Origin of the sequence: uncultured Winogradskyella sp., from assembly GCF_947501905.1 — a bacterium.
GTDB lineage: Bacteria > Bacteroidota > Bacteroidia > Flavobacteriales > Flavobacteriaceae > Winogradskyella.
This window is the reverse complement of the sequence record NZ_CANMXL010000003.1, coordinates 115,343-173,013: the sequence shown is the minus strand read 5'-3', so window position 1 is coordinate 173,013 and position 57,671 is coordinate 115,343. Positions and strand designations below refer to the sequence as shown.

The window sequence follows — 57,671 nt, the reverse complement described above, 5'->3', positions numbered from 1 at the left end:
AATAGATTGAAGTGTATCATAATGTTGAGTTACAACAATCAACGCAGAAGCTTCCTGAGAGTTTATCCCAACTTTATTTAATACTTCTACTGACTCTTCAAGACCTCTAGCAATTTCGCGACGTTGGTCTGCAATACCTTGACCCTGCAAACGCTTACTTTCTGCTTCAGCTTTTGCTTTTTCAACAATCAAAATACGAGCAGCATCACCTTCAAATTGTGCGGCAATTTTTTCGCGTTCAGAGGCATTAATTCTGTTCATAGCCTCTTTTACTTGAGCATCAGGATCAATATCCGTTACTAAAGTTTTGATGATATCGTATCCGTATTCTATCATGGCGTCATTAAGCTCAGATTTTACAGCAATAGCAATATCGTCTTTACGCACAAACACATCATCTAATTTCATTTTTGGCACCTCGGCACGCACTACATCAAACACATAAGAGGTAATCTGATCATGTGGATAATCTAATTTATAGAAAGCTTCATAGACTTTGTCTTTAATTACTTTATATTGCACAGACACTTTAAGACGCACAAATACATCATCCAGCGTTTTAGTTTCTATAATTACATCTAATTGCTGAATTTTTAGACTTAAACGACCAGCGATTCTATCTATTAAGGGTATTTTAAACCGTAATCCAGATTGAGAAATAGTTTGAAACTTCCCAAAGCGCTCAACGATAGCTGCAGTTTGTTGTTTTACAGTAAAAACAGTTCCTAGTAAAATAACAAGTCCTAAAAAGACAAAAGGAATATAATAGTAAGGTTGCATAATTTATATTTTAAAGGTTAGTATAATAAGCGAAACTAAAATTAAGTTATATTTTTTGAGAAGTCCACTTTATTTCAAAATAAAAGCGAGTTAAAAAAGTTTTTGTTTAGGTTTGCTTCTAAATAACCCAAATCATCTACCGTAAAATGAAAAAACTCAACCTATTTGTCGCCATCAGTGTACTTTTTGTTACAGTATGCATATCTCAAAATTATCGTATTCAAAACGGCATCGGCGTTTTTGGAGGCGTTACACAATTTAATATTGATACTGACAACTTAGCCACTACAAGTGAGGGTGGTTGGTTGGCGGGCTTAGCTGCAACAGTAGATTTACCTAATCGCTGGTACAACCTGAGTTATAACATACAGCTATCTGAAAACAAACTAGGCATAGCCGCCATACCGGTTGGAGGTACACAAGCAGAATCGATAGACTATAAAGTTTTTACAGCACAAATAGCGCTATTAGGTCACATAAAAATTTTTAAAAACCACCTCACTATTGATGCTGGCCCTATGCTACAATACAACAGTGATTTAGACCTTCAAGATGAAACAAAAGAGAATTATCTTATAGATGGTTATAATACTATTAGAGCCAACCAAATAACTGAAATTTCAAGATTTAATGTTAATGGTGCTGTAGGCGCGTCTTTAGGATTTGATGAGTTTAAACTAAGAGCACAATACATTTATGGGTTTACCAATATATTAAGCAAACTCAATAAAGAAAACTTTACAGAAGATGTTGATTTTAAAGGGAATCAAAGCATGTTGGTGCTTACTGCTATGTTTGTATTTTAGACTGTTTTAATTAAAGCGTCTATGCGTTTTACCGTCTCGTTTTTACCAATCATAAACATTATTTCAAATACATCAGGACCTTGAAGAGCTCCAACTAAAGCCAAGCGTAAGGGCATCATCACTTTTCCGAAACCAATGTCATTATCTGTAATCCATCCTTTTAGTTTTGATTGAAGATTTTGCACTGTAAACTCTCTAGTCGCAGTAACAATTTCAATCACCTTTTGCATAATATCTGCCGTTCCTTCTTTTAAAGCTTTTTTTGATGCCTTTTCATTATAAGATATAGGAGACACAAAGAAGAAATGACTTAAATCCCAAAACTCATTAACAAAAGTGGCACGTTCTTTTATTAAGCCAACAACTAAAGCGATATAATTTACATCGATGTCAGCTAATTCATGACGTTCTGCCTTGAACGCTTCTGCTAATTCTAAATCTAACTGTTGCTGCATGTATTGATGATTAAACCATTTGGTTTTATCTGGATCAAAGCGTGCACCAGCTTTATTGACACGGGTTAAATCAAACTCAGAAATCAAATTCTCAAGAGAAAATAATTCTTGTTCAGTACCTGGATTCCAGCCCAAGAATGCTAAAAAGTTAACTACAGCTTCAGAGAAATAACCATCTTCTTTATAACCACTGGAAATAGTTCCGTCAGGAGCGGTATATTCTAATGGAAATACTGGAAAACCTAATTTATCGCCATCACGCTTGCTTAGCTTTCCCTTTCCTGTTGGCTTTAAAATCAACGGCAAATGCCCAAATTCAGGGGCTTCCCAACCAAAAGCATTATATAATAATTGGTGTAAAGCTAAAGAGGGTAGCCATTCTTCACCACGAATAACATGTGTGATTTCCATTAAATGGTCATCAACGATATTGGCTAGATGATAGGTTGGCATACCATCGCTTTTAAACAAAATTTTATCATCTAAAACATTGGTGTCAATAGAAATGTCTCCACGTATACTATCTTTAAGGTGAATAGTTTCATCTTGTGGTGACTTAAATCTTACCACATAATTTTCTCCAGCATCAATTTTAGCTTGTGTTTCTTTAGCAGTTAAAACTAATGAATTTACTAAACGTCCTTTTTCGCGGTTATGCCAATTGTAAATAAAGGTTTTGCCTTTTGCTTCATGGTCTTTTCTATGTGCGTCTAATTGCTCAGAAGTGTCAAATGCATAATACGCTTTCCCTTCATTAATGAGTTGGTCGGCATATTGCTTATACAAATGTTTGCGTTCGCTTTGTCTGTAAGGGCCAAATTTTTCATTCTTTCCTGGGCCTTCATCAAATGGAATATTGCACCAATTTAATGCGTCAACGATATAATCTTCAGCACCTTCAACATAACGATTCTGGTCAGTGTCCTCAATACGTAACACAAAATCCCCACCGTGTTTTTTTGCAAACAAATAGTTGAAAAGCGCAGTTCTTACACCGCCAATATGCAAAGGTCCTGTTGGACTTGGCGCAAAGCGCACACGAACGTTTTTAGACATAGTTTTAAATTAAAGGACAAAGATAGTTTGATAATTGAAGCCCACAAAAAAAGCCTCTTTAATTAAAGAGACTTTTAGTAAAATTACTTTTTACTGTTTAACAACCAGAGTCTACAACTAAGTTTACTTGTCCAGTACTAAAACAATTAGCACCTAAGTTTTCAGCTCTTACAAAAATAATTTGCGAACTATTATCAATATTAGCAAAGCTCGCAGAGTCAATTGGGTTAATTCCAGAATCTGCATCTGCTTGAGAGCTATAGTATGTTACTAAAATATCAATACCGGGGTTCTCATCAATTATTAGTATTTCTAAAGAACTTAAATTAAATGTTGCTAAACCATCAGCATTAACATCGCACTCAACAATATCATTAAGAATAGGTATTACGGGAGCTTGAATAACTTCTAAGGTTAACAGTGAGGTATCAAAGTTACCAGTAGAAATTTCAAAAACACGAACAAATAATGTCTCCGGGTTTGAAATATTGGTGTAAAAATTTGGAAGCTGATTGACACCATTCATAGCATCATCACTTGTTTGGTGATAAGTTATTTGGTAATTACTAGGGTCATTTCCGTTTAAAAAGAAAGCGTCCATAGCACTTAAATCAAATTGCTCTATACCATCACCATTACCATCACAGACTTGTAATAATCCATCATTAGGACTTGTAACCACCATATTAGGGTCATCGGGGTCATTTTCATCACTTACTCCTGTTGGCACTAAATCAGTACTAGGGTCGTCTATACCTGTAATTTCTTCACAATCTGTAAGCCCATCATTATCGGTATCTAAATAATTTAAAAACAAGTACACGCTAGCAATCCCAGATTGTCCAGTGACAGTGCTTGTTGCTTTTACAAATACTATTGGATTTAACAAAGCATCAGCAAAGGGAAGTGTATATGGCAATGTTATTGGATTAATCTCTGCATTTGCATCCGCTTCGCTTTCATAAAACACATAATCGGTATTAACCACATTATAAATATTAGCAAATAACGCACCAAAATCATAGGTCACAGGTTCACACCCATTGCCGCCTGTTTCAGCATCAAAAAGGTTTAAATCATTATCATCTAAGTAATTTGGAATACCGTCACTATCCGTATCGTCATTTGTCGGGTCGTTATCTCCGTCATAGTCTTCATCTATGGTATTAATACCATCTCCGTCATCATCTTCGTCCAGATAGTTAGGTATACCGTCATTATCAGCGTCATCATTATCTAGATTATTGTCTCCGTCTAAATCCTCAAAAGCATCAGGAATACTATCGCCATCTGTATCTTCAATCACAGTACAGGCGCTAAATGAGCCTACATCTATTGTGGTTGTAGTATCATCAATTGTACCTGTAAAAACTTCAGTTTCCTGATTGTTTTCTATATCAATACCTTTGTAAGTGTAATTTGTGGCACCACAACTACTAAATGTGAAATCAATTGCACCATCTGTTACAGGAATAATTTGCGAAACGCCATTAACAGATAACTGCACATAACCATTTGTTACACTTAGCCCATCACAGGTAAGGAAATTGCCAGTGAACGTTATATCTTCTTCTAAATCAACAACTACAGTAGTATTTACATCAAAAGAAAAAGGCCCAATTGTCGTCGTGAATGGAGTATCCGAACACAATGGGCTATAGACAGTAACAGTTAGTTCTTCATCTGCCGGAACCAAACCACATTCGGTACCAGAACTATCAGTGAAACCGTAAGTTCCTGTAGAATTTAACAATTCTGAATACAAATCTAATGCAGTATTTGGCAGTATGTTTCCGTTTGTATCTCTAAGTGTAATGCAAAGAGTCACCGCCGGATATGGATAATCATAGTTCCAAAATGTAAAATGACTAACTTCACCGATATACTGATTGCCTTGAAGAATAGCCTGACCGTCTTCTTTCCAATACCCGTTTGCTTCATCAAAATACCATAAAGGAATTGTAGAGGGTGGATTTGTAACACCAGCGGCTAACGGAATGGTGATTCTTGACCTGCTATTTTCAGCAAGCTGAAGACTCTCGCCTCCAGACGTAGTAAGTTCAACCGCAAGCATACCATATGTCTCAAGAGCAACTTCGTTTCCAGACATATTTTGAGCATATAACATACCAGGCATCATTGCATTCATGTTATTATCATCTGGACTCAAATGCTTTAAAGTAACATTAACAGGGCCATTATATGCAGAGCCTGAAGTAGTAATAAAACCACCATCAAAAGTCACTTCCGAACCATTGCTTAGACTTACAATAGAAGATTCTCCTGAGCTGATAGTTTCTGTAATCGTCTTTTCAAGAAGCATAATTTGTACTTGATTGATTTCAGATTCTGAAGGGACTAAAGCTCTCGAGCCTTTGATATACCCATCTTTTTCAGCTTTGATATAGGCAAATCTTTCAAAAACATTAGCATTACGAATACTAAAAACCCCAAAAGCATCGGTTGTTGCTGTACTATTTCCTATCTGTATAGCCACGCCTTCAATAGGACTATTATTTTCATCGATTATACGCCCTAAAAAGCTTGCAGACACCTGAGAGCCAAAGTTTTCTGCAAAATCTGCATCAGAAGGAATCTCGGCTACAGGTGGGACATATGGAAAACTTTCGTCTTCACATGAAAACGTAAAGATTAGAAGACATAAAGAAAAGTACTTAATTAGATTTTTCATAAAGATTGATGTTGATTGTTTTAGGCAAGCCTATTAGCTTATGAATAGGCAAACTAACTAAAAAGTTTTTTAAATATAGCAGGATAAACGATTTTGTGTGTTTATTTAAGGTTTAATGCCGAATTATCATCTCGCGAGGTACACGTTTATTCATAATCTTAAACCAAAGCGGAGGCAACATTGCCAATACCATTGAAGTTGGATATCCATAGGGCATTTGTGGACTTTCGTCATGGCAATCTAAAATTTGATATTTCTTTGAAGACTTGTAATGATGGTCACTATGGCGAGTTAATTCATACAATACAATTCGTCCAATCACATGATTAGAGTTCCAAGAGTGCATTTCTCTAACTCGCTCGTATCGGCCAGATTTTGTCTGTAAACGCAATAAGCCGTAATGCTCTATGTAGTTTACAGTTTCTAATAAAATAAAGCCTACCATACCTGATGCTAACGTAAAAATGAATCCTGTTTTGCCAAAGAAAAAAAAAGCTGTAATTAAATACAAAACTTGAAAAACTGTATACCAAAGCATGTCGTTTTTTACAGATAAAAATCTTTGATTGTTATTCTTTAAAAGCTTTTGTTGAATACGCCAAGCACTAAAATATTGTCTAACAGTTGAGGTTATCCAAAATGAATATACTGACTGATTATATCTTGCGGTTGCCGGGTCTTCTGGTGTGGCAGCATGTAAATGATGGCCATAATTATGCTCAATAAAGAAATGCATATAAAAAGAAGGTAAGAGTAGCGCCTTGCCAATGAAGCGCTCATTTGTAGTTTGTCTATGCCCAAGTTCGTGCGCAACATTTATACCGTTGACGCCTAAAACAATTCCTAACGAGAAAATAAGACCCACGAATTCATAAGTTTCAATATTTAAATTGGTCACCACAAATAATCCATATATCAACAAACCAAAAACAATAGGTAGGTTTAGGTACAATAACCAATCAAAAAGCCTTCGTTTTAAACGATTGTCAACGTCTTCTTCAGAAAAATTATCTGTATCAACAGGAAATACGAGTTCTAATATGGGAATACAAACAAATGCAAATATAGGTGTTGCCCAAACCCAATAACCTTTAAGGTAAAAACCAATAAAAGCAAATATAGGAATTGAAAACGCAGCTAAATATTTAAAATCTTTCATAAAAATCTTGTTTTTAACCCCATAAAAGAGGGAATCTGACTGATAAGAAGTCGTTTTAACACTAAAAGAGCCTAAATTAACAGAAACTTATCAAATTTAGGAAATCAAGAATTAAAATAAAATTGTAGATTAGTCAGTTATTGAAGTGAATATGAGCAATTTTAAGACCATACAAGCCAAATTACAGCAGTTTATAAAGAAATTTTATACCAACGAATTACTTAAAGGTGCTATTCTGTTTTTTGCTATAGGCGTGCTCTATTTTATGATTACACTTTTAATAGAGTATGTATTGTGGTTAAGTCCAACCGCTAGAACAATATTGTTTTGGGTGTTTATTACAGTGGAAGTAGCGCTTTTTACAAAATTTATTATTATTCCGTTAGCAAAGCTTTTTAACCTTCGAAAAGGTATTGATTTCCAAACGGCTTCAAAATTAATAGGCAGTCATTTTCCTGAGGTTGATGACAAATTGCTCAATGTACTTCAGTTAAATCAAAATGTGCAACAATCAGATTTATTATTAGCAAGTATAGAGCAAAAGTCTGCTGAACTTAAGCCTATACCATTTCAATCGGCAATAAATTTTAAATCGAGTTTAAAATACTTAAAGTATGCCGCCATTCCTGTTGCTATTCTTTTGCTTTCATTTATAACTGGTAAGATCAATTGGTTTAGCGATAGTTATGAGCGTGTGGTGAATTACCAAACAGCATACGTGCCGCCAGCGCCGTTTCAGTTTTTTGTAGTTAATGATGAGCTTCAAGCTATCGAAAACAAAGATTATACGCTTATTGTTAAGACAGTAGGCAATATTATTCCAGACCAAGTTCAGATAGATTATAATAATCAAACGTATTTTTTACAACAGAATGTTCCGGGAGAATTTCAATATGTTTTTAATCAGTTAAAGGAAGATGTATCTTTCTCACTATCAGCTAATGAAGTGACGTCTAAGCCCTATGAGCTAAATGTTGTAAACGTGCCAACTTTGGTTGGTTTTGATATGGTTTTAGATTATCCAGGTCACACCAAAAAGAAAGATGAAACACTAAAAAGTACAGGTAGTGCGACAATACCAGAAGGCACTAAAATTACTTGGAAAGTAAATACAAAGTCTACATCAGAAGTTAATATTTATGCTAACGACACCATTCCTTTTATAGGTAATGAATCGGGTAATTTTGAAGCTACAAAAAGGCTATATAGAAACTATAGTTACAGCATAAATACCAGTAATAAAAACTTAACTAATTATGAAAGCTTGGCGTTTTCTATTAATGTAGTTAAAGACGCCTACCCAGAACTGGACATTAAGGTTGAAAAGGATTCTGTTGACCAACAGAGCCTTTATTTTTATGGGCAAGTAAGTGATGATTATGGATTAAGACAATTGCAACTTGTGTATTATCCTTCTGAAGACGAAACCCAAAAACAAGTTGTCACTATAGATATCTCTAAATCTAACTTTTCAGAGTTTGTAAGCGCTTTCCCTGACCAACTCAATGTTAAAGACGGCATTGCTTATGACTTGTACTTCGAAGTTTTTGATAATGATGCGATTCATAACTTTAAGAATGTAAAAAGCAGTGTGTTTAGTTATCGTAAGCGTACAAAAGATGAAGAAGAAACCAAGCAGCTAAACGAACAAAACGAAACTATTAAAAGTATCAGCAAAACGTTTGAAAAACTAGAAGAACAAGACAAAAAGTTAGAAGAATTATCTAAAACTCAAAAAGAAAAAGAAGCACTTAACTTTAATGATAAAAAGAAATTTGAGAATTTTTTAAAGCGACAAAAACAACAAGAGCAGCTGATGAAAAACTTCAACAAAAAACTGCAAGAAAATCTTGAGGAGTTTCAAAAGGATAAAGAAGAAGACGGGAAGAAAGATGAGTTCAAGGAAGACTTAAAAGAGCGACTCAAAGAAAACGAAGAACAGCTTAAAAAAGACGAAAAGCTTCTTGAGGAGTTAGAGAAAATGACTGAGAAGATAAATAAAGAAGAATTTAGTCAAAAACTTGAAGAGTTAGCTAAGCAAAACAAAAACAAAAAACGAAGCATGCAACAACTACTAGAGTTGACTAAGCGTTTTTATGTCACTAAAAAGCAAGAAAAGCTTCAGAAGGAATTAGAAGACATTGCTAAAAGGCAAGAAGAGCTTTCTAAAAAAGACGAAAAAGAAAATACAAAAGAAGCTCAGGAGAAACTAAATGAAGAGTTTAAAGACATCCAAAAAGGAATTGAAGAGTTAATGAGTGAGAACAGAAAACTCAGAAAACCAGAGGATATTGAGAGAGATAAACTTACAGAAGAAAGTATAAAAGAAGACCAGAAAGAAGCTAAGGAAAGCCTCGAAAAAAATGAATCTCAAAAAGAAGAAGGTGAGAAGCAAAATGAAGAGAAGAAAGAAGATAAGCCAATGACGCCTCAAGAGATGCAGCGAGCAAAAAACAAACAAAAAGCTGCAGCTAAAAAAATGAAGCAACTTAGTGAGATGATGAAACAGTCAATGATGTCTGGAGGTGCTGGAGGAGATAAAATGGAAGAAGATGCCGAGATGTTACGTCAAATTCTAGATAATTTGGTGTTATTTTCATTTGACCAAGAAGCATTAATGGATAGATTTAATGAGATAGATGTTAATCACAATCAATACGGAAAATTCATTATCAAACAAAGCACACTAAAAGAGCATTTTGAGCATGTTGATGATAGTCTTTTTGCATTGTCCTTGCGTAATCCTAAAATTTCAGAAAAGATAAACTCACAGATTACGGATGTATATTTTAATATAGACAAGAGTTTGAGTCAGCTTACTGAAAATAGAATTTACCAAGGTGTTTCTTCTCAGCAATACACAGTTACAGCAGCAAATTCTCTAGCAAACATGTTGAGTAATATTTTGGATAATATGGAAATGTCTATGAATATGCAGCCAGGTCAAGGTGGTGAAGGAGAGATGCAACTTCCAGATATTATTTTGAGTCAAGAAGAGCTAAACAAGAAAATGGAAGAAGCTATGAAGAAGCTCGGAGAAGAAGGCAAAAAAGGAGAAGAAGGTAAGAAGGAAGGCGAAAAGGGTAAAGAAGGCGAAGAAGGCAAAGAGGGAGATAAAGGCAAACAAGGTGAACAAGGTAATGAAGGTGAGAATGGCAAATCAGGACAAGAATCTGGTGGAGAAAAAGGCGAAGGAAAGGAAAGTCAAAACGGAAATAAAGGACAGGGCTCTGAAGGCCAAAATGATAAAGACGGCAAGAACGGGAAGGACGGAGACAAAGACGGAGAGGGCGATAAAAAAGAGGGTTATGGAGAAGGTGGAAGTGAGGAATTTAATGGCGAACTCTATAAAATTTATCAACAGCAACAACAATTACGACAAGCACTTCAGGATAAGATTGGAAAAGATGGCGGCAAAGGTGAAGCGGGTAAGCTCATTAGACAAATGGAAGATATTGAATTAGATTTAATCAACAAAGGATTCACAAATCAAACCCTCCAAAAAATGATGGACTTGCAACATCAATTATTGAAATTGGAGAACGCCACGTTTACCCAAGGCGAAGACGAAAAGCGAGAATCTAAAACTAATAGAAAAGAGTACAATACGACTTCTAAAAGTCAAATCCCAACCGCAAAACAATATTTCAATACTACAGAAATATTAAACAGGCAAGCCCTACCTTTGCGATCGCAATTCAAAAAGAAATTGCAAGACTATTTTAAAAACACAAATGATTAGTTTTAATTACGAGATTGATTTTATACTTGAAGATGAAGTGCAGGTTTCTAATTGGATTTCAGATTTAATTATTGAAGAGAATTGTAAAGAAGGAGAGATTAACTATATCTTTTGTTCGGATGATTATTTGCATAAAATTAATGTCGATTTTCTTAATCACGACACGCTTACTGATATTATTAGTTTTGATTATTCTGTAGGAAAAGAATTACACGGCGATGTTTATATTTCTATAGATAGGGTTAGAGATAATGCTTCAGATTTTAATATCAGCTTCAAAAATGAATTAACAAGAGTTATGGCACACGGTGTTCTTCATTACTGCGGCTATAAAGACAAGTCTGATGAAGAGTCAAAAGTCATGCGGCTTAAAGAGGATTACTACTTATCTAAACGTATTTAATTTCCACATTTTCAGCGTATATTTGCAAACTGAAATTTTTAATCACAATAGTGTTCCACGTGGAACAATAAGAATATAAGTTATGTTTAATGATGTTTATGATGTTATAGTTGTTGGGGCTGGTCACGCAGGTAGTGAAGCCGCTGCTGCTGCTGCAAATATGGGTAGCAAAACATTATTAATAACAATGAACCTTCAAAATATTGCTCAGATGTCTTGCAACCCCGCCATGGGAGGAATTGCAAAAGGGCAAATTGTTCGTGAGATTGACGCTTTAGGTGGTTATAGCGGCATTGTCTCAGACACATCTGCTATTCAATTTAAGATGCTCAACAAATCTAAAGGCCCGGCAATGTGGAGCCCTAGAGTTCAAAGTGACCGAATGCGTTTTGCTGAAGACTGGAGAATGCTTTTAGAAAAGACACCTAATTTGGATTTCTACCAAGAAATGGTGTCGGGCTTAATTGTGAATAAAGGAAAAGTTGAAGGCGTTAAGACATCCCTTGGAATTGAGGTTAAAGCAAAAACAGTTGTATTAACTAATGGTACTTTTCTAAATGGATTAATCCATATTGGTGAAAAGAATTTTGGAGGTGGTAGAGCAGGTGAAAGAGCCGCAACAGGAATCACAGAGCAGCTTGTTAATTTAGGTTTTGATTCTGGAAGAATGAAAACAGGAACACCTCCAAGAGTTGACGGACGTTCTTTAGATTATTCTAAAATGACAGAGCAACCAGGAGACGAAAATCCAGATAAGTTTTCTTATTTGGACACAACCCAAACTCTTAAAAATCAACGTTCATGTCACATGACATACACCAGTGAAGAAGTTCACGATTTACTAAGAGAAGGCTTTGACCGCTCACCTATGTTTAATGGAAGAATTAAAAGTGTAGGCCCAAGATATTGCCCTTCTATAGAAGATAAGATTAATCGCTTCGCGGACAAAAACAGACATCAATTATTTGTTGAACCAGAAGGTTGGAACACATGCGAAGTTTATGTCAATGGGTTCTCCACATCACTTCCAGAAGATATTCAGTTCAAAGCATTACGGTCTGTTGTTGGTTTCGAAAATGTAAAGTTTTTTAGACCGGGTTATGCTATTGAATACGATTATTTTCCGCCAACACAATTAAAGCACACATTAGAAACTAAGTTGGTTGATGGTTTATTTTTTGCCGGACAAATCAATGGAACAACCGGTTATGAAGAAGCCGCATCTCAAGGATTAATGGCTGGAATAAATGCTAGTTTACAGGTTCAGGAAAAAGAAGCTTTTACACTCCGAAGAGATGAAGCTTACATAGGTGTACTAATAGATGACCTGATTACCAAAGGAACGGAAGAGCCTTATCGTATGTTTACCTCTAGAGCAGAATACAGAACCTTATTAAGACAAGACAATGCGGATTTTAGGTTAACACCTAAAGGTTTTGATTTAGGATTAGCTTCTGAAAATCGTTTAAAAAGAATGGAAGAAAAGCAGTCTAAATCAGATAATTTTGTCCAATTTTTTAAAGACACAAGTGTAGACCCAAAAGAAATAAACCCAATTCTTGAAGCTAAAAACTCTGCTCAAGTTAAGCAGAAGGACAAGATGTTTAAGTTGTTTGCTAGACCCAATATTACTATAGATGACATGAGAAAAGTTGTGTCTGTAAATGACTATGTGGTGGAAAAAAATCTAGACAAAGAGGTTTTAGAACAAGCCGAGATTCAGGTTAAATATGCGGGGTATATTGAGAAAGAAAAAAGTAATGCGGATAAGCTTCAGCGTTTAGAGAATGTCAAAATTCCAAAAGATTTTGATTACTCAAAATTACAATCTATGAGTTTAGAGGCTAGAGGAAAGCTTAACGACATACAGCCCGTTACAGTTTCGCAAGCATCTAGAATTAGTGGAGTCTCTCCTGCAGATATTTCAGTTTTATTAGTTTATTTAGGAAGATAATTATCATGTGTTCCACGTGGAACACGAGCTTAATTTTTATAATTCTGTTCCGATAACTATTGGAATTATTCAGAATCTATTATAAATGAAAAACAAAAATATATTTATAGCCTTAAAAGATCATTCCGTTTCGGGAGAACAATTTGAATTGGTTTATAATCAATATGAGGGTATTCTTAAAACACACCCACAACCTCATGCGGATAAGTTGTCTAAATATTATGAAAGTGAAGATTACATTTCTCATACCGACACAAAAAGAAATCTTTTAGAGCAAGTTTATCATCTAATAAGAAAACGCGCTTTAAAGAATAAATTACGTTTAATTAATTCGTTCAAATCAGATGGAAAAACACTACTAGATGTTGGTTGCGGAACGGGAGACTTTCTTAAAACAGCTAAAGAAGATAACTGGAATGTTTCAGGAATCGAACCTAATCCAGATGCTCGAAAAATTGCCAATTTAAAAACAGAAAACACAGTTTTTGATATTCCTAAGCTTTCAGAATTTGGCGCCAATAGTTTTAATGTCATTACACTTTGGCATGTGTTAGAACATTTGCCAAATATGGAAGAACACCTCCGGATTTTCAATCGCCTTTTAAAACCAAATGGTCATTTGGTAATTGCGGTTCCAAATTATAAAAGCTACGATGCGGAATATTATAAATCCTTTTGGGCAGCTTATGATGTGCCAAGACATCTTTGGCATTTTTCTCAAAACGGAATAAAACGATTAGTTGAGAGCTTAGGATTTACTTCTCATAAAATAGCACCGATGCTTTTTGATTCATTTTATGTAAGCTTACTTTCTGAAAAATATAAAAGAGGATTCATGAATCCTTTTAAAGCATTTTGGGTTGGGTTAATGTCAAACCTCAAAGCAAAACGCTCAGGAGAGTATTCGTCTTTAATTTACACCTTTAAAAAGTGCTAAAACTCTAAATAAAGCGTTTTAAGGGGTTTTAAGCGTTTAACACTAAAGATTGTGTTGGGTTAAAATGAACGAGCTAAATTCACACTTAATTTCAGTCCATTTTCAATAGGTAATAATTATTATTAAAACAGTTTTCAATAGAAAAAACTAATGACGAATATTTAATGCCGATTATCGGCCAACTTTTATACATTTGCCAAAATTTAATTTCAAAAATCAAGACGACATGAAAAATATATTTAGACTATTAGCAATCGCCATTTTATTTTCTTCTTGCCAAGAACAACAGAAAATAGGTTTTATAGATAATGGGGATGTTATCAATGAATATAAAATGAAAATTGATGTAGAGGAAACTTATAAAGTCAAAAAAGAAGTATTTGAAAAACGAATGGATAGTATTAATAGAGACTTTCAGGTTGAAGTTAAAGCTTTTCAATTAGCTCAAGCAAAAATGTCTCAAAATAAAGCTCAAGAAAAATACAATGAGCTAGGTCAAAAAAACCAACAATTAACACAACAATTCCAAATAGAACAACAAGTCATGCAACAAGCTTTTGCTAAAGAAATGGATTCTATTATTTCTAAAGTTGATGATTTTGTAAGTGAATACGGAAAGGCTAATGGTTATACATTTATTCTAGGAAAAAATGAAGCCGGTAGTGTAATGTATGGTCAGGAAGCAAACGATTTAACCAAAACCATTACTGAAGCATTAAATGCCGAATATAAACCAGAAGAAAAAGAATAAAAAAAACACACACAAGTGCTTGAAAGTTAGGCGTTTGCTTGACTTTTTTTGTGCAATAACCTTGTTAGCTTTATTGACAAATCGGTAAGGATAATTTTAGAATTTCCATTACGCTCAATATGGTATATAGCATCTTGAAGCTCTTTAGATATTTCTAAAATATTTGCATCATGAACAAAAGGCGCAAATTTTTCAAGCTTAAAACTATCCGATTTTGGTTCTAAATAGACCAACTCATTTGCCTTATAATTTAGCAACATAGCCTGTCTAAAATAGTTAATACAAAAATGTAAAAATTGCTTCTGAGTTTCTCGACCTGTTTTTGCTATTTCTTCAGACCAGCCAATCAAATCACGAATAGCAGATTTATTACCTTTTGCTTTAAAGGCGGAGCGCACCCAAATAATAAACCATTTCTCGAACTGAATGTCTTCACTATCTTGATAAATTAGGTCACAAGCTTTGTTGAAATTTCCATTAGACTGCTGAGCTATTTTGTTAGCAATACTTTGCTCTATCTCGTACTTTTTAACCAAAGCTTTGGCGATAACCACTTCAGCTAAAGGTGGAAAATGAAGCACTTGACATCGCGACCTAATGGTGCCAATAATTTGTTCTTCTTCCTCTGCAATGAGAATGAAAATGGTTTTTTCTGGCGGCTCTTCAATAAGCTTTAAAAGCTTATTAGCACATGCGGTATTCATTTTTTCGGCCATCCAAATAAGCATCACCTTGTAACCACCTTCATAAGCTTTTAGGCTTAATGATTTTACTATGTCTTGAGCTTCATCAACACCAATCTGACCTTGCTTATTGTCAACGCCTAACATTTTGTACCAGTCAAATAAATTACCATAAGGTTGTTGATCGACTAGCTGTCGCCATTCTTCTAAAAAATGATTAGAAACCGGGTGGCGTTTAATCTTATCGTTAGTAGTTACAGGAAAGGCAAAATGCAAATCAGGATGTGACAGGTTATTAAACTTAAAGTTACAGGCTTGATTTCCTTCTGTATTTTCAGAATTGGTATTGCTACACAAAATGTATTGAGCATATGCAATTGCCATAGGTAAGGTCCCAGAACCTTCAGGGCCAACAAACAATTGTGCATGCGGAATACGACCAGCATCTGCACTTTTGGTGAGGTGATTTTTTATATGATGTTGCCCTAAAATTTCTGAAAAAAGCATAAAGCAAATCTATGTAAAAAAATTAGGTTTCTAATCTATATATTTGTTCAATAAAACTTACGTAATGAAAACCATAAACGACTTCAATTTTAAAGATAAAAAAGCCTTAATTCGTGTTGACTTTAACGTACCTCTCAATGAAAATTTTGAGGTGACTGATGACACTAGAATTAAATCTGCTAAACCTACAATTATTAAAATTCTTGAAGACGGTGGAAGCTGTATTTTAATGTCGCATTTAGGGCGCCCAAAAGGTGTTCAAAATGAGTTTTCTTTAAAGCATATCGTTGATAAGATTGAAGACATTATTGGTGTAGAAGTAATTTTTGCTGAAAATTGCATTGGAGAAAAGACAGAAGAATTAGCGTCAAATCTTAATCCGGGGCAGGTTTTATTACTTGAAAATTTACGCTTTCACGAACAAGAAAAATCTGGAGATAGAGATTTTGCTGAACAATTGTCAAAGCTGGGAGACATCTATGTTAATGATGCTTTTGGTACTGCGCATCGCGCACATGCATCAACAACTATTGTGGCTCAATTTTTTTCAGAGCATAAATGCTTTGGCTACTTATTAGCTCAAGAGATAGAGAGTATTCAAAAAGTTATGGAAACTGGAGAAAAACCAGTATTAGCAGTACTCGGAGGCGCAAAAGTGTCTTCAAAAATCACCATAATTGAAAATATTTTAGACAAAGTTGACCACCTGATTATTGGTGGAGGTATGACCTTTACTTTTATAAAAGCACAAGGAGGAAGCGTTGGTGATTCTATCTGTGAAGACGATAAAATGGAGCTTGCCTTAGATATTTTAAAACAGGCCGAAGCTAAAAATGTAAAAATTCATTTACCCATAGATGTACTGGCAGCTAATGCTTTTAGCAACGATGCAGAAACTAAAGTTGTAGATGTTACACAAATACCTGATGGTTGGCAAGGTTTAGATGCTGGCCCAAAGTCAAAACTAATTTTTGATGACGTTGTAAAGCAATGTAAAACTATTTTATGGAACGGTCCATTAGGTGTTTTTGAAATGGAAAGTTTTGCCAACGGAACAATAGAGCTGGGTAATTCTATTGCCGAAGCAACTAAGAATGGTGCATTTTCTTTAGTTGGTGGAGGAGACTCTGTTGCAGCAGTAAAACAGTTTGGATTCCAAAACAAGGTAAGTTATGTAAGTACAGGTGGAGGCGCAATGCTTGAGAGCTTAGAAGGAAAAACATTACCTGGTATTGCTGCGATTCTAGATTAATTATTTTAAAACAAAGCACGATTTTAACTGCATTTTTCGTTAGCATTGTTAAAACAATCAATATATGAGTATTAAAAATCTTTTTTTATTTACAGCGGTTGTATTGATGAATATGTCTGCTTCTTCGCAAGGCTCCATTCCTAAGCCAACAAAAAAGCGTATTACAGAAAAGGATTTTGTATCTGGCAAAACCTACGCTATTGATACAATTATTGGTGGTATAAAGTATTATAAAGAGTATACAGAAAATCAAACAAAAACCAAACAGTCTAAAACCACCCAAAACAAAGCAATTGATGGTAAGCTAATTACGGAAAAAACCATTCCTGCAGTAAAGGATACTACCAAAATAAAAACCTTAGATGATAATGAGCTAGCTGCTAAGATTGATGAAAAATGGCTTGAAGAATTGTACAGTAATTCACTTTACGATACTATTTACAAATCGGTAACCGAGCTTGATTACAAACCTGTAGATTATCCAGAATTGTCAACGGACACTTTAAAAGCAAGGTTAAAGCGACTTAATGCTCGCACCCCTTTTAATATTGAATATAATCCATCATTAGAAAGTGTCATTAAGCGTTATTTAAAAACACGTAGAACGTCTATGGAGCGACTTATGGGACTGAGTCATTTTTATTTTCCGATGTTTGAAGAAGCTTTGGATAAAGAAGATATTCCGTTAGAAGTTAAATATCTAGCTATTGTTGAATCTGCTTTAAAACCAAGAGCACGTTCTCGAGTTGGTGCAACGGGTTTGTGGCAGTTTATGTTTGGGACAGGAAAAGAGTATGATTTGGATGTGAGTAGTTATGTAGATGAGCGTCGAGACCCAATAAAATCAACTGAAGCTGCAGCAAAATATTTAGCAAGATTATACAAAATTTTTGGCGATTGGGATTTAGCTTTGGCGTCATATAACTCTGGCCCAGGTAATGTGTCCAAAGCCATTAGGCGTTCAGGCGGTTATACTAATTATTGGAATATAAGGCAAAATCTTCCACGTGAAACAGCTGGGTATTTACCAGCATTTTTAGCTGCCATGTATATTTTTGAATTTGCCGATGAGCATGGTTTTAAACCAGAGCGACCAAAATACCAATATGTCGAAACTGATACGGTTCGTGTAAAGCAAATGATAACCTTAGACCAAGTAGCAGAAGTTACAGATGTTAAGATTGAAGAGCTTCAATATTTAAATCCGTCTTATAAATTGGATATTATTCCATTTATAAAAGATGAAAATTACACACTTCGTTTACCACGATATGCTATTGGCAGTTTTGTAGCAAATGAGGATAAAATATATGCTTTTGCAAAAGCAGAATTAGATAAGCGCGAAAAGCCTTTGCCTCAGTTTTTTGAGAACGACACTAAGGTAAGGTATCGTGTGAGAAGTGGTGATTATTTAGGAAAGATTGCACGTAAATATGGTGTTAGGGTAAGCAGTATAAAGCGATGGAACGGATTACGCAGTAATAACCTTAAAATAGGGCAGAGACTAACAATCTATCCAAGAAATCCAGTTACCAAATCGTCGTCTTCGACACCACCTAAAACAAAGTCTAAAAAACCAATAAGCACCACAGGTAAAAACACCTATAAAGTCAAATCAGGAGACTCTCTTTGGAGTATTGCGCAGAAATTTTCTGGAGTTTCTGTTCAGAATTTAAAAGATTGGAACGATATTAGTAGTAACAAACTTAAAATTGGAATGACTCTTGTAGTGTCCAAGTAAACCAATTCAAAAATTTCAATAAAATGAAACATATTATTTCCCTTTTTTGCTTGTTTTTAGTGTTAAGCTGTAATGAGAAAAAAGATAATGTACGCTACCTTTCAGAATCATCAGGAAATATCAATTCTATATCTGTAGTTGCTGATAATATATTGTGGGAAGGTCAGGTCGGAGAAGCTGTTCGTGAAGTATTAGCTGCACCAGCTAAAGGGTTACCTCAGGACGAACCAATGTTTTCTTTAAGGCAAATCCCAACACCTGTTTTTAGTGGATTTGCGGCAAGAAGTAGAACGGTTCTTAAAATCGAAAAAACAGATGAATCAGGTATTTTCATAAAAGAAGATGTGTATGCAAAACCGCAAACAATAGTAGTCGTAAAAGGAAAAACCGATCAGGATATTATAAATCAACTGAAAGAAAACACACCTAAGATTATTGATGCTTTTACAAAAAGAGAAGTTGAAGAAAAACTCAGGCGTATTAATAAATCTTTACTAAAGGACGAAGCAATGGAAAATGCTATGGGTTTTACAATAGATATACCATCTGCATACAGAATAGCTAGTGCAAGTGATGATTTTTATTGGGTTAGAAAAAGCTTAAGCAATAACAAAACTATGGATTTGATGTTTTACAGCTACCCATTAGATTCAATTAGTAAAACTGATAGTACGGTAGAAGATATCATTAATATGAGAGACACTATGATTGCCAAAGGGATTCCAGGAGAAGATGGCATGCAGATGATTACGGAAAAAGCCTATGCACCTTCAATATACGAAGCTATAATAGACAATAAACCAGCCTATGAAATTAGAGGTGTTTGGAAAATTGCAGATGAAAAAATACCTATGGCCGGTCCGTTTGTAAACTATGCTATTGAAGACAAAGTAAATAATAGATATTTGGTGGCTGAAGGTTATGTATATGCGCCGTCATTAGATAAAAGAGAATATGTTTTTGAACTGGAGTCTATTATAAAGTCAATTAAGATTAAATAGTAAATATGACTTATAAAAAAAGCCAACTCATTAAAGTTGGCTTTTTTGTTTTATTGTAAAAGGCTTTATTTCTCCTCTTTCTTTTCAGAAGAATCCTCTTTACTTGCGTCTTTAAATTCTTTTATACCACTACCTAAACCTTTCATTAATTCTGGAATTTTCTTTCCGCCGAATAATAAAATAATAGCTAGTCCGATAATAACCCACTGCCATGGACCTATTACTAAAAATATTGACATTGTAATCATAATAATTAAATTAGAGAACAAAGTTAATAATTAAAGTTTAATTACTGCGTTATTGGGCTAACTTTAGGATTTAATAACTTAGCAATAGCGGTATTTTATATACTTTTGTTTCAATATGGCTAATAAAGCAAAAAAGAAAAAAGAACTTAAAAAAAAGCTGCTTCACAAATATCGATTAGTGGTATTAAATGAAGACACTTTTGAAGAGCGCTATGCTATTAAGCTCAATAGGCTTAATGTATTTGTTATAACTGCTTTATCTACAATTTTTTTAGTTGGCTTTACAACACTTTTGATAGCATATACACCTTTAAGAGAATATATACCTGGTTATTCTTCCACATCTTTAAAGAAAAAAGCTACGGTTTTGACATATAAAGCAGACTCTTTACAACAACAATTATTAATTAACGACAGGTACTATGCTTCAATAAGAAAAGTGCTTACGGGAGATGTTACTGATGTAGAGTTTAATAGAGATTCTATTATTGAAGCCGCCAAGAATGAAAATATTGTAGATATTTTTCCAAACAAAGAGGACTCATTATTAAGAGCAAAAGCAGCAAAAGAAGATAAATACAATCTTTTTGATTCTGAGACAAACAGTTCAAATTTTGTGTTATTTCCTCCGCTTAGCGGAACAATCTCTGAAGGCTATAATCTTGAAGAAAAACATTATGCTGTAGACGTAGTTGCCCCAGAAAACACACCTGTAAAATCTACAGCTGATGGTACGGTAATATTTTCAGAGTGGGCCGTATCTACAGGTTATGTTGTTATTGTTGAGCACAGTAATGAACTTATCTCTATTTACAAGCACAATGGGTCTGTTACCAAAGAACAAGGAGATTTGGTAAAAGCAGGAGAAGTTATTGCAATGTCAGGTAATACTGGTGAGTTAAGTACAGGGCCGCATTTACATTTTGAGCTTTGGAGTAAAGGCTATCCAATTAATCCTACAAACTTTATTGATTTCCAATAATGGCATCTATTAAAGCATTATTAGCAAAACCGTTTGCAAAAAAAGTCGCAAAGCGTATTAAAAAATGGTCTTCAAACCCAATTGAAACCCAAGAAAAAGTATTTCAAAAATTAATATCGGAAGCAGCTGGCACAACATTTGGGAAAGACCACGATTTTATTAGTATAAATAATCATGAAGATTTTGTAAAACGTGTTCCTATTAGAGATTACGAAGCATTAAAGCCTTATGTAGAACGTGTTGTTGATGGCGAAGAGGATATATTATGGAGAGGTAAACCCATTTATTTTGCAAAAACCTCAGGCACAACTTCTGGTGCAAAATATATTCCTATCACTAAAGAAAGTATGCCAAGTCATGTTGAGGCAGCTCGAAATGCGATTTTAATGTACATTAACGAAACTGGTAATACGAGTTTTGTTGATGGCAAAATGATTTTTCTTCAAGGAAGCCCCATTTTAAAAGAGCAAAGAGGAATTCAGTTAGGCCGACTTTCAGGCATTGTTGCGCATTATGTCCCTAAATATCTTCAGAAAAACAGATTACCAAGCTGGGAAACAAACTGCATAGAAGATTGGGAAACTAAGGTCGATGCTATTGTAGAAGAGACATTACCAGAGAATATGACTATTATCTCTGGAATTCCGTCGTGGGTACAAATGTATTTTGAAAAACTAATTGAAAAGACAGATAAAAAAGTAGGAGATATTTTTAAAAACTTTAATCTTTTCATCTTTGGCGGTGTTAATTACGAACCTTATCGTGCTAAGTTTGAAAACTTAATTGGTAGAAAAGTAGACAGTATAGAACTGTACCCAGCAAGTGAAGGCTTTTTTGCATTTCAAGACAAGCAAGAAGAAAATGGGATGTTGCTTCAGCTTAATTCAGGCATGTTTTACGAGTTTATTGAAGCAGAACATTTTTTTGAAGAAAATCCTAAACGACACACAATTAAAGACGTAAAAATAGGTGTAAACTACGTTATGATTATTTCTACTAACGCAGGGCTTTGGGCATATAATATTGGTGATACTATTAAGTTTACAAGTATCTCGCCCTACCGAGTTACTGTTTCTGGGCGCATAAAGCATTTTATTTCTGCTTTTGGAGAACATGTTATTGGTAAAGAAGTAGAGCAAGCAATGAACGAAGCTTTAAAAGCATCTGGAGCTTCTATAAATGAATTTACAGTAGCGCCACAAATAAACCCTAAAAGAGGCTTACCTTATCACGAATGGTTAGTAGAATTTGAAAACACACCAATTGATTTCAAAGATTTTTCTAGCAAAATAGAACAATCTCTTCAAGAGCAAAACAGCTATTACAAAGACTTAATTAAAGGTAAAGTTCTTCAGCCATTAAAAATCACACAAATTAAAACAGGAGGTTTTAAAAATTATATGAAATCTATTGGTAAATTAGGAGGACAGAATAAAATCCCAAGATTAGCCAACGATCGCAAGATTGCAGATGCTTTATATAAAAGAGAACTCGTTAAATAGTTTATATTTGCAGGTTAAATACAAGCATGAATAATACTAAAAAAATACATAAAAGAACACGTGCACAACAGAGTTCAAATGCTATTGAGCGGATGTATGTAACAATGCGCCATCTTTTTAATAGAGGCTTTTATAAGCCCATGGGTGTTTCTGGAGAAACGCTGAGAGAAGCACTATTACTTTTAAGACCAGAGATTTATGGCTCCATAGCAGATGAAAAAGCCGAATTAGAAGGTCTTTTGTATGTTGTAGACCGTTTACCTCAAGGTATAGAAGAATGTTCTTTTATAAATCTCACTAGCGATGAAGGTTATGGGGATTCGCATTTTAAGGTTATAATTCCTCCAAAACGAAGACGTAATTGCTATCGTATAGATGATGAGCAGATGAATATTGAAATTACTCGAGGGCGTTCGGAGATTTACGATATTCTTACTCATTTGACGTTTCTTTTTGTAGAATCTCATAAAATAAGTAAACGTGTTTTAATAGATGATGACGGTACAACGATAAGAGATTGGGGTAAGTTAGAGTCTGCTGTGAAAAAGAACAAAAAACTAACTCAAAAAGAGAGAGAAATAGCGATAACGCATACAGCACATATTTTGGGTCGTACGTTTAATGAGATTTCGCAAACTTATGCAGATTTTGCTACGGAGACACAACCAGAACGTTTCTTAAATATCGTATACTGGTTAGGGAAATTAGCAATCGAAGAGACGGTAAATAACAATAAACGCACTGTAACTTTTAGTCCTGTTTTAAGAGAGCGACTAGGGCATCATATCCACGGTGAAGTATGGGCAGATAATATAAAATCTATTCTTAATAAAAACGATTTGTTAAGACGACCAATTCATATCATAAGCGCTAATATGCATAGCGTTATGAATTCTCTTTTTGCAGACACCACTCTAAAAACGTCCAAAGCACCAAAAGATATTTACGAAATTTTTGAAAGCTTAAGTCAACCAGATAATGACGCAATGCGAAATAAGGTTGAAACTATGGCGTTCAAAAACGGAATGACCTACATAAAGGATACTTCGGGCACAAATATTAATGTTCAGATTTTTGATACAGCACAGATAGATTTTTCTAAAGTAGCTTTTGAATACAGCCAAGACAATGCAGAAGACAAAGCTGTTATTATTGTCATGGATTATGCCTTTGGAGAGCAGGCATATGAAACAATGGATGAGCTTTTAAAACCTGTATCTGTAAAAGGAGAAAAGATACACTTAGATGTTAAATCTATATCCATAATGGGCAAAGCAGGTATTCTTCAAGGAGGAAAAGGTGACGTGATGATTCCTTCTGCACATATTTTTGAAGGTACTGCAGATAATTATCCGTTTAAAAATGAGTTAAGTAAAGCAGACATGGTAGATTGCGGTGTTGATGTTTATGAAGGTTCTATGATAACTGTTTTAGGAACATCTCTCCAAAATAAAGAGATATTAAAGTTCTTTAAAAAGTCGACATGGAATGTAATAGGTTTAGAAATGGAGGGTGCTCACTATCAAAAAGCTATACAAGCTGCATCGAGAGTTAGGGGTAGTATTAATGAAGATGTAAAAGTGAGATATGCGTATTATGCTAGTGATAATCCTTTAGAGACAGGTAGCACACTGGCTTCAGGAGGCTTGGGCTCAACAGGTGTAAAACCAACATATGTTATAACAAAAAAAATATTACAACAAATTTTTAATCAGTAGATTATGAGCGAAAATACAAAACCAACCCCACAAAATGAAGAGGTGGACTTAGGACAGTTATTTAAAATGATAGGGCAATTATTTAGAGACTTATCGAAGTTTTTCAGAGGCATTTTTGTTAGACTATTTAGAATAATTATATACACTCTTAAACCATTTGTTAATAATATAAAAATGATTTCTATTGTTTTAGCATTATCTGCAGCTATAGGATTCATAGCTCAGAGATATAGTGCTCCAGTCTATTCATCAGACATGCTAGTAAAACCTTATTTTGAATCAAAATATCAATTGGCAGATAACATCGAGTATTTTAATGCATTAATAAATGAAAAAAATATTAATGAGATATCAAGAATTTTTGAAATTGATAGTTCTGACAGTGCAAGTTTGATAGGTTTTGATATTGAAATTGGACCCCAAACAAAAAACGATCTCATACAGGAATATGATGGGTTTTTAAAAACTATTGATAGTTCAATAGCGGTAGGTATAACATTTAAAGATTATGTTGATAATAGAGATGTTTTGAACGGTACAACTTTTGTAATAACAGCAAAATCAATCAAGAGAGATGTTTTTAAAGATTTAGAAGGTGGATTTACAAGGACATTCGAGAACAAATACTCTCAAAAAAATAAGAAGATTAGAGATTCGTCAATAGTTATTCAACGAACCAAATTATTAAGAGATTTAAAACGAGTAGATAGTGTGCAGAAAATTTATCTCCAAGTTCTGAAGACTGACTCTGAAAAGCAATCAGGAGTCTTACCTTCTGGGGCATTTCCTTTGGCTCAAGAAAAAACGCAAACCAAAGAATACGAGTTATTGCAAGAAGAGATTAAAATTAGAGATGAGCTTAAATTACTAGATGAACAACAGATTGTGGAGAGTGATTTCTATGATGTATTATCCACATTTGAGGAAATTGGTACGGTTGAGCCTAGTTTTTATAAAAATTTTAAATTCACTTTCCCTTTAGCAACATTAATCTTAATTATTCTATTAACCGGTCTATATAAGATTTTCTATTTCATAAAAGACTATGAATAAAACAATTTTAATCACAGGTGGTTTAGGCTTCATAGGCTCTAATTTTATAGAGTACTATTTAGAGAAACATCCTGATTTTAAAATTGTTAACTTAGACAAACTCACTTACGCAGGTGAACTTTCTAATTTAAGCTCTGTATCTTCAAACAACAATTACACTTTTGTTAAGGGAGATATTTGCAGTAAACAACTTGTTCAAGAGCTTTTTGACAAGTACAATTTTTGTCACGTTATTCATTTTGCTGCTGAATCACATGTGGATAACTCAATAGCGAGTCCAGACGCATTTATAAACACTAATGTTGTTGGAACATTTATCCTGTTAGATGCAGCCAGAAGTCATTGGATGGACGGGCCATTTAAAATAAAAAATGACTGTGATGGCAATAGATTCCATCATATTTCTACAGATGAGGTTTACGGTACATTAGGGAAAGAAGGTTTGTTTACCGAAACAACACCTTATGCCCCAAATAGTCCATATAGCGCATCTAAAGCGTCATCAGATTTTTTAGTTAGAAGTTATTTTCACACTTATGGGATGAATGTTGTGACTACGAATTGCAGCAACAACTACGGACCAAAACAGCATGATGAGAAGCTCATTCCAACCATTATTAGAAAAGCCATTAGCGGTGAGCAAATTCCAATTTACGGTGATGGAAAAAACATAAGAGATTGGCTCTATGTTTTAGATCATTGCAAAGGGATTGATTTGGTTTTTGAAAAAGGTAATGCGGGAGAAACATATAATATTGGTGGAAAAAACGAAAGAGATAATCTATATATTGTCAATAAAGTTTGTAGTATTTTAGATGAAGTAAAACCATCAAAATATTCTTATAAAAACTTAATTTCTTTTGTCACGGATAGACCTGGCCATGATTTTAGATATGCAATTGATGCTTCAAAAATTGAAGAAGAATTAGGCTGGAAAGCGGACGAAAATTTTGAATCGGGGATATTAAAAACAGTAAATTGGTATTTAAATAAATATACATCATAGATGAAAGGCATAATTCTCGCTGGAGGTTCTGGTACAAGGTTACATCCACTAACATTAGCGGTTAGTAAACAGCTTATGCCAATTTATGACAAACCAATGATTTATTACCCGTTATCTACATTAATGTGGTCAGGGATAAGAGAGATATTAATTATATCTACACCAGAAGACTTACCACTATTTAAAAAATTATTAGGTGACGGAAGTCAGTTAGGATGCACCTTTCAGTATGCAGAACAATTATTACCAAACGGATTAGCAGAAGCCTTTATAATAGGTGAAAACTTTATAGGAAACGATAAAGTTGCTCTAATTTTAGGAGATAATATATTTTACGGGACAGGCCTATCAGAATTGCTTCGGCAGAACAGTAACCCAGAAGGAGGAATTGTATATGCTTATCATGTTCTTGACCCGGAAAGATATGGAGTTGTTGAATTTGATGAAAATTTTAACGCAGTATCTATAGAAGAAAAACCCAAACAACCAAAATCTAATTTTGCTATACCTGGTATATATTTTTATGACAATACAGTTATTAACATAGCAAAGCAAATAAAACCAAGCGCAAGAGGAGAACTTGAAATTACCGATGTAAATAAGGTTTATTTGAATAATGGAAATCTTAAAGTGAGTATATTAGATAAAGGAACCGCTTGGTTAGATACAGGTACGTTCCAATCACTATTACAAGCCTCTCAATTTGTTGAGGTTATAGAAGAACGCCAAGGTCTTAAAATAGGAGCCATTGAAGAAGCCGCATACACTATGGGCTACATTGATGATAAGCAATTAATTAAACTAGCAAAACCATTAATTAAAAGCGGCTACGGTAAACACTTGTTAAGTTTAGTTAAGAGCAGATAGTATGCAAATTATAAAGACCAACCTTGAAGGGTGTTACATAATACAGCCAAAACTATTTAAAGATGAAAGAGGCTCTTTTTTTGAAAGTTTTAATAGTAAGATATTTGAAGAACAAACAAGACTAAATTTAAATTTTGTTCAGGATAACCAATCTCACTCCTCTAAAGGAGTTTTAAGAGGGTTACATTTTCAAAAGGGAAAAGATGCACAAGCAAAGTTAGTGCGTGTGGTTAGAGGCTCTGTTCAAGATGTTGTAGTAGATATTAGACCAAAATCCAAAACTTTTGGAGCTCATTTTTCAATTGAGCTTTCAGAGGAAAACAACACTCAGCTTTTTATCCCTAAAGGCTTTGCGCATGGTTTTTTAGTCATGGAAGACGATACGATTTTCACATACAAGTGCGATAATTTTTATAATAAAGAAAGTGAATCGGGTATAATCTACAATGATGTAAATCTTGGTATTGAATGGAAAAGCCTTGGTGTAGATTATAAATTATCAGATAAAGATTTAGAGCTACCCAAACTTGAAAACTTATCACTATGATTTCTGTTTTAGTCACGGGTAAAGAAAGTCAGCTTGCATTATATTTAAGGGATTTACAAGAGAATCACTCTTTACTAGATTTTACCTTTAAAGATTCAAAAGAATTGAACATTACTTCAAAGAAGTCTATATCAAGAACTTTTGAAGCCAAAGACTATGATTATTGTATAAACTGTGCTGCATACACTGCAGTAGACAAAGCAGAGTCAGAATCTGAAAAAGCTAAAGCAGTCAATACAGCAGGAGTTAAAAAATTAGCTATTGCCTGTAGAATGAACAATACGATATTAATCCATATTTCAACTGATTTTGTTTTTGATGGCTCTAAAAAAGAACCCTATTTAGAAAGTGATACGACAAATCCAATTAATGTTTACGGCAAAACAAAAAGAGATGGGGAAATTGAGGTTATAAATACGCTAGAGAACTACTTCATTATAAGGACCTCTTGGTTGTACTCTATGTACGGGAATAATTTTGTAAAAACCATTATAAAACTGTCCGAAGAAAAAAGAGAGATTAATGTAGTTAAAGACCAATTTGGTAGTCCTACATATGCAGGAGATTTAATAAACCTTGTTCTAAGAATTATTTTAACTGGTTCTAAAAATTACGGATTATATCATTTTAGTAATTTAGGAAAAACAAGCTGGTATGAATTTGCTTGTCAGATTTGTAAAATTTGTGACTTAAATTTAAAAATTAAACCAATCAGTTCTAAGATATATGCGACAAAGGCTGTGCGTCCTGTATACAGTGTATTGTCAACAAAAAAAACCATGTCAACTTTTGATTTAGAAATTAGAACTTGGAAAGAAAGTCTTGGAAGATTTCTATTGACAAAATGAGGCTATGCTTTTGGTTTATACTTAAAAAATGAACGATATTTGTGGTCTTTATCTGAGGATACTGATTTTCAGATTATAAAATTATAATTATAAGCATGAAACATAAAATTGCAATAATTGGATTGGGCTACGTTGGATTACCATTAGCAGTAGAGTTTTCAAAAAAATTTAAGGTTATAGGTTTTGATATTAATAAAGCTAGAGTGAATACTTTAAATACTGGTCATGATAATACATTAGAAGTTAGTGACGACAATTTAAAAAGTGTATTAAACAAAAAAAATACTGGAATAGGTTTAGAACTTAGTTATGATGTTAACAGAATAGCAGATTGTAATATATATATAGTAACCGTTCCTACCCCTGTGGACAAGAATAATAGTCCTATTCTTACACCATTAAGAAAATCATCCGAAACCATTGGTAAGGTTATAAAAAAAGGAGATATAGTTATATACGAATCGACAGTTTATCCTGGGGTTACTGAAGATGAATGTGTGCCAATTTTAGAAGGAATTAGCGGATTAAAATTTAATGAAGATTTTTACTGTGGTTATTCTCCAGAAAGAATAAATCCAGGAGATAAAACACATACTGTAGCAAATATTAAAAAAGTAACTTCAGGTTCAACAAAAGAAATAGGAGAAGTTGTAAATGATTTATATGCATCTGTTATTACAGCAGGAACACATTTAGCTCCAACTATAAAAGTTGCGGAAGCAGCTAAGGTAATTGAAAATGCACAGCGAGATATTAATATCGCATTTGTTAACGAGCTAGCTAAAATCTTTAATAAGCTAGACATAGATACACATGCAGTATTAGAAGCAGCATCTACAAAGTGGAATTTTTTACCATTTAAGCCAGGATTAGTTGGCGGTCACTGTATAGGAGTAGATCCATACTATTTAGCTCAAAAAGCTCAAGAAGTAGGATATCACCCAGAGATTATTCTAGCTGGGAGACGTTTAAATGATAGTATGGGAGAATATGTTGCAACAGAGGTATTAAAGCTAATGGTACAGAATAATATTACTATTAAAGAATCTAAGATTTTAATGTTAGGTATAACCTTTAAAGAGAATTGCCCAGATATTAGAAATACTAAAGCAATCGATGTATACCGAAGTTTAGAATCGTTTAACATGGATATAGATGTACATGATCCATGGGCAGACAAAGAAGAAGTAAAAAAAGAGTACGGAATAGAAACGGTAAAAGAATTAAATAACAATTCTTATGACGCAATTATTCATGTAGTTGCACATAAAGAGTTTTTAGAATTAAACTTAAAAAACTTAAAAAAGGAAACATCTATTGTTTATGATGTAAAGGGAACTTTAGATAAAAAACAAATTACCAAGAGATTATAATTATGTTCGAAAATAAATATCATAAAGAAGAGTTGTCTAAATTTGTTTTTTTAGTAACAGGAGGAGCCGGTTTTATTGGCTCAAATTTAGTAGAATACCTTTTAAAGTATGATGCTAAAAAAGTAATTATACTTGATGATTTTTCTAATGGATATAGAAAAAACATAGCTTCTTTTTTAAAAGATGATAGATGCGAATTAATTGAGGGAGATATTAGAAATGTTGAAACATGTAAAAAAGCAATGCAAGGTGTAGATTATGTTTTTCATCAAGCAGCTTTAGGATCAGTTCCTAGATCTATAAACGACCCAATTACTTCTAATGAGGTAAATATTTCAGGCTTTTTAAATGTAATAACATCTGCAAAAGAATCAGGTACAGTAAAAAAAATGGTATATGCAGCTTCTTCTAGCACCTATGGAGATAGCAAGTCTTTACCAAAGGTAGAAGGTGTTATAGGCAAGCCTCTTTCGCCTTATGCAATAACTAAGTATGTTAATGAATTGTATGCCGATATATTTTCTAGTACGTATAAATTTCATTCTGTAGGTCTTCGTTATTTTAACGTTTACGGACCTAAACAAGACCCTAAAGGAGCTTATGCAGCGGTAATACCATTATTTATGGACGCTGCAACAAAAAACTCACCAGTAAAAATTAATGGAGATGGCGAACAAACTAGGGATTTTACATATATAGATAATGTAGTACAGGCTAATATTAAAGCTGCTTTTTCAAACTTAGAATCGCATGAAGTTTTTAATGTAGCTGTAGGAGAAAGAATTAGTGTAAATAACCTTTGGAAGACAATTAAGGACTTGGCTGGTACAAATAACGAAGTTGTTTACGGACCCACTAGACAAGGTGATGTTAAGCATTCTTTAGCTAATATTGATAAAGGAACTAGATTATTAGGTTACAATCCTAGATTTAAATTTAGTCAAGGAATAAAAGATACTTATGCTTGGTTTAAAAATAACACAGATTTTATATATAAAAACTAACATTTTATGTATAAGAAGGTAATATCATTTCTACATGTATTTAAAAATGAAATATTACTAAGTAGTTTATTCATTTTTCCATTACTATCAATTAATTATATTGGGTTTTTAGGAGTATTAGTCTCTATTTTACTAATCATAATAAACTTTAAAAAGGAAAAATTAGTATTTAAAACTAAAGCTGTTGTTTTATCAATGGCCTTTTATGCTTTACTTTTATTTTCTTTAATATATTCTCAAAATATATCTAACGGGTTCAAAGAAATTGGAAAAACAATATTAATAGCTGTTTTCCCTATTTCTATAATAGTATTTTCTAGGATTAGAAAAGAGTGGTTTAATCAAATGCTTTTACTATTTGTAATTATAAACATTATTTTATGTTCTTATATTTTTGGATTAGCCATTGAGATTCTATCATATAAGAAAATGATATTTTTAAAAGAAGCTAATATCTTTGAAAAGATTAATACATTTATAAAAACCCCCTATAATATCCCTTTTAACTGGTCTTCAAGGAATTTTGAAGTGTACTTATTTTTTCATAAAGCATATATATCACTTAGTTTGTGCTTAAGTGCGTTAGCAGGATTCTATTTATTAATTAATAAGAAAAAAAGGGTATTAGAAACTGTTTTACTAATTATAGCTACAGTAATAATTTCGTATTTCGTGTTTTATATGCGTTCTGCACCAAACATGATGGGTTATGTAATAGGCATCCTAATATTAAGTTTAAGTTTTTTTAAAAATAAGCCCAAAAGAATTATTGTCACGTTAACATTAATATTAGGATTAGGCTTTTTCTTCAAAGGGAAAATAGTTAATGCCTCTAGTAAGCTATTAACTCAAATAGAGAATGATTTTAGAAAGGATATATGGTTATGTGGATGGGAAGTAACTAAATCTAACCTAGTTTTAGGTTTAGGATTAGGAGATCAAGAAGATATTATGTTAGATTGTTATAAGGAGAAGTTAGAACAGCCATCGTATCTTAAAATTTATGAAGAAAAAATGAATTCTCACAATCAGTATATTTCTTTTGTTATGTCTGCAGGAGTTATTTGTTTAATTGCCTTTCTTCTTTTAATCTATAGAAATATTTCAGCAGCAATTAAAACTTCAGATTTATTGTTTTTAGCTTTTATGGTTTTAATTTTAATTAATTTTTTATTCGAAAATATATTAGATAGAATATATGGTGTTTTCTTTTTTTCTTTTTTTAATAGTTTTTTTATAAAAAGAAACATTACATTATAGTATGAGTTTTTTTCAAAAAAACAAAACAAAGGTTAATTTTTTATCTATTGTTTTAGGAAATTTCTTCTACTATGGAATTCAATATTTAGCTTTAATATTATTCACAAAAAATTATTCTCAAGAAGAGGTTGGGCTTTACATATTTGCTTTAGCTTTTATTAAGCCCATATTTATTCCTTTAAACCTTCAATTAAGAAGTCTTTTCGTAACGGAGACGGATAGTAACTTAAAAGTGCAAGATTACCATAGTTTAAGAATTTTAGGAAATATAGTTACCGTCATAAGTATTGTTGCTATTGCTTTTATAAGTAGTCCAGATAAATTACCCATACTATTATTAATAGCTTTAATAAAGATTATAGAAAGCCAATCTGAAATGTGTCATGCAATATTTCAGAAGAAACAAGATATGGTTTTTATAGGGGTTTCTAAACTAATAAATGGAACATTAATAATAATTTCTATTTATGTCGGCATAGTTTTAGAAATAGAATTCGAATACTTAATAGTAAATTGGTGTATAGTCTCTTTATTAGTTCTTGTTTTTTTAGATATTCCTATGTCTAGGAAAAAAGATAATGATTTTTTGAATCTGAAAAAGTATTTCAAATTAAGTAAAATGAAGAAAATATTTTGGTTTGCATGGCCTTTATTTTTTCTTGAAATAGTAAGTAAGTATTACGAAAGTTACCCTAGCTTATCTGTGGAGAAATATTTTGGATTAGAAACTTTAGCTATTTTTGGGTCAATCATATACTTTAAGGCCATAGGAGGACAAGTTTTAACTCAGGTTATTAATATTGTTGAACCTAAACTAGCAAATTTTTTTAAAGATGAACAGTATAAAGAGTTCCATAAATTAGTATTAAAATTAGTAGTGCTGGGAGCTTTAACAGGAATCGGTATAATTGTAGTTTTAAATTTCACAGGAAGTTTTATTTTAAGAAACATTTTTACAGAAGAATATGCAAAGCATAGTAAGTTATTAGTTTTAATAGCAACATCTAGCGCAATCTCTTATTTGTACTCATTTTTAAGCACTGCACTTACCTGTATGAGGAAGCATTACATTAAATTGCCGATAAGTGTAATAGGGCTAGTATTATTAATTAGCTTAACTTATTTTAATAAGGATAATTTAACAATATATAATTTTGTATATTATTTAATATATTCAGAAATAACTTTTGCCGTATTATACTATCTTGCATATTTTTTCTATCTTAAAAATAAAAAGAGAGGAGTCCATGGAGTTTAATTATTTGACATTAAATAAAACGAATATAAAAACCTATTTAGAGTGTTTTAAAAATAACGATAATGTTAAGGATCATAGTAAAGTAGAATGGCAGTTTTTTGAAAGTCATTTTCAGAATGACTTTGTGGTTATTGCAGAAGACCCAAGTAATGAGAGGCCTGCTGGTATTTATGCAATGGCGACAGTTAAATTTCAAATAAATGGGAAAGACTATTTGTCAGCCCAGTCATTAGATACTATAACAGATATTAATTATAGAGGGAAAGGGCTTTTTACTAACCTTGCTAATAGAATCTATGAAAGAGGAGAAAAAGAAGGTTTAGAGCTTGTTTATGGGTTTCCTAATGGGAATTCAATCCATGGATTTACGAGAAAGTTAAAATGGGATAACCTAGACCCCATACCTTTTTTAATAAAACCATTAAAAACTAAGTATTTTACTAGTAAGATAAAACCATTAAAATGGTTTCCTAATATAAATTTATCTGCATTAGATTTTAAATTAAACTATAAAACGAAGCTGGTTGAAGATTTTTCATTTCCTGAAGAAGTTAATAGGTTATGGGATGTTTTTTCAAAAGATATTAGTGTTTCTGTAAAAAGAGATAAAGAGTATCTAGACTGGAGGTATATAAAAAAACCTAATGAAGATTATAAAATTATACATTCTTACGATAAGGAAACCAATGCGTATAATGGATTTATAGTTTTTTGTATTAAAGAGAAGCATGAAGGTAAAATAGCTTACATCATGGAGCTTATATATAATCCATCTAATACTAGAGCAGGAAGAGAACTGTTAAACAAAGCTATAAGTTTTATAAAAAAAGAAAAAACGGATACAATTTTAAGCTGGTGTTTTGATTTTTCACCAAATTATGAAGCATTTAAAAAGAATAGGTTTTTTAATTTACCTGAAAAGTTGAGGCCTATAGAATTACATTTCGGTTATAGGTTTTTTAATACTAAAAACAAAGACATAATAAGTAATAGAAACAACTGGTTTTTAAGTTATTCTGATTCTGACACAGTATGATGAAAAATGGAGTTCTTGTAATTTCTTTAGATTTTGAATTACATTGGGGAGTTTTCGATAAGGTAGAACTGGAAAATAATATCAATTATTTTGAAAATACGAGAAAGGTAATTCCAAAAATGTTGGATATTTTTGAAAAAAGTAAAACCCGAGTAACATGGGCTACTGTAGGGATGCTTTTTTTAAAAAATGTAAATGAATGGAAATTAGAAATACCACTTAAAAAACCAAGCTATATAAATACAAAGCTATCTGCTTACTCCTGGATGGATGATAATGAGCATAAACTTTTAAGCGATAATAGTCACTTTGCACCAGATTTGATTAGTCAAGTATATGCAACAGAAGGACAAGAGTTATCCTCGCATACGTTCTCTCACTATTATTGCCTAGAAGAAGGCCAGAACTTGGAAGAATTTGAAAATGATTTAAAAGCGTTTAGAAAACAACTTTTAAATAAAAGTGAAGAATCGTACTCTTTAGTTTTCCCTAGAAATCAATACAATAAAAGGTATTTAGAAATATGTAATAAGTATAATATTAAAATAGTTAGAATAAATCCAAAGTCATGGTTTTGGAATGAATTGACTAAAGAAACTTTAGCTAAAAAGGTTTTTAGAACATTAGATTGTTATGTCCCTATTTTGAGAACAATATACTCCATCAATGATGTCGTAAAAGATGAAAAATCTAAGATTGTTTTGCTTCCAGCGAGTAGATTTTTAAAACCGGTTAGTAAGTTTGAAGTTTTAAATAAATTAAGACTACGTAGAGTTAAAAATGAAATGACAAAAGCAGCAAAAGAAAATAAGATATATCATTTGTGGTGGCACCCTCACAATTATGGTAATTACCCGGAAAAGTCCATAAAAGATTTAAAATCTATTATTAATCATTACATTTTTCTGTCCAAAAAATATAAGATGGAATCTTTAAACATGATTGATATTTATGATAAGTTTTTTAATAATGAAAAGTAGAAGAAACCAATTCTATATATTTAAAGGTTTAATTGTATTTATAAGTAAGCTATATGCAATCTTACCTAATTTTATTTTACAATTTTTATGGGATCTTAGCAGACCTTATTCTCAATTACCATTTATTTTACTAAGGTATGTTATACTTAAATCAAGAATATCTAGCTGTGGAGATAATATAAGAATTGGAACAAATGTAACAATAAAAGGATGGAAACATCTAGAAATAGGCTCAGACGTATCCATACACGATAATTGTTATATAGATGCAGGAGGATTTATTTCTTTAGGAAATAATGTTTCTATTGCACACAATTCTACATTATTATCAGGAACACACACTTATGAAGATAAGAATGTTCCAATTAAATATAATAAAATAACGATTAAAGATGGTCTAAAAGTTTGCGACGATGTTTGGATTGGTTGTGGAGTAAGGGTATTAAGTGATTTAATTATATCAAAACGCGTAATTGTTGCTGCTGGCGCTGTAGTAAATAAAAGCTTAGATGGCAATAGTATTTATGCAGGAGTACCCGCAGAAAAAATAAAAGAAATCTAGCTTGACTTTAATCCATTTTATATATAATAATTTAATTCAATTAATATTATTAGTTCTAATATATTTTTACGCCTTTAAATATTCAAAAAGAAAGAACTTAAATATAACAATTGTTTTTTTATTAGTTACTTTCCACCTTATAATAACAATTATTTCGAGTATAACTACGGAGGGGACACACTCAGACCCACCAATGTATTTTAATTCTGCAGAGCAAGCTAATTCTTGGTTCGAATTATTTGGCGTAAGCTCAACTTTTATTAGATTTTTAATTTACCCACTTATAAACTATTTTCATTTTAATTACCTATCTGTATTTATAGTTTTTAGCGCCTTTTCTATTTATGGATATTTATTATTATATGATTCTCTTAATAGGTTTAAACCTATAAAAGTCTTATTTATTGATATAAAGTATCTTATTTTATTTTCTCCAATTTTTCATATCTGGATGTCTTTTTTAGGAAAAGATGGACTTACTTTTATGTTTACAATGCTTGTGTTACGAGAATTCATGAAAAACGAGTTTAATTTAAAAAAATTAATATTTCCAATTTCATTTTTAACTTTTATCCGCCCTTATTTAGTAGTATTTATATTCATAGCCTTGACTTTAACGTTTTTAACTCTTAAAATAAATACCTTAAAAAAGCTCTTACTTTTTTTCTTAATAATTTTTGGAAGTATATTTATAAGTTTTCAAATTTTTCATCTGTTAGATATTGATATTTATACATTCTTTTCATCTAGGTTAGATAGAGTTAGTTATTACTCTCATTACAAAAAAGAAGGCTCGTTTATAGACCCCAAAAGCTTAAATACAATTCAAAAACTATTTGCATATCTCTTTAGACCTTTATTTTACGATGCTAAAGGAATCATGCAGTTATACATATCATTTGAGAATCTGTTCTTTTTTATTCTTTTTTTAAAGTTCCTTTTTCTTTTTAAAATATCTAGATATAAAAAGTCATTTAAGATTAAGATATTATTTACCTATTGTTTAGTATTTTTGCTTGTAAATTCATACCTAATTTATAATTTAGGCTTAGTCAATAGACAGAAATATATGATTTTCCCTGTCTTCTTGTACATACTATTTTTTTTTCACAGGCAAAAATTAAATGCAAGACATTCAAAATATATTGAGCAATAAAAAACGGATTAAATTAATAGTAATTTTTTATCATTTACTGTTTTCTCTTTTTACTCTTTATTATACGATAAATTTTCACCACGAAAGTGATGCTGAGAGAATTTTCAGAATGGCTAATAATGCAGATAACTGGAGTTCTTTATGGGGTTTAGGCACTGTTTTCAATAGTTTTTTAATATATCCTTTAATAAAAATAGGGTTTAACTATGTTATGTTAACAATCCTTTTTTCGTTAATAAGTTTAAAGGGGTATTTAGTTTATGTAGATTTATTTTTTGAAACAAATACGCATAAAACAAAAAATCAATTATTATTATTACTGCTCTTATTAGCGCTCCCTTCATATCACTATTGGACCAGTTTTATAGGTAAAGATGTTATTGTTTTTTATCTTATGGCGATAGTATTATCTGGAGTTATTAAAAAAAAATATATTACTATACCCTTTATTTTGGCAGCTCTATTGGTATTGTTGATAAGACCATATTTATTAATAATACTAATGTTTGCATATAGTATTAGCTTTCTGTTTAACTCTAGATTTACAGCTAATAAAAAAATAAAATATTTTATAATTTTTACAGCCTTTGTTCTATTATGTATTCCTGTTTTAAAAAAGTTTTTAAGAATAGATAATTTCAACCTTGAAAGTATAAAAGAGGGTTACCAAAATATAATTGTTTACAGTCAAAACAATGGAGATTCATCGATAGATTTGCAAAACTCTAATTATCTAGAACGAATGTTTTTAGTTCTTTTTAGACCTTTTTTTTATGATTTTAAAACACTATTACATTTTCTTGCCTCAATAGAAAACCTAACAGTTTGGGTTATACTATCTAAAGTTTTATTTAAAATAAGAAGTACAGATCTAACGACTTTAAAAAAAGTAATCTTTCCCGTTATAGTGTCAGTTTCATTAGTTGCGTTTTATAGCATTTATATGTATAATTTAGGTTTGGCTTCAAGAATGAGGGTTATGTTTATGCCTTACATAATTTTTTCGCTATTTTGGATAATAGAAGAAAATAAGAAAATAACCTAAAATATATTTTGAAAAAATTAATTAGAATTACTACTGTTCCGCAGTCATTAAATAAGTTGTTGGAGGGACAATTACAATATATGAGTTCCTATTTCGAGGTTATTGCAATTTCTTCTGATATTGAAGGTCTAGAAAAAATAAAAAAGAAAGAAGGAGTTGAAGTTCACCATATAAATATGACTAGAAAAATAACCCCTTTAAAAGATTTGAAAGGGTTATGGGGGTTATATCGTTATTTTAGAAAATGCAAGCCAGATATAGTGCATTCGCACACGCCTAAAGCAGGAATGTTAGCCATGATAGCTTCATGGTTTGCAAAAGTTCCTAATCGTCTACACACAGTAGCAGGTTTACCTTTATTAGAAGCTACAGGAACAAAAAGAAAGATTTTAAATTTGGTAGAAAAGATAACCTATAGTTGTGCAACTAAAGTATACCCAAATTCTAATGGGTTAAAAGACATTATAATAAACGAAGGATTTACTAATATCGGTAAATTAAAAGTTCTTGGAAATGGAAGCTCTAATGGTATTAATGTAGATTATTTTAATACATCAAATATTCCAATTTCTAAACAAAACAAACTAAAAGAAGAATTATCTATAGAATCCTTAGATTTTGTATTTATTTTTGTGGGTAGAATAGTCGGGGATAAAGGTATTAACGAATTAATTACAGGATTTAATAAGCTAAGTAAGACTAGATGTAATTTAAAACTACTTTTAGTTGGTGATTATGAAACAGAGCTGGATCCATTGCGTAAGGAGATATTAGAAATAATTAAAAACAATAAACAAATTATTTCAACTGGATATCAAGAAGATGTTAGGCCATTTTTAGCAATTTCGAGTATGCTCGTTTTTCCTAGTTATAGAGAAGGATTTCCTAATGTAGTAATGCAAGCAGGGGCTATGGGGCTGGCAAGTATAGTCTCAAACATTAATGGTTGTAATGAAATCATTTCTGAAGGAAAAAACGGTTATCTAATAGAACCAAAAAATGTAGACGAATTATATGAATCAATGTTGCTTTGCTATGAAAACTCAGAGAAATTATTAGAAATGGGTGAACTATCAAGAAAAATAATAGTAAATAGATATAGGAGGGATATAATCTGGAATGAACTGTTAAAGGAATATAATTATGAAAAATAAATATCAAAAAATAGTATTACTGCTTTTAATTAATTTAATAATTTCATGTAAATCAGATAAAAAAGAACCTGAAAAACAAAAAGAGAAAACAGAAGTAGTAATAGAAAAACCAGAATTATTAGAGAATTTTAGTTTAAAAGTTGAAATGGATTTCGAAACCGATACAAAAGGTATTTTTCAGATAAAATTTCGAAACCCTAATACAGAAATCAAGCCCTTAATAAAATACCACTCTGTTAAAGAGGCAGATATTAATACAAGACAAGTTATAAGCGGAGAGTATGATTTACAAGCTAATGATTTTCCATTATATGTTCAGTTAATAATGGGAGGAGATGAAAATCATAAAATTAAACTCAATGAAATTAAATTAATAACAGACGAAATAATTATAAAAGTAAATAAAGATAATTTTAAAGACTTTATATCTGTTACTAAGTATGTTAGTTTTGACGATATTAACGGAGTTATAAGCTCTAAAAAAGTTGATAATGTTCATTTACCAGTTATTATGTTAAACAAAAGGGCATTAGATTCTTTATCAATGTAATATCAATGTATAAAAATGTTTTTAAAAGGATAATAGATATATGTATGGCGATAGTTGGCTTAGTTATCTTTTCTCCTATATTTTTCATTGTTTTTTTATTATTGTTAGTTAATAATAATGGATCTGCGTTCTTTTTTCAGAAAAGACCAGGTAAAGGAGGAAACATTTTTAAAGTTATAAAGTTCAAAACAATGAACGATAAAAAGGATTCCAATGGTAATTTACTTCCAGACATTAAAAGATTAACGTCAATAGGTAAATTAGTTAGAAAAACGTCCTTAGATGAATTACCTCAATTAATTAATGTTTTAAAAGGGGATATGAGTGTTGTTGGCCCAAGACCTTTATTACCAGAATATTTACCATTGTACACTGAAACCCAAAGAATGAGACATAAAATTAAACCAGGGATAACAGGATGGGCACAAGTGAACGGGAGAAATGCTATTAGTTGGGAAAAGAAATTTGAATACGATGTCTGGTATGTGGAAAATATAAGCTTTTTGCTTGATATTAAAATAATACTTAAAACTATTATAAAAGTTTTACGCTCTGAAAATATTAATACTAAAAATCAAGCAACTACCATAAAATTTACAGGAAATGAGTAAAATTTGTCTATATGGCGCAAGTGGACATGGAAAAGTTGTTAAAGATGTTGCAAGTAGCATAAACATAGTGGTTGAGGTATTTGTTGATGATAATCCTCAAAATGGATTTATTGATGATATATGTGTTGTTACTTCTAAAGAAATGCAAGCATACAAAGAAAATAAATTTGTAATTAGCATAGGAAATAATCAACTTCGAAAGTTGATAAGTAAAAAAATTATAAATGGGTTTACTACGCTCATTCACAAAACAGCAACTATTTCATCTAAGGTAACTATAGAAGAAGGAACTGTTATAATGAATAGCTCTATTATAAACGCAGACACTTCAATAGGAAAACACGTCATTATCAATACGGCTGCAGTTATTGAACATGATTGTCAAATAGAAGACTTTGTACATATTTCACCAAATGCAACCATTACAGGAAACGTACACATTGGCGAAGGTTCACATATTGGCGCAGGTGCAATCATCATTCCAAACATAACAGTTGGAAAATGGGTAACCATTGGAGCAGGGGCAGTCATCATTAGTGATGTTCCTGACTATGCTGTAGTGGTGGGAAATCCAGGAAAAATAAAAAAGTACAACAACAAATAACTATGAAATCAAGAATTTGGCTTTCATCTCCGCACATGGGCGGAAACGAATTAAAATACATTCACGAAGCATTTGACACCAATTGGATCGCTCCGCTTGGGCCAAATGTAATAGGGTTTGAAAATGATTTAATGCAGTTTTTAAATACTACAAAAAAAATAGGTGCCTTAGCATCTGGAACTGCTGCAATTCATTTAGCATTGATTCTAGCAGGTGTTACTGCTGGTGATGAGGTTATTTGTCAGAGTATGACTTTTTCCGCTTCTGCGAATCCGATTCTATATCAAGGAGCGACCCCAGTATTTATTGATAGTGAAATAGAAACATGGAACATGTGTCCAAAACACCTAGAAGCTGCTATTGAGGATAGAGTCGCAAATGGAAAAAAACCAAAGGCGATTATTCCTGTGCACTTATACGGAATGCCTGCCAAAATAGACGAAATCGTAGCCATTGCTAACAAATACGAGATTGCAGTTATAGAAGATGCAGCAGAATCATTAGGTTCAACCTACAAAGGAAAAAACTGCGGAACGTTTGGCAAGTATGCGGCTTTATCATTCAACGGAAACAAAATCATCACAACTTCTGGTGGTGGCGCTATTGTATGTAACGACGAAGTAGCCAAAAAGAAGGCAATCTTCTTAGCAACACAAGCCAGAGATGATGCGCCACATTACCAACACTCTGAAATTGGTTACAACTACCGAATGAGCAACATAGTGGCAGGAATTGGTAGAGGACAAATGGAAGTATTGGATAAACATATCGAGCTTCGAAGAGGCATGCAGGCATTTTACAAAAACATATTCAAAGATGTAGTTGGTGTCACAGTATTTGAAGAACCAAATGACGACTATTTCTCAAATCATTGGTTAAGTTGCATCACTGTTGATGAAAAAACAGCAGGGTTCTCACGCGAAGACTTACGACTTGCTTTATGGGAAGATAACATTGAATCAAGGCCGCTTTGGAAGCCAATGCATCTTCAGCCGATATTTAAAAAAGCACCTTATTATGGAGGTGATGTAGGTGAAAATCTATTTAAAAATGGTCTTTGTCTACCTAGTGGATCTAATCTCAAAACAAAAGATAAGGGTAGAATTTTTAATTCAATTAAGAGCTTTATTAACGATAACTAGAAATCTCTTTAATTCATTAAACTGATTAATTTCTGTATTCTGATTATAATTAAGATATTTGCTTACATTAAGAATAGTAAGTCAATAGATGTTCAAAAGATTTAAACAAGCGCTATTACAGGTATTAGAATCGAGTAAAAAGAGACTAGATTTTAAAAACATAGGCTATTTGCCAAGGTGGGCGATTTTAGGGTTTGATTCTGCCATTATAATGCTTTCACTTCTTGTTACTAAGCTCATTATTAGCAAGATAAAAAATCAAATTTTCGAATTTTCTTTTTCTACAACAGAGATTGTAATAATTTCAGTTAACATAGCTTTTTTTATTCTCTATCGTACTTATGCTGGACTCATAAGACATTCTACATTTTTGGATGCCGTAAGGTTTTTAGTTGCTTCGCTATCGACTATTATAATTATGCTAACAGCATATTATATATATTACTTATATAGTTCTACTGAAATAATTTTTGTTCCAGTACTTTTTATCTACTCATTCATATCATTTTGTGGTCTATTTCTTTTCAGGGTTATTGTAAAACAAATTTTCGAAGTTTACCTTAATTATAGCAACAAAGAAAATGAACTTAAAGTGTTGGTTTATGGCACAGATGAAAATGCAATTGCTATAGCTAGTGCTTTAAAGTCAGAGAAGCCAAATCGATATACAGTATTGGGCTTTATAGATAAATCATTAAGAAACAAGAGTAAGCAAATATTAGGCTTACCAATAATAAGCATACAAAGAAATATTGCCGTTACACTTAGAATCCATAAAGCTCAGGCATTAATCCTTGCCGATAAGCAAATGAGTAAAACAGAGAGCATTGCTCTAATTGATAAATGCTTGGATTATAATATTAAAGTATATAGAGCGCCTTTAATCTCTGACATAGAAGAGAATAAAAATATTACTAGTCAAATTGAGAAAATCCAAATTGAAGATATTTTAGAGCGAGACCCTATTAAATTAGATAATAAGCTGGTTGCAAAAGAAATATTTAATAAATGTGTTTTTGTTACAGGCGGAGCAGGATCAATTGGCAGTGAAATAGTAAGACAAGTTGCTGGGTATAAGCCCAAAAAACTTATAATAATTGATCAAGCAGAATCTCCTTTATATCAAATCCAATTAGAAATAAAGAACACATTTCCTGACTTAAATTTTCAAGCAGTTGTATTAGATATTAGAGACTCTACAAGAACAGAATCACTTTTTTTAGAAAATAAACCAGATGTCGTATTCCATGCAGCAGCATACAAACATGTGCCTTTGATGGAAAGCTTTCCAGCTCAAGCAATATTTGCAAATGTCTTAGGGACAAAGAATATTGCAGATTTGGCTCATAAGTATAATGCTCAAAAATTTGTTATGGTTTCTACAGATAAAGCTGTAAATCCTAGTAACGTTATGGGCGCTTCAAAGCGTATAGCAGAAATCTATGTACAAGCACTTCAAGAGCACGTAAAAAAAGATATCAAAACATCAACTAGCTATGTTACTACTAGATTTGGTAACGTATTAGGAAGTAATGGCTCAGTTGTACCACTATTCAAAAGGCAAATCGAAGAAGGTGGGCCAATAACAATTACGCATCCAGATATTATACGTTATTTTATGACTATTTCAGAAGCATGTCAATTAGTAATCGAAGCTGGAGCTATGGGTAACGGAGGAGAGGTTTTTATTTTTGATATGGGAGAGGCTGTCAAGATTATAGATTTAGCAAAAAAAATTATTAGACTAGCTGGTTACACACCTTATAAAGATATAGATATAAAAGTTATTGGATTAAGACCTGGCGAGAAGTTATATGAGGAGTTATTAAATGAGAAATCTTCTACTCTTCCTACTTATAACAATAAAATAATGATTGCTAAAGTAGAAACCTATGCTTACGGGGATATCAACAAAGATATTCTTGAACTTGTAGAGGTAGCCAAATCAGAAAATAAAAACGAAATAGTAAAGAAAATGAAAGAAATTGTTCCCGAATTTCTCAGCATGAATTCAGACTATGAAAAGTTTGATAAAAGAAAAGAAAAAGCAAGTTAATTTATGAACATTACGGTAGTAGGAACGGGTTATGTAGGGCTTGTAACAGGGACTTGCCTTGCAGAAACAGGCAATGATGTAATTTGTATAGACATTGACGAAGACAAAATAAAAAGGATGAAAAAAGGGGAGGTTCCGATTTATGAGCCTCATCTAGACGTTCTTTTTGAAAGAAATATTAATGCAGGTCGTCTTAAATTTTCAACTCAACTCCAAGATGGTTTAGATCATGGTGAGATTATTTTTTTAGCATTACCAACCCCAGAAGATGAAGACGGTTCGGCAGATTTAAAATATGTTCTTGGTGTGGCCGAGGATATAGGAAAGCGCATTACTGAATATAAAATTATTGTAGATAAAAGTACAGTACCAGTAGGAACATCAGAAAAAGTTGAAGCGTCTATTTCTCAGCATACAAGTATAGAATTTGATGTAGTAAGTAACCCAGAATTTTTAAGAGAAGGTTTTGCTGTTGATGACTTCCTAAAACCTGAACGAATAGTAATTGGCTCGAGTAGTGAGCGTGCTATCGAAAAAATGAGAAAACTGTACAACCCATATGTGAGGTCGGGAAATCCAATTATTATTATGGATGAGAAATCTGCTGAACTCACAAAATATGCTTCAAATGCATTTTTAGCTACTAAGATTACGTTTATGAATGAGATTGCCAACTACTGCGAAAAGGTTGGTGCAGATGTAGATAAAGTTAGAATAGGAATGGGTACAGATTCAAGAATTGGAAAGCGCTTCCTTTTTCCTGGAATAGGATATGGAGGTTCATGTTTCCCTAAAGATGTAAAAGCACTTCATAAATCTGGTGTTGATATGGGGTATGATTTTAAAATTCTCAATGCAGTTATAGATGTTAATAGTAAGCAAAAGCTAGCTCTAATACCAAAGATAGAGGCATATTTTAATAATGATTTACAAGGGAAAAACATAGCTATTTGGGGGTTAGCATTTAAACCAGAAACCGACGATATTAGAGAAGCTCCATCTTTAGAAATTATAAATGCACTTTTAAAATATAACTGCAATATATCTGCATACGATCCAGAAGCAATGACCAATATAAAACAAAAATTAGGAGATAAAATTTCTTACGCTGAAAGTATGTATGACGCTCTAAAAAATGCAGAAACATTAATAATCTGTACGGAGTGGAGTGTATTTAGAACACCAGACTTTAAAAAAGTTAAAGATTTAATGAGAGGTCAATCAATATTTGATGGAAGAAACCTTTATGATATTGAAGATATAGAAAAAGAAGGATTTGATTATATATCAATAGGGAGATAATGAACTCTAAAAAAACCATATTAATAACCGGAGCAGCAGGATTTCTCGGTTCACACTTATGTGATAGATTTATTCATGAAGGGTTTTCGGTTATTGGAATGGATAATTTTATTACAGGAGATAAAAAAAATATTTCTCATTTAGATAATCATTCAAACTTCAGGTTTATTGAACATGATGTCACAGAGTTTATTAAAATTGATGGAGATTTAGATTATATACTTCATTTTGCATCACCAGCAAGTCCTATTGATTACCTTAAGATACCTATCCAGACACTAAAAGTTGGGTCTTTAGGGACACATAATTTATTGGGTTTAGCAAAAGCTAAAAAAGCCAGAATCCTTGTTGCCTCTACATCAGAAGTGTACGGAGACCCATTAGTTCACCCTCAGCCAGAATCATACTTTGGTAATGTTAACTCAATTGGCCCAAGAGGAGTTTACGATGAAGCCAAACGTTTTCAAGAGTCTATAACCATGGCCTATCATAGATTTCATGGGTTAGATGTTAGAATAGTTAGAATATTTAACACATATGGCCCAAGAATGCGATTAAATGATGGGCGAGTTATTCCAGCATTTATGGGACAAGTATTAAGAGGAGAAGATTTAACTGTTTTTGGAGATGGTTTGCAGACACGTTCTTTCTGTTATGTAGATGATCAAGTAGAAGGCATATTTAGGCTACTATTTTCCGAGTATTCTTACCCAGTAAATATTGGAAACCCAAATGAAACAACAATACTAGACTTTGCTAAAGAAATTATTAGTCTCGGTAATTCTAGCCAAAAGATTGTATATAAGCCATTACCTCAAAATGACCCCTTACAAAGGCAACCAGATATTACACTGGCTAAGCAACTATTAGATTGGCAACCAAAAGTATATCGCAATCAAGGTATGAAGATTACTTTTGATTATTTTAAGGGTTTAACCGAGGAGGAGTTGTATAAAAAGGAACATAAGGATTTTTCTACTTATAATAAACACTAAAGCATGAGTTACATTAGAGGGAGATATTCTTGGTTATTGAGACCAGCACTTATTTTCTTTGATGTGGCTATAATTGTTTCTTTAGCTTCGTATTTTATAGATTTTAAAACCTTTGGGTTGCCGTATTGGTCTATTGGTTTTTTAAAAAGTAAGGCTACTGTTTTTGTTATCTACACTAGTATTCTTTGGTTAATTTCAACGTATTCTATAAAATTTTATAATGTATACAGGTATACTACAGCATTAAATATTCTAGGACTTTTAATTAAGCAATTTTTAATATTTTTTGTCATAGTATTCGCATTCATTGGGTTTTATAGAGGTATTGAGATTAACAAAATAACAATCTTAAAATATCTTGTAACTAGTATTTCTCTTATTGGCTTAATTAAGTTTTTAATGTTTTTTTCCCTTAAAAGATATAGACAATATCTCAACGGAAATCATAGACGCGTATTAATAATAGGAAATACTAAAGGGGCACAGGAATTAAAGGCTTTTTTCAAAGATAAAAAAGAGTATGGCTATAATCTCTTGGGTATTTATAGCGGTAATTTGACTGATGGGGTTAGTGGCAATATAGAAGATGCGATAACATTTATTTCTGATAATGAGTCAATAGACGAAATATATTGTGCGATGGATGAATTATCTGAAAAAGAGATAAATACCTTTGTAAAATATGCAGAACTCAATCAGTTTAATATTAAATTTATTCCTAAAACCACAAATTTCTTTAGCAAACGTTTAAAGACTGATTTTTATAATTATCTACCTGTCTTATCAATTCAAGAAGTAGCGCTCAATAAGCCATTCAATAGAGTTTTAAAACGTATTTTTGATGTGGTTTTTGCAGTATTAGTTATTGTATTTATATTATCGTGGTTAAGTCTAATCCTTTATATTCTCATTAAATTAGAATCAAAAGGCCCATTGTTTTATAAACATAAACGTAACGGTATTAATTATAAGGAGTTTAATTGCTATAAGTATAGATCCTTACATATAAACTCCACAAATGCGGAAGATTATGTAAAAGAAAAAGACAATAGAGTCACAAAAATTGGGCGATTTTTAAGAAAAACTAGCCTTGACGAATTGCCTCAATTTATAAATGTATTAAAAGGAGAAATGTCGGTTGTAGGTCCAAGGCCACATATGTTATCCTATACAGATGCTTATTCCAAAAAAATTGACCCTTACAATTTTATTTTTAGACACAATGTAAAGCCAGGGATAACAGGTTTAGCACAAGTGAAAGGTTTCAGAGGCGAAATAAAGTCTGATGAAGACATTATTAACCGTGTTAAGTATGACATTTTTTATATAGAAAATTGGTCTATACTTTTGGATTTGGATATTATAGGAAGAACAATAATATCTGTAATTAAAGGTGATGAGAAAGCCTATTAAACATATGAATTTAACACTTTTAATTGCTCAGAAGCATCAAAATTTTTAATAGCTGTATTTTGTATTTGTATTTTTAAGTCCGAATCAAAATCAGAACGTTGAAGTTGAGAAATAACATCATTTAAAGCAGTATAATTCCCAGCTTCTGCTACCCAACCTAGTTTATGGTCTTTAACTATACTTTCTCCTTCACCACCGCCAAAATAGATGATAGGCAAACCAAGCCTTGAGTATTCAAAAATCTTTGAAGGCACAGAGCCATAAATTCTGTTTAACAGCGGAATGATTGTCGCATCATATTTTAAAAGTTCTCGATGCAGCTCTTTTCTCGACACACTTCCATGAAAAGTAATTGGTAATTCGGGATTGTTGTTTATGAAGTTTTTAATCAGGATTTCCTCAGCTCCGGAACCATAAATATGAAACTCTATCTTAGAATAATCTAGGTTTTTGCATAGTTTCAAAACGCCCTGTGCAACACCTAAAAGTCCAGCATAAACGATTTTTATTTTTGTTAAATGACCTACGTTATTAGCTTCAATTTTTGGAGGTAAGAAATTTGGAAAATTTCTATAAAGTAAAGTTTCTGTTTTTGGAACAATAGTTCTGATATGGGCTAATATTTCTTCACTTTGCCCTAAAATTAAATCAGCTTTATTATAATTAAAACGTTCTATTTTTTGAAGCATCCTATAGCTAAAACCTTGTTTAATAGCACCAAGTTCTAAGCCGGCTTTTGGCCATAAATCACTTACATTAAGAATGAGCGTGTGCTTTTTATAACTTAAAAAGAATAAAGAAGTAAAAGCAACTAGTAAAGGTGGTGAATTAACAATGATAGTTTTGGGAATTTTGTTCCAAAGAAAAAACCAAACAATACTAAAACTAAATGAAAGCATCGAAAACAAACGAACAAACTTATTTTTGGATACAGAAGGCGACACCCAAAGTCTGTTAATCTTAATACCATCAATAGTCTCTTTGGTGTTATAGTGTTTAAAAACTTTTCCAGTTGGATAATTTGGCAATGGACAAATAACACTAACGTTTTGGTTTTTAGAAAGTCCTTCAGCTAATTGAAAAATACGATTAGAAGCCGCTCCCATTTCTGGTGGAAAATAATTTGATATGATTAAGATATCTTTCATTCAGTAGAAACGTATGAAGTAAATTGTTTTAGTTTACCGCTTTTAGAACGATTTAATTTTTCGAACTTTTCAAAAGTAATGCTTATTCCATCTTCTAAATATGTGACCATAGCTTTTGCTATGTTTTCCTTTTGTGTTGTAGTTAATTTTGTTTCAGAAACATAACTTACTTTAAAATGGTTAAGCTCTAATTGTTCAATGATAAACTCTTTTACGTTACCATCTTCTTCTATGATGCTTTTTGTAATGTAGTAAAAAGTTAGTCCAGCGGCTTTTTTTCCGCTAGGGAGTATTGCAATATCATTAGTGCGCCCAATGAGCTTTTCTAAAATAGGTTTTCGTAAAGTACTTTGTTTAGACAAAATACCAACATCCCCAATATCATATCTAATAAAAGGGGATGCTTTGTTATAAAGTGATGTTATAACTATTCGACCTTCTATACCGTTGGGGGCAGGCTTATCTTCATTATCAAGAATTTCGACAAAAAGAGTTTCACTATTAATTTGCCATTCACCGTCAGGATTTTCAAAAGCAATTAAGTCTAATTCTGAAGCACCATATTCGTTTACAATAGGAATCCCGAATTGGAGTTCTAACAAATCCTTATCGTTTTTATATAACATTTCTGAGGTGGCAATACAGACACTTAACGTTGGACAAACATCCTTGAGAATAATGTTTTCTCGCTTTAAAAATTTTGCAAACTGTACAATTGGACTAGTGTAGCCATTGATATAATCAAAAGGTGTTGTTGTAAATTTTTCAAGGACTTTTTCAAAAGCTTCATCACTTAAATCAAAAACGGAAAATCGATACCTGTTTGCAAAAAAATCCTTAATACGTTCTTTATAGTAGCCTTTTTTATCTAATGGAATGCCATAAAAACGTGCTTGCTTTGACAAGTTAAAATCAATATTATACCACGAAAATCGATTCATTATTTGAGCCCAAGTCAACGCATGACAAAACTTATCTTTGGCAAAAATAAAAGGATCTCCAGATGAGCCAGAAGTTTTACCTATATAAACGTTTTTTGAATTAAAACCCTCAGATAATAATTGACTTAAAGGCTGTTGCAAATCTTTTTTAGTCATTACCGGGATGTCTCCCCAATTGTTGAGGTCGATGCCCTTTACTTTGGATTTATATAAGGGGTTATGCTTTTCGTGGTATTGTAAAATGTTTTTTTTGCGCCCCAAAATATAAGCCTCAAAATCCTCGTCACTTTTTTTCTGTATTTCTGATAAGAGTTGTTTGGCTTTGTTAATAGCAAAGCCTTTTACAAGAAGTGAAAGGTCAAATATTCGCAAAAATTTTGAAGCAAAAGGTTTATGTAAATTAATTGTTTTTTAAGCTTAAAAGCAATTATTTTTGCGCAAACAACACCCAACATGAATATTTTAGTCCTTGGCTCTGGTGGAAGAGAACATACTTTTGCATGGAAGATTTCTCAAAGTCCACTTTGTAAATCACTCTTTGTAGCGCCTGGTAACTCAGGAACATCAGAAATAGCAACTAACTTACCAATATCGGTTACTGATTTTGAAGCTATAAAGAATACAGTTATAAAGAACAAAATAGAATTAGTAGTTGTTGGTCCTGAAGATCCTTTGGTAAAAGGAATCCATGATTTTTTTCTTAATGATGAAGCTTTAAAGGACATTAAAGTTATAGGTCCGCAAAAAGCTGCCGCAGAGTTAGAAGGTAGTAAAGAGTTTGCAAAGGAGTTTATGATGCGCCATAACATACCAACTGCTGCTTATAAAAGTTTCACATCTTCAAATATAGAAGATGGATATGAGTTTTTAGAAACCTTAAAAGCACCATATGTTCTTAAAGCAGATGGATTGGCCGCTGGTAAAGGCGTTTTAATTCTTGATAATTTAGATGAAGCTAAGGCTGAATTAAAAGAAATGCTTGTTGATTCAAAATTTGGAAGTGCAAGTACAAAAGTGGTTATTGAAGAGTTTTTAGATGGAATAGAGTTAAGCTGTTTTGTACTTACAGACGGAAAAGATTATAAAGTTCTTCCAACCGCAAAAGATTACAAACGGATTGGAGAGGGTGATACAGGTTTAAATACAGGAGGAATGGGTGCAATATCTCCTGTGCCATTTGCTACTAAAGAATTTTTAGATAAGATTGAACACCAAATTGTGAAACCCACAATCGATGGCTTACAAAAAGATAATTTACCTTATGTAGGATTCGTTTTTATTGGCCTTATTAAAGTTGGTGACGACCCAAAGGTTATTGAATATAATGTGCGAATGGGAGACCCAGAAACGGAAGTTGTTTTACCAAGATTAAAAACAGATTTGGTTGAAATCTTTGAAGCAATGGGTAATGGGACACTTTCAAACATTAATCTAGAAATAGATAATCGAGCAGCAACAACAATTATGTTAGTTTCTGGTGGTTATCCTGAAGCTTATGAAAAAGGTAAGGAAATATTAGGTTTAGAAACCATAAAAGACTCAATTCCTTTTCATGCAGGAGCACAGTTAAAAGACAATAAAATTGTAACTTCTGGAGGGCGTGTAATGGCTATTACTTCTTTTGGTAATGACTATGAAGAGGCCATAAAAAAATCTTATCAAACCATAGATAAACTAAGTTTTGATAAGATGAATTTTAGAAAAGATATTGGCTTTGACTTATAGATAAGAATGAGCCGAAACGCTTTTATCTTCTTCGTTGTTATCGTTATACTTTTTTAGCTCAAGCATCCAGTATACAAATGCAACAGAACCAATTGCCATAAAAATCCATGACATAATATTAGCGCCAAACCAATTAGTTAGCTCTAATTCTCTAAGTGCATCAAATGGAGCAAAAAGTGTATTTACAAATAAATCTTGTATTCCGTAAAAGAAATCCTTCATAACTTTAATAAATTTACAGTACAAAAATACAAAAAGAGTTAATGATTACAAGCATTTTTAGTAAATCTAAACCCGTAAACTTCATTATAGTTACTATTGTTGTTGTTCTCTCTTTTGGTTTAAAAATATTTTCTCAAATAAACACTGATGACTTCTCTTTTGTTTTAAGTGCATTGACACTTATTATTGCGATTTTCTATGTGTTTATTACTGACTTTATAATTGCCAAAAACGACCTTACAACTCGTCATAGTTATGGTATTATGGTTTTGGGTTTGTTATTTCTTGTTTTTCCAGAGGTATATACAAATACAAATATTGTTGTTGCCAACCTTCTGGTTTTGTTTGCCCTGCGAAGATTATTTAGTTTACATACAAAACGTGAACTCATAAAAAAGTTTTTTGATGCAGCGTTTTGGATTGGCTTAGCATCCCTTTTTTATACTTGGGCAATTTTATATATAATAGTTGTGTTTTTTGCACTAGCCTATTATTGGCAAAACGAAGGAAAATATATAGCAGTTTCAATAATCGGACTTCTAACAATCTTTCTACTACTTTTAATTTATAACATTACCCTAAAAGATAAGTTCTTCTTTGAGAGTAATTTTGATATTGCCTTTAGTTTAGACTTTTCAAGTTATAATAGTCTTTCAAATATTATCAGACTAACTATAGTGGCTACTATTTATTTCTGGAGCCTACTATTTTATTTAAAGAGCTTTTCAGGAAAAAACAAAAAGATAAGACCATTACATACGCTAGTGGTTGTGGCTTCAATAATTGCTGTATTTATTTTCGCATTAGCGCCAAATAAGAATGGTAGTGAGTTTGTGTTTTTGTTTGTTCCGTTTGCAATTATCACAGCAAATTATATTGAAACTATTGAAGAGTATTGGTTTAAGGAAGTTTTTGTAGGGCTTTTAATTTTGGCGCCGATACTAAATTTAGTGTTGTAATTTTTCTCCAAAAGCCAAATCGCCAGCATCACCAAGGCCAGGAATTATATAGCCTTTATTGTTTAATTCATCATCAATAGTGGCAATCCATAAATGAGAATTTGTGTCAAAATTTTTAGCCACAAAGTCAACGCCTTTTTGTGCGCCAATAACACTGACTAAATGTATCTCTTTTGGTGTGCCAAAAGGTTTTAAAGCTTCAAAAGTGGCAACCATAGATTGGCCTGTTGCTAACATTGGATCAGCCAGAATCAACGTTTTATTTTCAAGATTTGGGCATGCTAAATACTCAACAACAATTTCAAAACTTTCAGGATTATCTTTATGATGTCTGTACGCTGAGATAAAGGCATTTTCGGCAGTATCAAAATAATTCAAAAGTCCGTTGTGCAAAGGCACACCGGCTCTTAAAATAGAACATAACACTACATCTTCTTTTGGCAATTGCATTTGTAAACTCCCTAGAGGAGTTGTTACAGTTTTAGAATTATACTCAAGTGATTTACTCAATTCATAACCTAAAATTTCTCCAATGCGCTCAATATTTCGCCTAAAACGCATGCTGTCCTTCTGAATTGTTTTATCTCTAATTTCAGATATAAACGTATTTAAAATTGAAGGTGTTTCAGAAAGATGGTGAATGTGCATAATTTCAGTTGAATATTGAATCTTTAAAGTTAATAATTCAGACTATATTTGCATATTAAATTTTAACACAATGTTTTCAGAAAAAGCAAACACCATATTTCAAGACGTTATTAAAACCTACAAAGTCTTAAACACAGTTGACCAATCGTTTACAAATAAATTTGATAAGAACGAAGATGTTATCTCACATTTACTATACAGAAAATGTTGGATTGATACAGTACAATGGGCTTATGAAGACATTATTAGAGACCCAAATATAGACCCAGTCGGCGCTTTAAAACTTAAACGTATGATTGACGCGTCTAATCAAGACCGTACGGATACTGTTGAGTACATTGACAGCTATTTTTTAGACAAGTATAAAGACGTAACCCCAAAATCTGATGCTAAGATCAACTCTGAAAGTCCAGCTTGGGTTATTGACCGTTTATCTATTTTGGCATTAAAAATTTACCACATGCATATAGAAACTGTCCGCGAGGATGCTAGCGATAGTCACAAAACAGCTTGCCAGAAAAAACTGGATGTTTTATTAGAACAACGAGTTGATTTAAGCACAGCTTTAGACGATTTATTGACCGATATAGCTAATGGGGACAAGTACATGAAAGTCTACAAACAGATGAAAATGTACAATGACGATGAGCTTAACCCTGTACTTCGAGGTCAGAAGTAATTAACTTTTGCCAAAACCAAAACACATACTCGTTTTACGTTTCTCAGCAATGGGAGATGTAGCAATGTCTGTACCTGTTATTCGAGCATTAGTATCTCAATATCCAGATGTAAAAATCACTGTTGCAACCAGAGGTTTTTTCGCCCCTTTTTTTATAGGTATAAAAAATGTTGAAGTTTACGAAGTTGATTTAAAAACAAAATACAAAGGTGTTTTAGGGCTTTATAAATTATCTAAAGAATTAAAAGTCATAGGGTTTGATGCTGTAGCAGATATACATAATGTATTGCGAACTAAAATATTAAAGTTGTTTTTTTCAGGAAAAAGAGTTGTGCAAATAGACAAAGGCCGTGCAGAAAAAAAGACACTAGTTTCTGGTGAAAAATTTGAGCAGCTAAAAACAACGCATCAACGCTATGCAGATGTTTTTGCTAGACTAGGTTTTTCAATAGATTTGTCCAGTCCAATTTTCTCTAATAAGGTTGAGTTAAATTCTAAACTAAAGACCTATATAAGCGATTCAAACTTGCCAATAATTGGGATTGCTCCTTTTGCAGCTTTTAAAGGGAAAATGTATCCAATGGAGCAAATGAAGATGGTAATTAATCAACTATCAAAAGATTATAATATTATATTATTTGGAGGCGGAAAAACAGAAACAGAAAAGTTAAATCGTATAGAACAAGAGTATAGCAATACAAAATCTGTTGCTGGGAAATTGACTCTAAACGAAGAGCTAGATATTATCTCCAATTTAGATGTAATGCTATCTATGGATTCTGGCAATGCGCATATTGCCGCAATGTTAGGTATTAAGGTAGTGACCATTTGGGGTGTTACGCATCCATATGCTGGATTTGCGCCATTTAATCAACCCAAGGATTATGCGTTATTTGCAGACAGAAAACAATATCCAGAAATACCAACATCAATTTATGGCAACAAACAACCAGAAGGTTACGAAAATGCTGCGGGAAGTGTTTCTGCTGAAAGTGTGGTATCAAAAATTAAAACCATTATTTCTAACAGCGAAGTGGTCTAAAATCTAATGTCTATAATCTTTTAAACATCGTCATAATCTATAACCACTTTTGCAGTAGTTGGGTGTGCTTGGCAAGTTAAGATTAGACCTTCGGCAACTTCGTTATCGGTTAAAATATTATTTTGTCTCATGGTAGCTTCGCCTTCAGTAACTCGTGCAATACAGCTACTACAAATACCACCTTGGCAAGAATAAGGTGCGTCAATATCCTTTTTTAGAGCAGCATCAAGAATAGAAACATCTTGAGCCATCTCAAACTCAAATTCTTCATCATCTACAATAACTTTTAGCTGTGACTTTCCACTACCTACTTCAGTTGAAGTTTCAGTAGTTTCAGTTGGTGCTGTAAATAGCTCAAAATAAATGCTTTTTTCCTTAATGTTATTTTCAATCAACACCTCTTTTACAGTGTGTATCATTGCTTCTGGTCCACAGAGATAAAAACTGTCAATAGTGACGCCTTTGTACTTGTTTTTAACCATTAAGTTAACAGTACTTTTTTCGATACGACCAAAAAGCGCATCAGCTTCTTGAGCTTGACTGTAAATAAAATGGACGTGGAAGCGATTACCATATTGTTGTTTTAATGTTACTATCTCTTGAGCAAACATGGCATCATTTAGCTTTTTATTACCATAAACTAAAATGAAATTACTAAAAGGTTCGTCTTCCAAAAGTGTTTTAGCAATGCTTAAGATAGGCGTAATACCACTTCCAGCTGCAAACGCAGCAACGGTTCTTGTTTTGGCTTCGTTAGCTTCAAAGACAAAGCGACCATTAGGTTCTGCAACATCAATAGTATCACCTACATTTAGCTTTTCATTTGCATAAACTGAAAAAGTGCCATTTTCAACGGCCTTAACTGCAACCGTTAAACGTCCACTATTTACTGAAGAACAGATAGAATAATCTCTACGAATCTCATCACCATTAATTTCTGTTTTAAGAGTGATATACTGACCTGCCTTAAATTTAAAGTTGTCCTTTAATTTTTCAGGAATATCAAAAGTTAACGCCACAGATTTTTCTGTGACACGGTCAATAGATGTTATAGTTAGATTATGGAATTGTGCCATTGCAATATTTTTTTGCAAAAATAAGGAAGGCTTTTGTTTTATGAAGCATCTTAATTATAAATTACATATTGATCAAAAGTCTAAATAAACTATCTAAGATTTTTAAAAATTCACTAAATCGCAGAGTTATTTTTGATTAAATATCTAGAAATAGTATTAGAATCCTAATTAAACAATATAGAATTTAAAATTATTGAAATTATATTGCTTTTTCGCGCCCTGATTTTTCCTTTTTAAAGCTTTTTTTTCCTCTTCATATTCTTTTAGGGCCTGTCAGTGTTAGGTTAATAGAACATTGAGCACTAAAGACCTGATTAAAAAATTTTGATTTTTAAAAAAAAGAAAACATGAAAAAATTTATTTTATTATTACTATTACCAGCATTTATTTTAAGCTGTAGCAACGATGACGATAGTATAGCTATTGAAGAAAATATAACACCAGGTGTTATAAGAATTGCACAGGTAGATGCACAAGCAGATTTGGTAGTTTTATCAAATTTAGGAACAACGACTACAGATGTCGCTGATTATTTTTTATGCCTTGGACCTGGGACTTATGTTAGAGTTTCTGATGCAGCAAATGGTTCCACAAACTTAGCACCAAACCAAAGCATTACATTATCGTATGATGTAAATGAAGCAGCTGATGGATTAAGTATTTTTTCTACAAACACATTTGGCTCAAGTGATCCAAATATTTTGTTAGACTATTTACAATGGGGCGCAGGAAATCAAGCAAGAGTTGCCCAAGCTGTAAGCGCAGGTCGCTGGGATAACGTTAATAACTTTGTAGCTGTTGGGACGTCTTATAATTTTACTGGCCAAGCTAATGAATTTGGAGCTTCGTTTTATGAGACTATTGGAGCTGAAGAACCAACACCTTTAGTACGTATTTTACAAGTAGATGCATCTACGGATCGTGTATGGTTATCAAACTTTGGGACAACATCTGTTGATGTCGGAGATTATTTTTTATGCTTAGGTCCAGGAACTTACGTTAGAGTTTCGGATGCAACTAACGGCTCTACAACAATAGCA

50 protein-coding genes (2 of these 50 running past the window's edge) are annotated in these 57,671 nt (G+C 32.4%); 39 read left to right on the top strand and 11 right to left on the bottom strand.

Annotated elements, in window-relative coordinates; genetic code table 11:
• Positions 1-780 carry the 5' portion of an SPFH domain-containing protein gene (locus Q0770_RS07600; RefSeq protein ID WP_299115643.1) on the bottom strand. Its footprint begins 150 nt before the window's first position, so the window shows 780 of its 930 coding nt (coding positions 1-780); the start codon lies at positions 778-780; the stop codon falls past the left edge of the window.
• 146 nt (positions 781-926) lie between these two features.
• On the opposite strand from Q0770_RS07600, the gene Q0770_RS07595 reads away from it, so the two are divergent.
• A complete protein-coding gene (locus tag Q0770_RS07595; protein WP_299115641.1) occupies positions 927-1,586 on the top strand; it encodes a hypothetical protein in 660 nt (219 codons plus the stop codon).
• Here the strand turns inward: Q0770_RS07595 and gltX are convergent.
• The 3 genes from gltX to Q0770_RS07580 all read right to left on the bottom strand — a co-directional run bounded on the left by gltX (position 1,583) and on the right by Q0770_RS07580 (position 6,948).
• A complete protein-coding gene (gltX, locus tag Q0770_RS07590; RefSeq protein ID WP_299115639.1) occupies positions 1,583-3,097 on the bottom strand; it encodes a glutamate--tRNA ligase in 1,515 nt (504 codons plus the stop codon). The two genes, Q0770_RS07595 and gltX, sit on opposite strands and share 4 nt — an antisense overlap.
• Before the next feature lie 97 nt (positions 3,098-3,194).
• Positions 3,195-5,789 (bottom strand): carboxypeptidase-like regulatory domain-containing protein, encoded by a 2,595-nt coding sequence (locus Q0770_RS07585; RefSeq protein WP_299115637.1) that lies wholly within the window; start codon positions 5,787-5,789, stop codon positions 3,195-3,197.
• Between the two features lie 112 nt (positions 5,790-5,901).
• Entirely contained in the window at positions 5,902-6,948 is a 1,047-nt protein-coding gene (locus Q0770_RS07580) for an alkane 1-monooxygenase (RefSeq protein WP_299115635.1), read from the bottom strand.
• Between the two features lie 151 nt (positions 6,949-7,099).
• Here Q0770_RS07580 and Q0770_RS07575 point away from each other — a divergent pair, with 151 nt between their 5' ends.
• The 5 genes from Q0770_RS07575 to Q0770_RS07555 all read left to right on the top strand — a co-directional run bounded on the left by Q0770_RS07575 (position 7,100) and on the right by Q0770_RS07555 (position 14,735).
• Positions 7,100-10,690, top strand: coding sequence for a DUF4175 family protein (locus Q0770_RS07575; protein WP_299115632.1), 3,591 nt, complete (start codon positions 7,100-7,102; stop codon positions 10,688-10,690).
• Complete coding sequence (ybeY, locus tag Q0770_RS07570) at positions 10,683-11,093, top strand: rRNA maturation RNase YbeY (protein ID WP_299115630.1); 411 nt, start codon at positions 10,683-10,685, stop codon at positions 11,091-11,093. Before Q0770_RS07575 ends, ybeY begins: the two co-directional genes overlap by 8 nt.
• An 82-nt stretch (positions 11,094-11,175) precedes the next feature.
• Positions 11,176-13,047, top strand: coding sequence for a tRNA uridine-5-carboxymethylaminomethyl(34) synthesis enzyme MnmG (gene mnmG, locus Q0770_RS07565; RefSeq protein WP_299115628.1), 1,872 nt, complete (start codon positions 11,176-11,178; stop codon positions 13,045-13,047).
• An 85-nt stretch (positions 13,048-13,132) separates the two neighbouring features.
• Positions 13,133-13,984 (top strand): class I SAM-dependent methyltransferase, encoded by an 852-nt coding sequence (locus tag Q0770_RS07560; protein WP_299115626.1) that lies wholly within the window; start codon positions 13,133-13,135, stop codon positions 13,982-13,984.
• Positions 13,985-14,210: 226 nt separating this feature from the next.
• Positions 14,211-14,735 (top strand): OmpH family outer membrane protein, encoded by a 525-nt coding sequence (locus Q0770_RS07555; protein ID WP_299115624.1) that lies wholly within the window; start codon positions 14,211-14,213, stop codon positions 14,733-14,735.
• Positions 14,736-14,761: 26 nt separating this feature from the next.
• Here the strand turns inward: Q0770_RS07555 and Q0770_RS07550 are convergent, their stop codons facing one another.
• Positions 14,762-15,925 carry a DNA polymerase III subunit delta' gene (locus tag Q0770_RS07550; RefSeq protein ID WP_299115622.1) on the bottom strand — a complete coding sequence of 388 codons (1,164 nt, stop codon included), beginning with the start codon at positions 15,923-15,925 and terminating at the stop codon, positions 14,762-14,764.
• Positions 15,926-15,989: 64 nt separating this feature from the next.
• Here Q0770_RS07550 and pgk point away from each other — a divergent pair, with 64 nt between their 5' ends.
• From pgk to Q0770_RS07535, 3 genes are all read left to right on the top strand, one after another.
• The gene (pgk, locus tag Q0770_RS07545) at positions 15,990-17,177 is read left to right on the top strand and encodes a phosphoglycerate kinase (protein ID WP_299115620.1); all 1,188 of its coding nucleotides are present in this window, start codon (positions 15,990-15,992) and stop codon (positions 17,175-17,177) included.
• Positions 17,178-17,241: 64 nt separating this feature from the next.
• On the top strand, positions 17,242-18,918 hold the full coding sequence (locus Q0770_RS07540) for a lytic transglycosylase domain-containing protein (RefSeq protein ID WP_299115618.1): 1,677 nt from the start codon (positions 17,242-17,244) through the stop codon (positions 18,916-18,918).
• Between the two features lie 23 nt (positions 18,919-18,941).
• Positions 18,942-19,919, top strand: a complete 978-nt coding sequence (locus tag Q0770_RS07535; RefSeq protein ID WP_299115616.1) for a DUF4837 family protein — start codon at positions 18,942-18,944, stop codon at positions 19,917-19,919.
• A 65-nt stretch (positions 19,920-19,984) separates the two neighbouring features.
• On the opposite strand, the gene Q0770_RS07530 is transcribed toward Q0770_RS07535, so the two are convergent.
• Positions 19,985-20,167, bottom strand: coding sequence for a twin-arginine translocase TatA/TatE family subunit (locus tag Q0770_RS07530; protein ID WP_299115614.1), 183 nt, complete (start codon positions 20,165-20,167; stop codon positions 19,985-19,987).
• Between the two features lie 115 nt (positions 20,168-20,282).
• Between Q0770_RS07530 and Q0770_RS07525 the strand changes: the two genes are divergently transcribed.
• From Q0770_RS07525 to Q0770_RS07405, 25 genes are all read left to right on the top strand, one after another.
• Positions 20,283-21,149 (top strand): M23 family metallopeptidase, encoded by an 867-nt coding sequence (locus Q0770_RS07525; RefSeq protein WP_299115612.1) that lies wholly within the window; start codon positions 20,283-20,285, stop codon positions 21,147-21,149.
• Positions 21,149-22,651, top strand: a complete 1,503-nt coding sequence (locus Q0770_RS07520) for a GH3 auxin-responsive promoter family protein (protein ID WP_299115610.1) — start codon at positions 21,149-21,151, stop codon at positions 22,649-22,651. The genes Q0770_RS07525 and Q0770_RS07520 overlap by 1 nt, the downstream gene beginning before the upstream one ends.
• 26 nt (positions 22,652-22,677) lie before the next feature.
• Complete coding sequence (locus Q0770_RS07515) at positions 22,678-24,369, top strand: hypothetical protein (protein WP_299115608.1); 1,692 nt, start codon at positions 22,678-22,680, stop codon at positions 24,367-24,369.
• Between the two features lie 3 nt (positions 24,370-24,372).
• Positions 24,373-25,422: a hypothetical protein gene (locus Q0770_RS07510; RefSeq protein WP_299115606.1), complete on the top strand. Its 1,050-nt coding sequence runs from the start codon at positions 24,373-24,375 to the stop codon at positions 25,420-25,422.
• Positions 25,415-26,428, top strand: coding sequence for a dTDP-glucose 4,6-dehydratase (gene rfbB / locus Q0770_RS07505; protein ID WP_299115604.1), 1,014 nt, complete (start codon positions 25,415-25,417; stop codon positions 26,426-26,428). Before Q0770_RS07510 ends, rfbB begins: the two co-directional genes overlap by 8 nt.
• Complete coding sequence (rfbA, locus tag Q0770_RS07500) at positions 26,429-27,295, top strand: glucose-1-phosphate thymidylyltransferase RfbA (protein ID WP_299115602.1); 867 nt, start codon at positions 26,429-26,431, stop codon at positions 27,293-27,295.
• A gap of 1 nt (position 27,296) precedes the next feature.
• Positions 27,297-27,842 carry a dTDP-4-dehydrorhamnose 3,5-epimerase gene (gene rfbC, locus Q0770_RS07495; protein ID WP_299115600.1) on the top strand — a complete coding sequence of 182 codons (546 nt, stop codon included), beginning with the start codon at positions 27,297-27,299 and terminating at the stop codon, positions 27,840-27,842.
• The gene (gene rfbD / locus Q0770_RS07490; RefSeq protein WP_299115597.1) at positions 27,839-28,690 is read left to right on the top strand and encodes a dTDP-4-dehydrorhamnose reductase; all 852 of its coding nucleotides are present in this window, start codon (positions 27,839-27,841) and stop codon (positions 28,688-28,690) included. The genes rfbC and rfbD overlap by 4 nt, the downstream gene beginning before the upstream one ends.
• 95 nt (positions 28,691-28,785) lie before the next feature.
• Positions 28,786-30,063: a nucleotide sugar dehydrogenase gene (locus Q0770_RS07485; protein WP_299115595.1), complete on the top strand. Its 1,278-nt coding sequence runs from the start codon at positions 28,786-28,788 to the stop codon at positions 30,061-30,063.
• A 2-nt stretch (positions 30,064-30,065) separates the two neighbouring features.
• Entirely contained in the window at positions 30,066-31,067 is a 1,002-nt protein-coding gene (locus Q0770_RS07480) for an SDR family oxidoreductase (RefSeq protein WP_299115593.1), read from the top strand.
• Positions 31,068-31,073: 6 nt separating this feature from the next.
• The gene (locus tag Q0770_RS07475; RefSeq protein ID WP_299115591.1) at positions 31,074-32,327 is read left to right on the top strand and encodes an O-antigen ligase; all 1,254 of its coding nucleotides are present in this window, start codon (positions 31,074-31,076) and stop codon (positions 32,325-32,327) included.
• A 1-nt stretch (position 32,328) separates the two neighbouring features.
• Positions 32,329-33,585, top strand: coding sequence for a lipopolysaccharide biosynthesis protein (locus Q0770_RS07470; RefSeq protein WP_299115589.1), 1,257 nt, complete (start codon positions 32,329-32,331; stop codon positions 33,583-33,585).
• Positions 33,575-34,621, top strand: a complete 1,047-nt coding sequence (locus Q0770_RS07465) for a GNAT family N-acetyltransferase (RefSeq protein ID WP_299115587.1) — start codon at positions 33,575-33,577, stop codon at positions 34,619-34,621. Before Q0770_RS07470 ends, Q0770_RS07465 begins: the two co-directional genes overlap by 11 nt.
• A complete protein-coding gene (locus tag Q0770_RS07460; RefSeq protein WP_299115585.1) occupies positions 34,618-35,601 on the top strand; it encodes a polysaccharide deacetylase family protein in 984 nt (327 codons plus the stop codon). The genes Q0770_RS07465 and Q0770_RS07460 overlap by 4 nt, the downstream gene beginning before the upstream one ends.
• A complete protein-coding gene (locus Q0770_RS07455; RefSeq protein ID WP_299115583.1) occupies positions 35,591-36,163 on the top strand; it encodes an acyltransferase in 573 nt (190 codons plus the stop codon). The genes Q0770_RS07460 and Q0770_RS07455 overlap by 11 nt, the downstream gene beginning before the upstream one ends.
• A 1,124-nt stretch (positions 36,164-37,287) precedes the next feature.
• Positions 37,288-38,364 carry a hypothetical protein gene (locus Q0770_RS07450; RefSeq protein WP_299115581.1) on the top strand — a complete coding sequence of 359 codons (1,077 nt, stop codon included), beginning with the start codon at positions 37,288-37,290 and terminating at the stop codon, positions 38,362-38,364.
• A gap of 8 nt (positions 38,365-38,372) precedes the next feature.
• Complete coding sequence (locus Q0770_RS07445) at positions 38,373-39,518, top strand: glycosyltransferase family 4 protein (protein WP_299115579.1); 1,146 nt, start codon at positions 38,373-38,375, stop codon at positions 39,516-39,518.
• A complete protein-coding gene (locus Q0770_RS07440) occupies positions 39,508-40,068 on the top strand; it encodes a hypothetical protein (RefSeq protein ID WP_299115577.1) in 561 nt (186 codons plus the stop codon). Before Q0770_RS07445 ends, Q0770_RS07440 begins: the two co-directional genes overlap by 11 nt.
• Positions 40,069-40,073: 5 nt before the next feature.
• Positions 40,074-40,679 carry a sugar transferase gene (locus Q0770_RS07435; protein WP_299115575.1) on the top strand — a complete coding sequence of 202 codons (606 nt, stop codon included), beginning with the start codon at positions 40,074-40,076 and terminating at the stop codon, positions 40,677-40,679.
• The gene (locus Q0770_RS07430) at positions 40,672-41,283 is read left to right on the top strand and encodes an acetyltransferase (protein WP_299115573.1); all 612 of its coding nucleotides are present in this window, start codon (positions 40,672-40,674) and stop codon (positions 41,281-41,283) included. Before Q0770_RS07435 ends, Q0770_RS07430 begins: the two co-directional genes overlap by 8 nt.
• A gap of 2 nt (positions 41,284-41,285) precedes the next feature.
• Positions 41,286-42,425, top strand: a complete 1,140-nt coding sequence (locus Q0770_RS07425; protein ID WP_299115571.1) for a DegT/DnrJ/EryC1/StrS aminotransferase family protein — start codon at positions 41,286-41,288, stop codon at positions 42,423-42,425.
• An 88-nt stretch (positions 42,426-42,513) separates the two neighbouring features.
• Positions 42,514-44,481 carry a nucleoside-diphosphate sugar epimerase/dehydratase gene (locus tag Q0770_RS07420; protein ID WP_299115569.1) on the top strand — a complete coding sequence of 656 codons (1,968 nt, stop codon included), beginning with the start codon at positions 42,514-42,516 and terminating at the stop codon, positions 44,479-44,481.
• Between the two features lie 3 nt (positions 44,482-44,484).
• Entirely contained in the window at positions 44,485-45,783 is a 1,299-nt protein-coding gene (locus tag Q0770_RS07415; protein WP_299115567.1) for a UDP-glucose/GDP-mannose dehydrogenase family protein, read from the top strand.
• Positions 45,783-46,778, top strand: coding sequence for a UDP-glucuronic acid decarboxylase family protein (locus tag Q0770_RS07410; RefSeq protein WP_299115565.1), 996 nt, complete (start codon positions 45,783-45,785; stop codon positions 46,776-46,778). The genes Q0770_RS07415 and Q0770_RS07410 overlap by 1 nt, the downstream gene beginning before the upstream one ends.
• A 3-nt stretch (positions 46,779-46,781) precedes the next feature.
• A complete protein-coding gene (locus Q0770_RS07405) occupies positions 46,782-48,191 on the top strand; it encodes an exopolysaccharide biosynthesis polyprenyl glycosylphosphotransferase (protein ID WP_299115563.1) in 1,410 nt (469 codons plus the stop codon).
• On the opposite strand, the gene Q0770_RS07400 is transcribed toward Q0770_RS07405, so the two are convergent.
• Positions 48,188-49,339 carry a glycosyltransferase family 4 protein gene (locus Q0770_RS07400; RefSeq protein WP_299115561.1) on the bottom strand — a complete coding sequence of 384 codons (1,152 nt, stop codon included), beginning with the start codon at positions 49,337-49,339 and terminating at the stop codon, positions 48,188-48,190. The two genes, Q0770_RS07405 and Q0770_RS07400, sit on opposite strands and share 4 nt — an antisense overlap.
• The gene (locus Q0770_RS07395; protein ID WP_299115559.1) at positions 49,336-50,652 is read right to left on the bottom strand and encodes a phenylacetate--CoA ligase family protein; all 1,317 of its coding nucleotides are present in this window, start codon (positions 50,650-50,652) and stop codon (positions 49,336-49,338) included. The genes Q0770_RS07400 and Q0770_RS07395 overlap by 4 nt, the downstream gene beginning before the upstream one ends.
• 81 nt (positions 50,653-50,733) lie before the next feature.
• Between Q0770_RS07395 and purD the strand changes: the two genes are divergently transcribed.
• Positions 50,734-52,005 carry a phosphoribosylamine--glycine ligase gene (purD, locus tag Q0770_RS07390; protein WP_299115557.1) on the top strand — a complete coding sequence of 424 codons (1,272 nt, stop codon included), beginning with the start codon at positions 50,734-50,736 and terminating at the stop codon, positions 52,003-52,005.
• On the opposite strand, the gene Q0770_RS07385 is transcribed toward purD, so the two are convergent.
• Positions 52,000-52,227 (bottom strand): uracil phosphoribosyltransferase, encoded by a 228-nt coding sequence (locus Q0770_RS07385; RefSeq protein WP_188373229.1) that lies wholly within the window; start codon positions 52,225-52,227, stop codon positions 52,000-52,002. The genes purD and Q0770_RS07385 overlap by 6 nt on opposite strands.
• 41 nt (positions 52,228-52,268) lie before the next feature.
• Between Q0770_RS07385 and Q0770_RS07380 the strand changes: the two genes are divergently transcribed.
• A complete protein-coding gene (locus tag Q0770_RS07380) occupies positions 52,269-53,186 on the top strand; it encodes a DUF6427 family protein (protein ID WP_299115553.1) in 918 nt (305 codons plus the stop codon).
• Here the strand turns inward: Q0770_RS07380 and upp are convergent.
• Positions 53,175-53,834, bottom strand: coding sequence for a uracil phosphoribosyltransferase (gene upp, locus Q0770_RS07375; RefSeq protein WP_299115551.1), 660 nt, complete (start codon positions 53,832-53,834; stop codon positions 53,175-53,177). The genes Q0770_RS07380 and upp overlap by 12 nt on opposite strands.
• 70 nt (positions 53,835-53,904) lie before the next feature.
• Between upp and Q0770_RS07370 the strand changes: the two genes are divergently transcribed.
• Complete coding sequence (locus Q0770_RS07370; protein WP_299115549.1) at positions 53,905-54,513, top strand: DUF4254 domain-containing protein; 609 nt, start codon at positions 53,905-53,907, stop codon at positions 54,511-54,513.
• A gap of 49 nt (positions 54,514-54,562) precedes the next feature.
• Positions 54,563-55,555, top strand: coding sequence for a glycosyltransferase family 9 protein (locus Q0770_RS07365; RefSeq protein ID WP_299116462.1), 993 nt, complete (start codon positions 54,563-54,565; stop codon positions 55,553-55,555).
• A 20-nt stretch (positions 55,556-55,575) separates the two neighbouring features.
• On the opposite strand, the gene Q0770_RS07360 is transcribed toward Q0770_RS07365, so the two are convergent.
• Positions 55,576-56,631, bottom strand: coding sequence for a ferredoxin--NADP reductase (locus Q0770_RS07360; RefSeq protein ID WP_299115547.1), 1,056 nt, complete (start codon positions 56,629-56,631; stop codon positions 55,576-55,578).
• A 347-nt stretch (positions 56,632-56,978) separates the two neighbouring features.
• Here Q0770_RS07360 and Q0770_RS07355 point away from each other — a divergent pair, with 347 nt between their 5' ends.
• A protein-coding gene (locus Q0770_RS07355) for a hypothetical protein (RefSeq protein WP_299115545.1) crosses the window boundary here: on the top strand, positions 56,979-57,671 show its 5' portion. 690 nt of this gene lie beyond the right edge of the window; only the first 693 of its 1,383 coding nucleotides appear in the window; it begins with the start codon at positions 56,979-56,981; its stop codon lies beyond the right edge, outside the window.

What these genes read in the sequence shown, in the direction of transcription:
- Q0770_RS07510 (WP_299115606.1), top strand. Translation starts at nt 24,373, where the DNA reads ATGAGCGAAAATACAAAACCAACCCCACAAAATGAAGAGGTGGACTTA.
- ybeY (WP_299115630.1), top strand. Translation starts at nt 10,683, where the DNA reads ATGATTAGTTTTAATTACGAGATTGATTTTATACTTGAAGATGAAGTG.
- Q0770_RS07435 (WP_299115575.1), top strand. Translation starts at nt 40,074, where the DNA reads ATGTATAAAAATGTTTTTAAAAGGATAATAGATATATGTATGGCGATA.
- gltX (WP_299115639.1), bottom strand. Translation starts at nt 3,097, where the DNA reads ATGTCTAAAAACGTTCGTGTGCGCTTTGCGCCAAGTCCAACAGGACCT.
- Q0770_RS07530 (WP_299115614.1), bottom strand. Translation starts at nt 20,167, where the DNA reads ATGATTACAATGTCAATATTTTTAGTAATAGGTCCATGGCAGTGGGTT.
- mnmG (WP_299115628.1), top strand. Translation starts at nt 11,176, where the DNA reads ATGTTTAATGATGTTTATGATGTTATAGTTGTTGGGGCTGGTCACGCA.
- Q0770_RS07465 (WP_299115587.1), top strand. Translation starts at nt 33,575, where the DNA reads ATGGAGTTTAATTATTTGACATTAAATAAAACGAATATAAAAACCTAT.
- Q0770_RS07555 (WP_299115624.1), top strand. Translation starts at nt 14,211, where the DNA reads ATGAAAAATATATTTAGACTATTAGCAATCGCCATTTTATTTTCTTCT.
- Q0770_RS07400 (WP_299115561.1), bottom strand. Translation starts at nt 49,339, where the DNA reads ATGAAAGATATCTTAATCATATCAAATTATTTTCCACCAGAAATGGGA.
- purD (WP_299115557.1), top strand. Translation starts at nt 50,734, where the DNA reads ATGAATATTTTAGTCCTTGGCTCTGGTGGAAGAGAACATACTTTTGCA.
- rfbD (WP_299115597.1), top strand. Translation starts at nt 27,839, where the DNA reads ATGATTTCTGTTTTAGTCACGGGTAAAGAAAGTCAGCTTGCATTATAT.
- Q0770_RS07365 (WP_299116462.1), top strand. Translation starts at nt 54,563, where the DNA reads ATGGGAGATGTAGCAATGTCTGTACCTGTTATTCGAGCATTAGTATCT.
- Q0770_RS07440 (WP_299115577.1), top strand. Translation starts at nt 39,508, where the DNA reads ATGAAAAATAAATATCAAAAAATAGTATTACTGCTTTTAATTAATTTA.
- Q0770_RS07575 (WP_299115632.1), top strand. Translation starts at nt 7,100, where the DNA reads ATGAGCAATTTTAAGACCATACAAGCCAAATTACAGCAGTTTATAAAG.
- Q0770_RS07455 (WP_299115583.1), top strand. Translation starts at nt 35,591, where the DNA reads ATGAAAAGTAGAAGAAACCAATTCTATATATTTAAAGGTTTAATTGTA.
- Q0770_RS07480 (WP_299115593.1), top strand. Translation starts at nt 30,066, where the DNA reads ATGTTCGAAAATAAATATCATAAAGAAGAGTTGTCTAAATTTGTTTTT.
- rfbA (WP_299115602.1), top strand. Translation starts at nt 26,429, where the DNA reads ATGAAAGGCATAATTCTCGCTGGAGGTTCTGGTACAAGGTTACATCCA.
- Q0770_RS07420 (WP_299115569.1), top strand. Translation starts at nt 42,514, where the DNA reads ATGTTCAAAAGATTTAAACAAGCGCTATTACAGGTATTAGAATCGAGT.
- Q0770_RS07485 (WP_299115595.1), top strand. Translation starts at nt 28,786, where the DNA reads ATGAAACATAAAATTGCAATAATTGGATTGGGCTACGTTGGATTACCA.
- Q0770_RS07595 (WP_299115641.1), top strand. Translation starts at nt 927, where the DNA reads ATGAAAAAACTCAACCTATTTGTCGCCATCAGTGTACTTTTTGTTACA.
- Q0770_RS07580 (WP_299115635.1), bottom strand. Translation starts at nt 6,948, where the DNA reads ATGAAAGATTTTAAATATTTAGCTGCGTTTTCAATTCCTATATTTGCT.
- Q0770_RS07425 (WP_299115571.1), top strand. Translation starts at nt 41,286, where the DNA reads ATGAAATCAAGAATTTGGCTTTCATCTCCGCACATGGGCGGAAACGAA.
- Q0770_RS07540 (WP_299115618.1), top strand. Translation starts at nt 17,242, where the DNA reads ATGAGTATTAAAAATCTTTTTTTATTTACAGCGGTTGTATTGATGAAT.
- Q0770_RS07385 (WP_188373229.1), bottom strand. Translation starts at nt 52,227, where the DNA reads ATGAAGGATTTCTTTTACGGAATACAAGATTTATTTGTAAATACACTT.
- Q0770_RS07430 (WP_299115573.1), top strand. Translation starts at nt 40,672, where the DNA reads ATGAGTAAAATTTGTCTATATGGCGCAAGTGGACATGGAAAAGTTGTT.
- Q0770_RS07550 (WP_299115622.1), bottom strand. Translation starts at nt 15,925, where the DNA reads ATGCTTTTTTCAGAAATTTTAGGGCAACATCATATAAAAAATCACCTC.
- Q0770_RS07460 (WP_299115585.1), top strand. Translation starts at nt 34,618, where the DNA reads ATGATGAAAAATGGAGTTCTTGTAATTTCTTTAGATTTTGAATTACAT.
- Q0770_RS07370 (WP_299115549.1), top strand. Translation starts at nt 53,905, where the DNA reads ATGTTTTCAGAAAAAGCAAACACCATATTTCAAGACGTTATTAAAACC.
- Q0770_RS07535 (WP_299115616.1), top strand. Translation starts at nt 18,942, where the DNA reads ATGAAACATATTATTTCCCTTTTTTGCTTGTTTTTAGTGTTAAGCTGT.
- Q0770_RS07360 (WP_299115547.1), bottom strand. Translation starts at nt 56,631, where the DNA reads ATGGCACAATTCCATAATCTAACTATAACATCTATTGACCGTGTCACA.
- Q0770_RS07405 (WP_299115563.1), top strand. Translation starts at nt 46,782, where the DNA reads ATGAGTTACATTAGAGGGAGATATTCTTGGTTATTGAGACCAGCACTT.
- Q0770_RS07380 (WP_299115553.1), top strand. Translation starts at nt 52,269, where the DNA reads ATGATTACAAGCATTTTTAGTAAATCTAAACCCGTAAACTTCATTATA.
- Q0770_RS07475 (WP_299115591.1), top strand. Translation starts at nt 31,074, where the DNA reads ATGTATAAGAAGGTAATATCATTTCTACATGTATTTAAAAATGAAATA.
- rfbB (WP_299115604.1), top strand. Translation starts at nt 25,415, where the DNA reads ATGAATAAAACAATTTTAATCACAGGTGGTTTAGGCTTCATAGGCTCT.
- Q0770_RS07450 (WP_299115581.1), top strand. Translation starts at nt 37,288, where the DNA reads ATGCAAGACATTCAAAATATATTGAGCAATAAAAAACGGATTAAATTA.
- Q0770_RS07520 (WP_299115610.1), top strand. Translation starts at nt 21,149, where the DNA reads ATGGCATCTATTAAAGCATTATTAGCAAAACCGTTTGCAAAAAAAGTC.
- Q0770_RS07560 (WP_299115626.1), top strand. Translation starts at nt 13,133, where the DNA reads ATGAAAAACAAAAATATATTTATAGCCTTAAAAGATCATTCCGTTTCG.
- Q0770_RS07525 (WP_299115612.1), top strand. Translation starts at nt 20,283, where the DNA reads ATGGCTAATAAAGCAAAAAAGAAAAAAGAACTTAAAAAAAAGCTGCTT.
- Q0770_RS07585 (WP_299115637.1), bottom strand. Translation starts at nt 5,789, where the DNA reads ATGAAAAATCTAATTAAGTACTTTTCTTTATGTCTTCTAATCTTTACG.
- Q0770_RS07410 (WP_299115565.1), top strand. Translation starts at nt 45,783, where the DNA reads ATGAACTCTAAAAAAACCATATTAATAACCGGAGCAGCAGGATTTCTC.
- Q0770_RS07515 (WP_299115608.1), top strand. Translation starts at nt 22,678, where the DNA reads ATGAATAATACTAAAAAAATACATAAAAGAACACGTGCACAACAGAGT.
- Q0770_RS07470 (WP_299115589.1), top strand. Translation starts at nt 32,329, where the DNA reads ATGAGTTTTTTTCAAAAAAACAAAACAAAGGTTAATTTTTTATCTATT.
- rfbC (WP_299115600.1), top strand. Translation starts at nt 27,297, where the DNA reads ATGCAAATTATAAAGACCAACCTTGAAGGGTGTTACATAATACAGCCA.
- pgk (WP_299115620.1), top strand. Translation starts at nt 15,990, where the DNA reads ATGAAAACCATAAACGACTTCAATTTTAAAGATAAAAAAGCCTTAATT.
- Q0770_RS07415 (WP_299115567.1), top strand. Translation starts at nt 44,485, where the DNA reads ATGAACATTACGGTAGTAGGAACGGGTTATGTAGGGCTTGTAACAGGG.
- upp (WP_299115551.1), bottom strand. Translation starts at nt 53,834, where the DNA reads ATGCACATTCACCATCTTTCTGAAACACCTTCAATTTTAAATACGTTT.